At 59.1% G+C, this 50,820-nt stretch carries 40 protein-coding genes; 16 read left to right on the top strand and 24 right to left on the bottom strand.

The genetic code is table 11. The features are described 5' to 3' along the window. On the bottom strand, positions 1-1,212 hold a 1,212-nt coding region (locus AXW11_RS11520; RefSeq protein ID WP_286792297.1), incomplete at its 3' end, for an endo alpha-1,4 polygalactosaminidase. A 273-nt stretch (positions 1,213-1,485) separates the two neighbouring features. Here AXW11_RS11520 and AXW11_RS11515 point away from each other — a divergent pair. Beyond that, positions 1,486-2,166, top strand: a complete 681-nt coding sequence (locus AXW11_RS11515; protein ID WP_036202385.1) for a Frag1/DRAM/Sfk1 family protein — start codon at positions 1,486-1,488, stop codon at positions 2,164-2,166. An 8-nt stretch (positions 2,167-2,174) separates the two neighbouring features. Here AXW11_RS11515 and AXW11_RS11510 read toward each other — a convergent pair whose 3' ends face one another. Beyond that, the gene (locus AXW11_RS11510) at positions 2,175-2,906 is read right to left on the bottom strand and encodes a sulfite exporter TauE/SafE family protein (RefSeq protein ID WP_036202386.1); all 732 of its coding nucleotides are present in this window, start codon (positions 2,904-2,906) and stop codon (positions 2,175-2,177) included. A 140-nt stretch (positions 2,907-3,046) separates the two neighbouring features. Here AXW11_RS11510 and AXW11_RS11505 point away from each other — a divergent pair, with 140 nt between their 5' ends. Both AXW11_RS11505 and rarD read left to right on the top strand, forming a co-directional pair. Next, positions 3,047-3,505, top strand: coding sequence for a YchJ family protein (locus tag AXW11_RS11505; RefSeq protein WP_227662323.1), 459 nt, complete (start codon positions 3,047-3,049; stop codon positions 3,503-3,505). Then, positions 3,502-4,401 (top strand): EamA family transporter RarD, encoded by a 900-nt coding sequence (gene rarD / locus AXW11_RS11500; RefSeq protein ID WP_036202390.1) that lies wholly within the window; start codon positions 3,502-3,504, stop codon positions 4,399-4,401. Before AXW11_RS11505 ends, rarD begins: the two co-directional genes overlap by 4 nt. A 7-nt stretch (positions 4,402-4,408) precedes the next feature. Here the strand turns inward: rarD and AXW11_RS11495 are convergent, their stop codons facing one another. Next, positions 4,409-5,770 (bottom strand): CHAD domain-containing protein, encoded by a 1,362-nt coding sequence (locus AXW11_RS11495; RefSeq protein ID WP_075195440.1) that lies wholly within the window; start codon positions 5,768-5,770, stop codon positions 4,409-4,411. Between the two features lie 267 nt (positions 5,771-6,037). Here AXW11_RS11495 and AXW11_RS11490 point away from each other — a divergent pair, with 267 nt between their 5' ends. The 6 genes from AXW11_RS11490 to AXW11_RS11465 all read left to right on the top strand — a co-directional run bounded on the left by AXW11_RS11490 (position 6,038) and on the right by AXW11_RS11465 (position 12,675). After that, positions 6,038-7,714 (top strand): methyl-accepting chemotaxis protein, encoded by a 1,677-nt coding sequence (locus AXW11_RS11490; protein ID WP_075195439.1) that lies wholly within the window; start codon positions 6,038-6,040, stop codon positions 7,712-7,714. 103 nt (positions 7,715-7,817) lie between these two features. Beyond that, positions 7,818-8,888 carry a TRAP transporter substrate-binding protein gene (locus AXW11_RS11485; RefSeq protein ID WP_075195438.1) on the top strand — a complete coding sequence of 357 codons (1,071 nt, stop codon included), beginning with the start codon at positions 7,818-7,820 and terminating at the stop codon, positions 8,886-8,888. Continuing rightward, positions 8,885-10,015: a spermidine/putrescine ABC transporter ATP-binding protein PotA gene (potA, locus tag AXW11_RS11480; protein ID WP_075195437.1), complete on the top strand. Its 1,131-nt coding sequence runs from the start codon at positions 8,885-8,887 to the stop codon at positions 10,013-10,015. Before AXW11_RS11485 ends, potA begins: the two co-directional genes overlap by 4 nt. Then, the gene (gene potB / locus AXW11_RS11475) at positions 10,008-10,868 is read left to right on the top strand and encodes a spermidine/putrescine ABC transporter permease PotB (protein WP_075195436.1); all 861 of its coding nucleotides are present in this window, start codon (positions 10,008-10,010) and stop codon (positions 10,866-10,868) included. The genes potA and potB overlap by 8 nt, the downstream gene beginning before the upstream one ends. Beyond that, positions 10,865-11,635: a spermidine/putrescine ABC transporter permease PotC gene (gene potC, locus AXW11_RS11470; RefSeq protein ID WP_075195435.1), complete on the top strand. Its 771-nt coding sequence runs from the start codon at positions 10,865-10,867 to the stop codon at positions 11,633-11,635. Before potB ends, potC begins: the two co-directional genes overlap by 4 nt. Then, positions 11,632-12,675, top strand: coding sequence for an ABC transporter substrate-binding protein (locus AXW11_RS11465; protein ID WP_075195434.1), 1,044 nt, complete (start codon positions 11,632-11,634; stop codon positions 12,673-12,675). The genes potC and AXW11_RS11465 overlap by 4 nt, the downstream gene beginning before the upstream one ends. Before the next feature lie 30 nt (positions 12,676-12,705). Here AXW11_RS11465 and AXW11_RS11460 read toward each other — a convergent pair whose 3' ends face one another. Genes AXW11_RS11460 through phnD form a run of 5 tightly spaced genes read right to left on the bottom strand, consistent with a single transcriptional unit; the run spans position 12,706 to position 17,074 of the window. Then, positions 12,706-13,662: an HAD-IIA family hydrolase gene (locus AXW11_RS11460; protein ID WP_083637192.1), complete on the bottom strand. Its 957-nt coding sequence runs from the start codon at positions 13,660-13,662 to the stop codon at positions 12,706-12,708. Positions 13,663-13,666: 4 nt separating this feature from the next. Continuing rightward, positions 13,667-14,473, bottom strand: a complete 807-nt coding sequence (gene phnE, locus AXW11_RS11455; protein WP_201296217.1) for a phosphonate ABC transporter, permease protein PhnE — start codon at positions 14,471-14,473, stop codon at positions 13,667-13,669. Positions 14,474-14,478: 5 nt separating this feature from the next. Then, entirely contained in the window at positions 14,479-15,282 is an 804-nt protein-coding gene (gene phnE / locus AXW11_RS11450) for a phosphonate ABC transporter, permease protein PhnE (protein WP_075195432.1), read from the bottom strand. Positions 15,283-15,284: 2 nt separating this feature from the next. Next, the gene (phnC, locus tag AXW11_RS11445) at positions 15,285-16,103 is read right to left on the bottom strand and encodes a phosphonate ABC transporter ATP-binding protein (RefSeq protein WP_075195431.1); all 819 of its coding nucleotides are present in this window, start codon (positions 16,101-16,103) and stop codon (positions 15,285-15,287) included. Between the two features lie 20 nt (positions 16,104-16,123). Next, positions 16,124-17,074, bottom strand: coding sequence for a phosphate/phosphite/phosphonate ABC transporter substrate-binding protein (gene phnD / locus AXW11_RS11440; protein ID WP_075195430.1), 951 nt, complete (start codon positions 17,072-17,074; stop codon positions 16,124-16,126). A 246-nt stretch (positions 17,075-17,320) separates the two neighbouring features. Between phnD and AXW11_RS11435 the strand changes: the two genes are divergently transcribed. Then, complete coding sequence (locus AXW11_RS11435; RefSeq protein WP_226909965.1) at positions 17,321-19,558, top strand: sensor domain-containing diguanylate cyclase; 2,238 nt, start codon at positions 17,321-17,323, stop codon at positions 19,556-19,558. 15 nt (positions 19,559-19,573) lie between these two features. Here AXW11_RS11435 and AXW11_RS11430 read toward each other — a convergent pair whose 3' ends face one another. The 5 genes from AXW11_RS11430 to AXW11_RS11410 all read right to left on the bottom strand — a co-directional run bounded on the left by AXW11_RS11430 (position 19,574) and on the right by AXW11_RS11410 (position 24,532). Then, complete coding sequence (locus tag AXW11_RS11430) at positions 19,574-20,986, bottom strand: alanine/glycine:cation symporter family protein (RefSeq protein WP_075195428.1); 1,413 nt, start codon at positions 20,984-20,986, stop codon at positions 19,574-19,576. A gap of 23 nt (positions 20,987-21,009) precedes the next feature. Then, positions 21,010-21,450: a universal stress protein gene (locus AXW11_RS11425; RefSeq protein WP_041333611.1), complete on the bottom strand. Its 441-nt coding sequence runs from the start codon at positions 21,448-21,450 to the stop codon at positions 21,010-21,012. Positions 21,451-21,483: 33 nt separating this feature from the next. Continuing rightward, positions 21,484-22,767, bottom strand: a complete 1,284-nt coding sequence (locus AXW11_RS11420; protein ID WP_075195427.1) for a TRAP transporter large permease — start codon at positions 22,765-22,767, stop codon at positions 21,484-21,486. A 33-nt stretch (positions 22,768-22,800) separates the two neighbouring features. Then, a complete protein-coding gene (locus AXW11_RS11415; protein WP_036202413.1) occupies positions 22,801-23,394 on the bottom strand; it encodes a TRAP transporter small permease in 594 nt (197 codons plus the stop codon). Between the two features lie 109 nt (positions 23,395-23,503). Then, the gene (locus AXW11_RS11410) at positions 23,504-24,532 is read right to left on the bottom strand and encodes a TRAP transporter substrate-binding protein (protein ID WP_075195426.1); all 1,029 of its coding nucleotides are present in this window, start codon (positions 24,530-24,532) and stop codon (positions 23,504-23,506) included. 182 nt (positions 24,533-24,714) lie between these two features. Here AXW11_RS11410 and recC point away from each other — a divergent pair, with 182 nt between their 5' ends. From recC to AXW11_RS11390, 4 genes are read left to right on the top strand one after another with little or no spacing between them, the layout of a single operon-like run. Continuing rightward, positions 24,715-28,314 carry an exodeoxyribonuclease V subunit gamma gene (gene recC / locus AXW11_RS11405; protein WP_075195425.1) on the top strand — a complete coding sequence of 1,200 codons (3,600 nt, stop codon included), beginning with the start codon at positions 24,715-24,717 and terminating at the stop codon, positions 28,312-28,314. Next, positions 28,311-32,018, top strand: a complete 3,708-nt coding sequence (gene recB, locus AXW11_RS11400) for an exodeoxyribonuclease V subunit beta (RefSeq protein WP_083637191.1) — start codon at positions 28,311-28,313, stop codon at positions 32,016-32,018. Before recC ends, recB begins: the two co-directional genes overlap by 4 nt. Beyond that, a complete protein-coding gene (gene recD / locus AXW11_RS11395) occupies positions 32,015-34,186 on the top strand; it encodes an exodeoxyribonuclease V subunit alpha (RefSeq protein ID WP_075195424.1) in 2,172 nt (723 codons plus the stop codon). The genes recB and recD overlap by 4 nt, the downstream gene beginning before the upstream one ends. A 35-nt stretch (positions 34,187-34,221) precedes the next feature. Then, positions 34,222-34,680 carry an META domain-containing protein gene (locus AXW11_RS11390; protein ID WP_075195423.1) on the top strand — a complete coding sequence of 153 codons (459 nt, stop codon included), beginning with the start codon at positions 34,222-34,224 and terminating at the stop codon, positions 34,678-34,680. An 11-nt stretch (positions 34,681-34,691) separates the two neighbouring features. Here the strand turns inward: AXW11_RS11390 and AXW11_RS11385 are convergent, their stop codons facing one another. The 4 genes from AXW11_RS11385 to AXW11_RS11370 all read right to left on the bottom strand — a co-directional run bounded on the left by AXW11_RS11385 (position 34,692) and on the right by AXW11_RS11370 (position 40,279). Further along, a complete protein-coding gene (locus AXW11_RS11385) occupies positions 34,692-35,222 on the bottom strand; it encodes a YqiA/YcfP family alpha/beta fold hydrolase (RefSeq protein ID WP_075195422.1) in 531 nt (176 codons plus the stop codon). A gap of 19 nt (positions 35,223-35,241) precedes the next feature. Then, complete coding sequence (locus AXW11_RS11380; RefSeq protein ID WP_075195421.1) at positions 35,242-36,246, bottom strand: LLM class flavin-dependent oxidoreductase; 1,005 nt, start codon at positions 36,244-36,246, stop codon at positions 35,242-35,244. 78 nt (positions 36,247-36,324) lie between these two features. Then, positions 36,325-38,160, bottom strand: a complete 1,836-nt coding sequence (nadN, locus tag AXW11_RS11375) for an NAD nucleotidase (RefSeq protein WP_075195420.1) — start codon at positions 38,158-38,160, stop codon at positions 36,325-36,327. Positions 38,161-38,287: 127 nt separating this feature from the next. Beyond that, the gene (locus tag AXW11_RS11370) at positions 38,288-40,279 is read right to left on the bottom strand and encodes an ExeM/NucH family extracellular endonuclease (RefSeq protein ID WP_083637190.1); all 1,992 of its coding nucleotides are present in this window, start codon (positions 40,277-40,279) and stop codon (positions 38,288-38,290) included. 189 nt (positions 40,280-40,468) lie between these two features. Between AXW11_RS11370 and AXW11_RS11365 the strand changes: the two genes are divergently transcribed. Next, positions 40,469-41,665, top strand: a complete 1,197-nt coding sequence (locus AXW11_RS11365; protein WP_075195419.1) for an MFS transporter — start codon at positions 40,469-40,471, stop codon at positions 41,663-41,665. Here the strand turns inward: AXW11_RS11365 and AXW11_RS11360 are convergent. From AXW11_RS11360 to AXW11_RS11330, 7 genes are all read right to left on the bottom strand, one after another. Continuing rightward, positions 41,662-43,914: an ATP-dependent DNA helicase gene (locus AXW11_RS11360; RefSeq protein WP_075195418.1), complete on the bottom strand. Its 2,253-nt coding sequence runs from the start codon at positions 43,912-43,914 to the stop codon at positions 41,662-41,664. The two genes, AXW11_RS11365 and AXW11_RS11360, sit on opposite strands and share 4 nt — an antisense overlap. Then, a complete protein-coding gene (locus AXW11_RS11355; RefSeq protein ID WP_075195417.1) occupies positions 43,911-45,611 on the bottom strand; it encodes a VRR-NUC domain-containing protein in 1,701 nt (566 codons plus the stop codon). The genes AXW11_RS11360 and AXW11_RS11355 overlap by 4 nt, the downstream gene beginning before the upstream one ends. A 9-nt stretch (positions 45,612-45,620) precedes the next feature. After that, positions 45,621-46,241, bottom strand: a complete 621-nt coding sequence (locus AXW11_RS11350; RefSeq protein ID WP_041333624.1) for a metallophosphatase domain-containing protein — start codon at positions 46,239-46,241, stop codon at positions 45,621-45,623. Beyond that, positions 46,238-47,044 carry a crotonase/enoyl-CoA hydratase family protein gene (locus tag AXW11_RS11345; protein ID WP_075195416.1) on the bottom strand — a complete coding sequence of 269 codons (807 nt, stop codon included), beginning with the start codon at positions 47,042-47,044 and terminating at the stop codon, positions 46,238-46,240. Before AXW11_RS11345 ends, AXW11_RS11350 begins: the two co-directional genes overlap by 4 nt. Before the next feature lie 34 nt (positions 47,045-47,078). Then, entirely contained in the window at positions 47,079-48,272 is a 1,194-nt protein-coding gene (locus AXW11_RS11340) for a GGDEF domain-containing protein (RefSeq protein WP_075195415.1), read from the bottom strand. A gap of 158 nt (positions 48,273-48,430) precedes the next feature. Then, a complete protein-coding gene (locus AXW11_RS11335) occupies positions 48,431-49,486 on the bottom strand; it encodes an NAD(P)-dependent alcohol dehydrogenase (protein ID WP_075195414.1) in 1,056 nt (351 codons plus the stop codon). Positions 49,487-49,597: 111 nt separating this feature from the next. Then, on the bottom strand, positions 49,598-50,473 hold the full coding sequence (locus AXW11_RS11330; RefSeq protein WP_041333627.1) for an AraC family transcriptional regulator: 876 nt from the start codon (positions 50,471-50,473) through the stop codon (positions 49,598-49,600). A 149-nt stretch (positions 50,474-50,622) separates the two neighbouring features. Between AXW11_RS11330 and AXW11_RS11325 the strand changes: the two genes are divergently transcribed. Continuing rightward, a partial coding sequence (locus tag AXW11_RS11325; protein WP_286792293.1) for an aldehyde dehydrogenase family protein occupies positions 50,623-50,820 on the top strand: 198 nt, incomplete at its 3' end.

Below are 50,820 nucleotides of genomic sequence, written 5' to 3'. Positions count from 1 at the left end.
GCCGCCTTTGTCATGGGTGTAGATGGCCGAAAATTGCTGGCCCTGCGCGTCGGTGATGGTCAGCCAGGGCGTGTGTCCTTCTACTTTCGGCATGGCCTGTGTGGTCAGGGAAGGAAGCCGCCTACCTTCGTAGTTGGCCACCGATGGGTGTACGCGCTCATGACTCAGAGGCGCAGCGGGCACAGTGGTGCTGCTGGCGGCCATCACGCCGCTGCACGCCGGGTTGCCGGGAATCAGTCCCATCAGCACCACGGGTACGCCCTTGTCCTGCTGCCGGGCAAGCCATGAACAAAGGCCGCTGTGGCGATCCCCGGTTTCCCACCACACCAGAATACCCGCATACCGGTCTTCGGTGGGCTCCGTCGGTAGGGGCTCTAGCGCGGAATGGTACTGTGGGATGAATCCGGAACGCTCCAGGATAATGCCACCAAAACGATGGGCAGCGCTTCTGTCCATGTTGAATTCCGGCAAGTCATGAATCACCAGAACGTGGCGTTTCACCTGGACGGGTTTGGACGGGCTGAGGCGATCAAGGGCCGGGTTGGCCACCCAGGGCACGAAACCGTCGCGACGTAGCTGGCCTGCTAGTTCCTCGGCCTGGGAGGCGTCCGCGACGTAATCGATGGCAATCATGGGCATGTCAGGTCGTGCCTCACGCCAGCGCTGTAGCTGTTTGTCCAGCCACTGGCGATCTGTTTCAGAGACTTTGTAATAACGCTTGTCCTTGGCGTTGTAGCCATTACGCCAGGACTCCAGGGCAAGCCCGTCGACTTGGCCGATAACGCTGTCCGGCAGGTGGAAGCCGCGGTTGAGGATGATCTTGCCGTTCGGGTGCCTGGCGCGGATGTCTGAAATCAGTTTTGTCTGGGCTTCTGCGAAGGCTTGCATTTGCGCTTCGCCACTGGCGGCAAGCGTGAAGCTGTCCAGAGTATCGAGAAACACCCCCTGAAAGCCGCGTTCGAAGGCCGGGTCAATGAGGTTGTCCAGCAGAAAGGCGCGGACTTCGGGGTTGCGCAGGTCCAGCACTGTGCTCGACCAGGCCGGGTTCTTGCCGATCAGCCAGCTGTTCTGCAGGCTTGCGAACAGGCGGTGGCTGCGGGCCATCTCTCCGACACTGACGTAGGCAATGGGCGTTGTGCTGGCTTCGGTCAGCAGGTCGATACGTGCGTCGCTGGCCTGATCCTGTTGCAGTACCACCCAGTCGTAGGCCATCAAGCTGCCTATTGGGGCTTCGTTACCGTAATAGAACGCGATGTTAGGCGGCTGACCCACAGCATTGGCAAAACCGAAGGGTAAAAGTAGGGCGACTGCAAGCAGTTGAAGCAGAGGGTGTCGTCTTATCATGTGGAACCGAAATCAGGTAGAGAAGCGACTGAATGATGCGCACAAAGTCATCGCGAATGAGTAATACGTTGCTAATCTATTATAGATGACAGTCTGCAAGCACTCGATTTTCCAACTATTTTGTAATGAGAGAATAACGTTATGACCTCCGTGAGGAATGGCATCCCCCTGTGGTGGCTGGCGCTCGCCGCCACGCTGACGCCGCTGGTCACCATTCACGCAACCTTCGCGGTGTCGGTGCTGGAGGGGCATATTTCCTGGTGTATTCCCTATTGGGACAGTTGCACGAGCATTAGCCGCACCGGCCGATACGGTACCAGCTATTTCATTTTCAAGGGCACCATGTTGCCGGCGGCGATTCTCGGCATTCTGTTCTGGGCCCTCAACGGTCGTTGGCTACAGCAATTGGGTGCCACCAGCCGCGGTCGGCCCTGGATTCCCAGGCTGGGCTTCGTCGCGTGTACGTCGCTGGCTGCATACACACTGGCTTTGGGGCACGAAGGAGACGGTTTCAATCTGATTCGCCGGATAGGTGTCGTGCTGTATTTTTCGCTGACGTTCATTGCACAGTTGCTGATCAGCTCGGCCCTGAAGGGACACCCGCGATGGTATGCCAATGGCCGGCGACTGTTGTGGCTGTGTGAGCTGATACTGGCGGTGGGTATTCTATCGGTTATCCTCACGGCCGTTGTGCCAGGGGTGTACAGCCAGATAGACGACGCCTTCGAGTGGATTTTGGCGTTTTTGATCAATCTTCACGCGATATGGGTCGCGGTATTGTGGAAACAGAGCCATTTCCGGGCGAGACTGTGGGCCGAGTAGTCCCGGGGTCAGAGCGACATCAGCCCGCGAACCAGTGCCGCCACACCCGCAACGGCGGCGATGCCAAGAATGACCGGCCTCAGTCCGTCAAAAGGCATGCGGTTGACCAGCTTGCCGGAAAGCCAGAAGCCGATGAGAACCCCTGGAAAGGTGACCGCAAACAACTGTAGCTCTCGCTGCCCCAGGTAGCCGGAAACCACCAGGGCGGCAATACTGAAAAAACTCGCCACCAGGAAGAAGGCCGACATATTGGCCCGCACCAGCGGCCCCTTTTGATTCTGGTAGATCAGTGCAATCGGTGGGCCGCCAACGGCGGTAATGGTTCCCATGTAGGTCGAGGCAGCGCCGGCCAGGATACTGTTGCGAGCGTTCAGGGCAGGTCGCAAACCCCCTGCGCTCAGTAATACGCCAATCAGGATCAGAACGCCGAACGCCAGCTCGAACCCCGTGGGTGAAATCAGCATCAGCGTGATCCCGGCCAGGATCATGCCGCCAACGCCCCCGCCAATGGCAAAACGCACCTCGCGGACCTGTAACGCGCCCCGGTTCCTCAGTAGCATGAGAATCGTCAGCACCACGGCGTTCAGAACCAGCGGCGCCGGTATCAGTATGGGGCTGATCAGGAACAGCAATGGTGCCGCCAGCGTACCGATGCCATAACCTGCCACGCCCTGCAAACAGGCGCCGGCCAGCAAAGCCAGGTTAGCAAGGAGTATCTGCAGCAGGGAGAGGTCAGTCACAATCGGGCTACTCGATCAGGTCAGTTGATGATTGTTGATAGCACAGCCGCAGGGCAACTAAAACTGTTAAAATGAATCATTTACGTGTCCTGGGTCTGCCGGGTCCGTGAACAGCACTAACCGGCGATAAGGACGACCCGATGGCGCCAGAGATTACCCCGGACGACTGCCCCTGTGGCAGCCGTCAACCGTACAGTACTTGTTGCGAGCCATGCCATCAGGGCAAACCGGCATCCTCACCGGAAGCCCTTATGCGATCTCGCTACAGCGCGTTTGTACTGAATCTGACGGACTATCTGAAAGCCACATGGCACACCAGCACCCGGCCTCAAGACCTTGATCTGACCGAGGCGCCGAAGTGGGTGTCGCTGCAGGTACTGTCGTCAGAGGAAGGTGAACATGAAGGCACGGTGCACTTTCGCGCCCTTTACCGGGCAGGCGGCGGCTGGGGGTATCTGGAAGAGAACTCCCGCTTCGTCCGCGACGATGAGCGCTGGTACTACGTGTCCGGCGATACCCGCGAAGGGACCCTCAAGCCTGGCCGGAACGAATCCTGCCCCTGCGGAAGTGGCAGAAAATACAAGGCCTGTTGTCTGTGAAACATGCTACGCCTGATGCAGCAAAAGGCGTGGGTTTCGGCCTGGCCGCCTATACCTTGTGGGGCTGTTTCCCCATTTACTTCGCGCTTTTCGAGGGTGTGCCCTCTTACGAGGTGCTGGTTCACCGGATCGTCTGGTCCTGTGTTTTTCTCGCCATCGTGGTGAGTTTCCTGGGGCGCTGGAAACCCATCACTGCTGCGTTGGCACGCCCTAAAAAGCTTGGTTTCGTATTCGGCTGTGCGGTATTCATTGCGCTGAACTGGGGGGTCTATATCTATGCCGTGGAAACCCGTCATGTGCTCCAGGCGAGCCTGGGGTATTTCCTCACGCCCCTGGTGAACGTCGGTCTGGGCATGCTGGTGCTGCGGGAGAGCATTACCCGACTGCAAATTGTGGCGGTTGCATTGGCGACCATCGCCATCCTTTATCAGCTTTTTCTGTTGGGCGTGGTGCCCTGGATCACCCTGGTACTTGCGTTCAGTTTCGGAACCTATGGCCTGCTTCGAAAGCAGGTGGAGCTGGATGGTCTTTCGGGCCTGTTTGTTGAGACGCTGCTTCTGTTACCGGTCGGTCTGCTGGCTCTCGGGTTTCTGGGCTCGGCCGGAGAATCCCATTTCAATGACAACATCACCATTGCCTTGCTTTTGATGTCCAGCGGTATCGTCACCGCCATCCCCCTGTTGTTCTTCGCCGGTGCGGCCCGCCGGCTACGCCTGGCAACCGTGGGCTTTTTGATGTACATCAACCCCACGCTGCAGTTCTTCATCGCGCTGTTTGTGTTTGATGAACCCATGAGTGGGGAGAAGCTGGCGAGCTTCGTGATGATCTGGGTGGCGCTGGGGCTTTATTCCTGGTCGGCCTGGATAGGGCGTGGGATGAATCCCACCCCCAAATAGTGGGTTGTCAGGCAATACCGCCGAGGGTCAGTATGTCAGCCCGTACGCGATGTTTCTCCACGGCAAGGTCTGAAATCAGCGTGTTCAGGCCCGCCACGGGCGCCAGCATGTCCGGCTCCGTGGCAATGCTGTTGCGAAAGGCCAGCAGCATGTCAATCTGCACGTGCAGGTCCTGAAAGTCTCCGAACCGTTGTTGTCGATGTTTTAATGGCCTGAGCCTGTCGTGAAACGCCGGTTTGTTCAACTCGGCCAGGTAGCGTATGCGTTTCAGCCGTTTGCGCAGGTCGTGAAAGTGATCGTCCGGGGACTGTTCGTTCAGTTGCCGCGCCACGGCGTCGTGCTTGTGTATGTGCTTTTTCAGGGCTTTGTGGATGTCTTCGATAGCCAGTTTCCGGGTTATCTTCTTCAAGTGGCGGGAGGTGATAAGCTGGTACCACTCATCCATGTCTTTGCGGTATTGGCCGCTGCTCAGGCGTTTGGTCAGCTCCTGGTGTTCAATGTCTGCCAGGTTGGCAAAATAGCTGCGGGCGCCGGAGCTCACCAGGGCCAACCGGGTATCTTCCTCCAGTGGCCATTGCGCCAGGTCACCCAGTAACACGTGAAGGTCTCTGAGCCGGCTGGTGGCTTGGCCATGCCGTTTCAGACTCTTGACGGCCTTGCGTAAATCGCTGTCACCACTGATGTCGACAACTGCTTCGGCGATGGCCCGGCTGCGGCGAATGGCAATACGGTACTGATGCAGAAACTCGTCGTCGTACCCCTGCAATACGCCCGGTTCCAGATCCCTGATGCGTTGATACTGGTGTAACAGCGATTCCGGGATGTGCCATGCCAGCGGAGAGTGCTCGTCGATACGGATTTTCGTCCGTTTGCGATGAAACTGCTCATAGCTGACGTCTTTGGGCGTCAGGAACCGTTCAAGCCGGCCCCTGTTCTTGCCGATCTCGCGCCAGTGCTCTATGGGCAGGGTGATGTGCATGTAGCTGCACGTGGGGAAGGTGTCGGGTGCGTGCTTCAGCAGTAAGCCTGCCAGATCCTCCAGCGCAGGGTTGTGGCCAATCAGGGTAATGCTGTCTTCGTTCCGGTCGCGCAGCCAGTCGAGCACGACCTCATGGTTAAACGTGTATAGAACAGGCGCCAGTTTGACGGCGTGTTGATGGTTGCTCGGGATCAGGCCTTCCAGGGTTTGTTGCGCGCGGGTGGCATTGCTGCAGTAGACCGTTCCATCGAACGCCCCGTCCGCACGGATTGCCCTGCCCATGGGGGCAAGCTGTTTCAGGCCCCGGTTGTTGAGGGGGCGCTGGTGATCACGAAGGCCATCATCGGCCCAGCTGGATTTGGCGTGGCGAATCAAATAGAGGTGTTTCATCCGTGCCCCTGAAACTGGTTTTATTGGGCCAGGTTTGATGAATCGGACGTTTGGGGCTAGACCTTTAGTCTAACGCTGGTTCAAGTCCATCCGCTACCGGCCGTTAAGACTTTTAACAATAAAAGCAAATGCATGAATGAGTTGTGGCAGTGTCGCAGCTTTACACCCCGAAGTCGCACACACCGGTATTACAAACTGGAACACACCCTGGGTGCCCGGTTGTGGATAATTACGCTGAACATTTGATCTCATACGGAGAACTTCTTGATGACATTGCTGAGCCGGTTACGCATTCGTTCCCGTCTTCTGCTGGGCGTTCTGATCCCGGTAGTAATAACGGCGGCAACCCTTGCCTGGATTACGGTCGCCCAGATCAAAAGCGGTGGTGAGGCTGAGCTTGAGCGCCTTGAAGCAAGTTTGCTTGAGGCACGAAAGGAAGGTGTAAAGAACCTTGTGGATACTGCGCGCTCTCTGGTTTTGAACGCCAAGAACAATCCGGATCTTTCGGATCGCGAAGCGAAGGAGGAAGCACGGAAGCGTCTGCGTTCAATCAGGTACGAGGGCGGAAACTATGTTTTCGCATATGCTCGCGACCTGGAAAATCTGGCCTACGCCCCCGACCCTTCTCGCGAAGGCCCCACAACCAATCCAGACGTGCAGAAACTGGTTCGGTCACTGTTCAATGCGGCCGAGGATGGTGGTTTTTTCGGTTACGACTGGCCCAATCCAGAGTCAGGCGAGGTAGAACCAAAGGTGTCTTATTCAACGATTATTCCAGATTGGGACTGGATGATTGGCACTGGCGTTTATGTCACTGACATTGACCGGGTTGTTTCTGCCGCTCGCGCGGATATTGAAGCGGAGATAGCCGAAACCCTCGGTTTTATCGTTCTGGTTACGGTGGTTGTGGTGATTATCGCACTGCTCATCGGCATGTTTGTCGGCCGTACGGTAACGAAGCCGCTGAACACCGTTATTGCCATGATGAAGGACATCGCCGAGGGTGAGGGCGACCTCCGCCACCGTCTGCCGGACGAAGGAAACGACGAACTCGCCGAGCTTGGGCGTCGCTTCAACGCCTTCGTGGTGAAAATCCAGGACACCATCCGCGATGTCGGCGCGACCACTGACCAGGTTGCCTCGGCCGCGGAAGAGCTCAGCCGTGTTGCCAATGAAACCCGTGCGTCGGTACAGGAGCAGGGTTCGGAAACCGATCAGATTGCCTCCGCCATTAATGAGATGGCGGCCACGATCCAGCAGATTTCCGGCAATGCCAACTCGGTGGAAAGCGCCGCCTCTGACGCCGACAGGCTTGCACGGGATGGCGGCGAGACCATTGCCAACGCACAGGCGTCCGTCAATCAGTTGTCGGAGGAGATTGAGTCCAGCTCTGGCCGTATCAGTAATCTGGCTGAGAAAACCGACGAGATTACCCAGGTGCTGGACGTCATCCACGCCGTCACTGACCAGACCAACCTGCTGGCCCTCAACGCAGCCATTGAGGCCGCCCGGGCCGGTGAGCATGGCCGTGGTTTCTCGGTGGTTGCCGATGAAGTCCGCCAGCTGGCCAAACGCAGTGCGGAATCCGCTGATCAGATTCGCGGTATGATTGACGGCTTCGTGACCGAGTCCCGCGCAGCGGTGGAGCGGATGGATGCGTCCCGCCAACGCTCCAGCGAAACGGTTGAGCGCATTAACCACGCCACTGACGCCCTGCGCACCATTGAGAAGTCTGTGGGCCATATTCATGATCAGGTGACCCAGATTGCCACCGCGGCGGAACAGCAAAGCCAGGTGGCCGAGGAAATCAACCAGAACGTGGTGCGCATCGTGGACGCGGCGCAGCGTAGCGATACTGGTGTGAACCAGACCAACGAGGCGAGCCACGAGTTGGCGCGGCTTGGTGAGAGTCTGCGTGAGCTGGTAGGCCAGTTCAAGGTATAGAACCGTTGCTTCTGGTCGGTCGACGATTGGCGTCAGCCGGCCAGCAAGCTATGATGTGGGCGATCTGATCCGACCACTACAAAAAACGGAACCTGACCTCGCTATGACTATTCGCAAATCTTTCATGACCGTCCTGGCATTGGTGTTCGCGCTGGCAAGCGCGTCGCTGTCGGCCCAGGAAACCTATACGCTTCGCCTCGCAGAAACCTGGGGGCCCAACTCTCCGATTCTGGGTGAAACAACGCGCCACATGGCCTCGATGGCTGAGAAGATGTCGGGCGGCCGCCTGCAGTTCCGCATTGACTCATCCAACAAGCACAAGGCGCCATTCGGTATTTTCGATATGGTGAAGGCGGGCCAGTACGATATGGGGCATACCGCCTCGTATTACTACAAAGGCTCGATTCCCAATGCCATGTATTTCACCACCGTTCCCTTCGGGATGATTGCACCTGAACAATACGCCTGGTTTTACTACGGTGGCGGCATGGAATTGATGGAAAAGGTATATCGTCCCCATGGCTTGCTGTCGTTCCCCGGTGGCAATACCGGCAACCAGATGGGTGGCTGGTTCCGCGAGGAAATCAACAGTGTTGAGGACCTCCAGGGTTTGAAAATGCGCACACCCGGGTTCGCCGGCGAAGTGATGTCCGAAGTGGGCGTTGCGGTGACCAACATCCCTCCCGGGGAGCTCTACAGCGCGCTGGAGCGAGGCACGATTGACGCTCTGGAGTGGGTCGGCCCGGCACTGGATTTTCAGATGGGCTTCCATCAGATCGCAAAGTACTACTACTCCGGCTGGCAGGAGCCTGGCGCTGAAGTTCAGTTCCTGATTAACGAGAAAACCTGGAACAAGCTTCCCGAAGAGCTCCAGGAAGTACTGCGGGTGGCTATGCGGACCGCCGCCTACGACATGTACATCCAGAGCATGCATGAAAGTGGCGTGGCCTGGGATCGTATGAAGGAAGACTATCCGGATGTCACCCATAAAACCTTCCCGCCAGAGGTCATTGAAGCGCTTCGTGATGCCACAGAGAAGCTGTTGGCCGAAGAGGCGGAGAAGGATGAACTGGCACGGGAAATCATCACTTCCCAGCAGGATTATCTGAAGCAGGTTCGTCAGTGGACCAACATTTCCGATAAGGCCTATCTGAACAGCGTTTCGGGTGAATGAAAGAGACGCTTCTCTCGTTGAAAAACGTCTCCAAGGCGTTTGACGACAAAACCGTGTTGAACTCGCTGGACCTGGACATCCTGGACGGCGAGTTCATCACCCTTCTGGGGCCGTCGGGTTGCGGCAAAACCACCCTGCTGCGCCTGATGGCGGGTTTTGAGCAGCCAGACACCGGGGCAGTCAGCCTGTCTGGCCATGACATTACCCATGCCGCCCCCGAACACCGCCCCCTGAATACCGTGTTCCAGAACTACGCGTTGTTTCCCCATATGTCGGTGTACGACAACGTCGCCTATGGCCTGAAGATGGAGAAACGGCCCAGGGACGAAATTCGCCAGCGCGTGGATGAAGTGCTTGCCATGGTGCAACTGCAGGATTTCGCCCGCCGCAAACCGCATCAACTCTCTGGTGGACAGCAGCAACGGGTGGCCATTGCCCGTGCCGTGGTCAAGCGTCCGCAACTTCTGTTGCTGGATGAGCCTCTGTCTGCGCTTGACTACAAGTTGCGCCGGACCATGCAGGTGGAGTTGAAGCGACTGCAACGGGAACTGGGCATCACGTTTGTATTCGTGACCCACGATCAGGAAGAAGCCCTGTCGATGTCGGATCGGGTGGTGGTCCTGAAAGACGGCGCGATTCAACAGCTGGGTACGCCCCGGGAAATCTATGAGCGGCCCGCCAATCTCTTTACGGCGCGCTTCGTTGGGGAGACCAACCTCTTTCCGGGATATCTGACCTCGGTTGAAGATACTGGCATTACCCTGGATATCCTGGGCCTGAGCCGTACCCTTCAGAAGCCCGGGTTTACGCTGCGCAAAGGTGAGCAGGTGAATGTCCTGCTGCGTCCGGAGGATATTCGTGTGCTGGCTCCTGAAGACGAAAAGGGTCTGGCCGGCAGGATTGTGGAGCGAAACTACAAGGGCAGCACGCTGGACTCAGTGATTCATCTTGAGGACGGTACTGAAGTGCTGGCCAGTGAGTTTTTTGATGAGGACGATCCTGCCTTTGACTATAAACTGGGCGAGCCCGTGCGGGTCAGTTGGGTCGACGGCTGGGAATGGTTGTTGCCGGTTGAACTGGAGCCCGTCAACAACGACACAGAAGAAGGGCTGAGTACGAATGCATAGGGTGTTACAGCAGCCCTTCAAAACCGCAGTGCTGATTCTGGTCTGGGGCTGGTTGTTGCTTCTTGTGCTCACCCCGAACCTACTGGTGGTGGGTGCCAGTGTGATGACACGAGACCCCGGCACCTTCCTCTCGTTGCCGCTGAACCTGGACAGTTACCGGCAGTTGTTCGACCCGCTGTACCTGGACGTGTTCCTGAACTCCCTCTACATGGCCGGCATGACGACCGTCTTCTGCCTGCTGATAGGATATCCCTTTGCCTGGGCATTATCGGGCCTGGGCAAACAGCGCCAGATGCTGCTGATTTTCCTGTTGATTGTGCCTTTCTGGACCAATTCCCTGGTGCGCACCTACGCCCTGAAACTGCTGCTGGCCACCAACGGCCTGATCAACAATGCACTCATGGGGTTGGGGCTGATCGACGAGCCGCTGAGAATGCTCTACACCGAAGGTGCTGTGATCATCGGGTTGGTATACCTGCTGCTGCCGTTCATGATCCTGCCTCTGTACTCCGTGTTCGATGACCTGAGGAAAGAGCTGCTGATGGCCTCGCACGACCTGGGAGCGGGCAAGCTTTCGACGTTCCTGCACGTGACGATACCCCTGACCTTGCCGGGCGTGCTGGCGGGCGTGATGCTGGTGCTGTTGCCCGCCATGGGCCTGTTCTTCGTGGCGGACATACTGGGTGGTTCCCGCAATCTGCTGGTCGGCAATGTCATCAAGAACCAGTTTCTGGACGCCCGTGACTGGCCCTTCGGTGCCGCCGCCAGCATTCTGTTGACGGTTGCCATGGCTGTCCTGCTGTTTGCGCACCGGCTCAGCCAGCGGCGGCTCGGTGAGGAGGCCAGGGCATGAATCGCTGGCTGCCGAAAACCTATCTCACCCTGGTGTATGTGTTGCTCTACCTGCCGATCCTGGTGCTGGTGGTGTTTTCGTTTAACAGTTCCCGCACCGGTTACCGCTGGGGCGGGCTCAGTCTGCAATGGTACGAGTCGCTGTTCAATAACCACGCCATGGTCCAGGCCATGTGGAATTCCCTCTGGCTGGCACTGGCGGCGGCCACGGTATCGACCATTATTGGCGCGCTGACAGCGTTGGCTCTTCACCGGTATCGCTTTCGTGGCAAGCGTGTGCTGCGCGGGATGCTGTTTGTGGTGATGATGTCGCCCGAGATTGTATTGGCCATCTCTTTGCTGGCGTTGTTCCTGTTGGTGGGCCTGCAACTGGGGTTTGTCTCTCTTCTGCTGGCCCACGTTACCTTCTGCCTGCCATTTGTGGTGATCACCGTAATGGCACGATTGAGCGGGTTCGATGAAAGCCTGCCCGAAGCGGCGCGGGATTTGGGCGCCAATGATTTCACCATGACCCTCACGGTACTGATTCCGGTAATCATGCCAGCATTGCTGGCTGGATGGCTGTTGGGCTTCACCCTGTCACTGGACGATGTGGTGGTGAGCACCTTTGTGAGTGGTCCCAGCTATGAAATTCTGCCACTTCGCATCTACTCTATGGTGCGTGTGGGCCTTAAGCCGGAAGTGAATGCCCTGGGCACCCTGCTGCTGGTGTTTTCCCTGGCAATGTTGATGCTGTCCCAATGGATACTGACAAGGAGCAAACGATGAAGAAACTGGCGTTGGCGGGCCTGATGGCTGCAACCCTGACCGGATGCAGCTCGCAGGAAGAGCCGCAGGTACTGAACCTCTACAACTGGTCTGAGTACATGCCCCAGGAGGTATTGGACCGCTTTGAGGAGGAAACCGGTATCCAGGTGGTCTACACCACCTATGACAGCAATGAGGCTATGTATGCGCGGCTGAAACTTCTGGATGACAGCGGCCAGTACGATCTTGCGCTGCCCTCCACCTATTACGTCAACAAAATGCGTGAGGAAGGGCTGCTGGAAAAGATCAACCACGAGAAACTGGAAGGCTTCGAAAAGCTCGACCCCGAGCTGACGAACCTGGATATCGACCCTGAAAACCAATACAGCGTTCCCTACCTCTGGGGCACCACAGGGCTGGCCTACGATGCCAATGATGTTGAGGGCGAAGAGGTAACGGCCTGGTCGGATCTGTGGGACGAGAAATACGAAGGCCGCGTGATGCTCACCAACGACATGCGCGAGGTGTTCCACATCGGGCTGAGAGTGCTCGGATACTCTGGCAACAGCACCGATCCCGAAGAGATCGAGGCGGCTTATGACAAGCTGACCGAACTGATGCCTGCGGTGCGTACCTTCAACTCGGATGCACCGCGAATGCCCTATCTTGAAGGCGAGACCGACATCGGCATGATCTGGAATGGTGAAGCCGTGATGGGTGAGGAGGACATGCCGTCCCTTGAATACGTCTATCCGGAAGAGGGCATCATTGTCTGGCTCGACAGCTTTGTGATTCCCAAGAACGCCGAGAATGCAGACGCTGCCCATCAATTCATCAGTTTTGTCATGCGGCCGGAAATCTCCGCGCTGATCAGTGAAGACATCGGCTATGCCACGCCCAACCTTGCGGCCCGCGAATTGTTGAGCGATGAAGTGGCCAACGACCGCACCAGCTACCCGACACCGGAAGACCTGACCAACGCCGAGTTCCAGAAGGACGTGGGTGACGATGCCATGCAGGTCTATACCAAATACTGGGAAATGCTGAAGTCCGGGCAGTAAACCCGCAAACGGCTTGATCCGCCCCGGAAATCAGATCTCCGGGGCGATAAAGTCAGGCGCGATACCAGACTGCGCGATGCAGCGCGGTATATCCATACCCTGCAGGGAGCCCTCGGCCGTAACCAGCAGGGTTTTCATGCCGGCGTTCTGCCCGCCCAGGATGTCCGTATGAAGGGTGTCGCCCACCATGAGTATCTGCCCCGGCGGCACGTCCGCGAAGCGCTCAAGCACAGCCTGGAAAGCAGGTGCATAGGGCTTGCCGTAGAACTGCGGTTGGACACCGCTGGCCTGCCGCGCCCGGTGGGCGAAGAATCCGGGTTCCAGCGTCAGGCAGTCGCCGCGGGGGGCCACCAGATCTGGATTGGCGATTTCCAGTGGCCTCGGCCGTTCTGTCAGTGTGGCCTCCAGTGCCGCCTGCATCTCCTCGTTCCAATCCTCGCTGCTGAGCATGATCAGGCCGTCATAGCTATCCAGTTTTCGTTTCAGTTGCTCCGTGACGGGGGGCCGCACCGGTTGCCAGTCTAGCGGCAGCGTGTCCGGTTCGGAATTCTCCGGGGCAATGACACCCCATAGCCCTTCGCGTCCCCGGTCGGACAGAGACTGCTCCAACAACCAGCGGCTGGAGATCAACTGTTCCGGCGTGATGTCGAACCCCATGCGCCGATACTTCTCCACCAGTTTGGCGTGGCTGGCGGTAGCCGCGTTGGAGAGAATCTGGACGTGTTTGCCCATTCGTTGCAGCTCGCGAAACCGTTGAATGGCTGCGGGGAAGGCCCTGGGTCCGGCATTCAGTACCCCAAAGGCATCGAACACGTATACCTGGAACCGGTCCGCCAGCGGCGCCATATCCTCCAGCGTGACTGGTCCAGGCTGTTCTGAGGTCGGCAGGCCCGCAGGCAGCCAGCGACGGATCTGCTCATACTGGTGGAAAGCCCAGGCTGGAGTGGGTGTTATGCCATTAAACGAGATGGGGTGGGTATCGATCATTGGCCTAGAGTACCGCTTGGCGCACCCTCGCGGAAACCCATTCCGAGGCCACCACCGTGACCAGTATCACCACGAAAATCATGGTGACCTGATTCCACGCCAGGGTGCTCAGGGATGCTTGCAGCTGCAGGCCGAGCCCGCCCGCGCCCACCAGCCCAAGGATGGTGGATTCGCGGATGTTGATGTCCCAGCGAAAAACACTGATGCCCCAGAAGGCGGGCAGGATCTGCGGCACAATCGCATAGTCAATGACCTGCGCTCCGGAGGCTCCGGTGGCGCGCACCGCCTCAACCTGTTTGACGTCGATTTCCTCAATGGCTTCGTACAGAAGCTTTGCGACGAACCCGATGGAGCGCAGTCCGATAGCGACAATACCCGACAATAGACCAGGACCGATTATGGCTACCAGCAACAGCGCCCATATCAGCGAGTTGATGGAGCGGGAGGAGACGATGATGAGCAGTGCCACTGGCCGCACGAAACGACGGCTGGGCGTGGTGTTGCTGGCGGCCAGAAAGGCTACTGGGATGGCGATAATCACACCGATAATCGTGCCCAGGGTTGCGATATTGAGAGTGTCCCACAGTGGCGTCCAGAGTTGGTTCACGTAGCTCCATGCGGGTGGAAACATCCGTTCACCAATATCGGCGGCCTGGTCCGGTGCGTCCGATACGAAAGCCCAAATGGTATTCCGGTTCATCAACTCCCAGCAGAATACCGTCAGGGCCACCAGCCAAAACCATCCGATCCATCGCGCCAGTTGCTGTTTACCGGAATGGAACTGCCAGTCTGCGTGGTGTCGTGCGCTCACGTCTATCACTGGACCCACCTGCGGATATGTGAAGAGGAATACTCAACCGCCAGTACAATGGCGATGATGATAATCAGGATGGCGCCAGCGGAGTCGTATTCGTAACGATCAATGGCGGTGTTGAGGGTGGCGCCTATGCCTCCGGCCCCGACAATGCCGATCACCGCTGACTCTCGGAAGTTGATATCCAGACGGTACAGGGACAAACCCACAAGGCGGGGCATCACCTGGGGCTGCACCGCGTAGTTAACCACTTGCCACCAGCCTGCGCCGGTAGCGCGGATCGCCTCAATCTGGTTGCGATCGCAGGCCTCGATATCTTCGGCCAACAGCTTTGATAGAAAGCCGATGGTGGCAAACGCCAGGGTGAGGAAGCCGGCAAAGGGGCCAAATCCGAACATTGCCACCAGCAGGATGGCGATGATCACCTCCTGGAAGGAACGGGATAGGGTAATAATGGCCCGGCAGGCGAGGTAAACGGGTGCAGGCGCCAGGTTGCGGGCAGCGCCTATGCCGATGGGCACCGAGATCAGGATGCCTGCGACTGTAGAAGTAACCGTCATGGTCAGGCTTTCGATCAGCCCTGCCCGGATATCGGTCCAACGAGACGTGAAATCGGGTACAAGGAAGCCTTCCACAAATCGCCAGCCGCGCTCAAGGCCATCGTACACCCGCATCCAGTTGACCTCGACGCTTTGCAGGGCCAGTGCCAGATAGACAATCGCGCCAAGGTAGAATGCCCGTCGCCAGAGCGGGTTTTTCAGCAGAACGGGCGGGCGTCTCCAGGTAGAGGGCGTGGCGTTGGACAAAACTAGACACCCTCCGCCAGATCAACGGCTGGGGATGCCCTGTCGTTGTCTTCATCTGTTTGGTCCTTGCGTACCTGGGCCCAGTCTTCCTCACCATAGATGCGTGTTAGCACGTCGTCCGTCAGCTCTTCCGGTTTGCCGTCAAACACCACCTCGCCTGCGCGCAGGCCGATGATACGGTCGGAGAACTGCTGGGCCAGCATGACATCGTGGATATTGATGATCGCGGGCAGGTTGCGTTCCCGGCAAACCGTCTGGATCAAGCGCATGATCTGACGGGAGGTTTTGGGGTCCAGGGAGGCGGTGGGTTCATCCACCAGAAGCAGCTCCGGGTTCTGCTCCAGCGCCCGTGCGATTCCCACACGCTGTCGCTGGCCGCCCGACAGGGCATCCGCGCGCTTATTGTAGTGCTCTGCCAGGCCGACTTTTTCCAGCAACGAAAAGGCCAGGGCAATGTCCTCGCGATTGAAACGGCGCAAAAACGACCGCCATCCGGCCACGTAGCCCAGTCTCCCCGACAGGACGTTCTCCATCACGGTCAGTCGTTCCACCAGGGCGTACTCCTGGAAAATCATACCGATACGCCTTCTGGCTTTGCGCAACGCCCGGTCGCGGAGGGTTGTCAGTTCGGTATCGCCCAGGACGACTGAGCCCCGGGACGGTTCAACCAGCCGGTTGATGCAGCGGATCAGTGTGGATTTTCCCGCACCGGACGGGCCGATCAGGCCAACGACCTGCCCTGCCGGCACGGTAAAGCCGATGTCGGTCAAGGCCTGGTCGCCGGTGCGGTAGGTTTTCGAAAGGTGTTTGAGTTCGAGCACAGTAACCTGCCGTGGCCGGATTAACGGCAGTTGTATTCAACGCCGTTGGCATCGTCGATCTTGCGGATCACTTCCCAGTGTTCCTTGAAGGTGATGGGAATGAACTGTGCCTCGCCGGATTTGGAGAACTCTTCTTCCAGTTCGGAGCCTTTCCAGTCGAAGGTAAAGAAGGCTTCCTGGATCTGTTCCTGGAGCTCCGGTTTCAGGTTATGGGCAATGCCGTAGCCGGTGGTCGGGAAGGTTTGTGATTTGTAGACGCTGACGATCTGTTCGTCACTCACGACATCCCGTTGCAACATTCGGTTGAGTACCGAATTGGCAATCGCCGCGGCCTGGTAGTCTTTATTGGCGACGCCAAGAATGGAGTTATCGTGTTTGCCTGAGAACACTGGCTCAAAGTCCTGGTCAGGAACCATGTTGTAGTCGGCCTTGAGAATGGCTGACGGCGCTTTGAAGCCGGAGTTGGAGGTCTGGGAGGTGAACGCCAGCTCTCCCCCGCGAATGTCTTCCACCTTTTCAACACCAGAGCCCGGGTAGGTGATGATTTCCATCTCGTATCCGAAGGAGCCATCGGCGGCAGCCATCATGGTGAATGGACGGAATCCAGCGCAGGCAACGGCCAGGGGGTTGGAACCGGTGTTGAAGCCGGCAATGTGAAGGCGACCCGCACGCATCGCTTCAATCTGGGCGGCGTTGGACTGAACCGGGAAGAACTGCACCTGCTTGCCGGTGATGTCCGACAGGTGGTCCAGGAAACCGGACCACACCTCACGATAGACCGCTGGATCTTCAACCGGTGTATAGGCAAATACGAGGGTGGACGGGTCGGTCTGCTTTTCGGTCTGTTCCGGGATGTCGGCAACAAGGTCGCCATCACGATCCTGGTATCGTGAATCCAGTTTGAAGGCGCTGTGGGCAGCGACGGGCAGGAGTATTGAGGCAATGGTGATAGCAGCAATGGTACGGTTCATGAGGCAGTTCCTTGTGTCCTGTTGATGACGTGAATATGACACTACGGAAACTGTGTGATGGTTTTGTGACAGGTAGAACGGGCAAAAACGCGAAAGCGTTGCTATGGCTTCAGTTAGCACTTGTTTTTATGGCGCGCCTGAGCGAGTTTAACTCCATAGATGTTGTATAATTGCACTACTGTACTATTTGGCGACAGGCAAGCCCACTGTATGCAGATGTTGTACTCCCTAAACGCCGTAAGGCTGATGCTCCTGATCGCTTTGAGCTTTTTGGTGCCTTCGGCGGCGTATGCGGCAGTGGACCTGGACGAGGGATGGGAATATCGGTGGGGCGATTCTCCATTGACCGAGGAGGGGGTGCCGGAGTGGACTCTGGGTCAGGCCCCCTGGCAATGGAACGCTATCAGCTTTCCATCCAACCCGCCTGGTCGCAACGGACAAGAACATGTGTGGTATCGCATCACCCTTCCGGAGGGCGAGTGGCAGGAGCCGGTTCTGTATATCTACAGTGTCGATCTGATTGTCCAGGTCTGGCTCGACGGCGAGAACATCTACCAGTACGGCACGTTTGATGATCAGGGCCGGGGGCGTTTTGAAGGTTGGCCCTGGCACGCGATTCCGCTGCCTGAAGAGTTTGCGGGTACGCCGATCTACTTTCGCATTTTCTCTGATTACACCGACATTGGTCTGTGGGGTGAAGTCTCCATTATGGAGCAGCCGGCCCTGACCCTGTTTATCGTGAAAAACTCCCTCGAAGCCCTGGTCATTTCCGGCTTTTCAGCCCTGATTGCCCTGCTAGCGATGATCTTTGCCCTGTTGCAAACGGAAAAGAAGAGTTTCGGCAGCATTGCCCTGTTCTCTTTGTCGTCCGCTGTTCTGCTTCTGTCCGACAGCCAGGCCAGTCAGTTGATCTGGAACCTGCCGATGATGTGGGACTATCTGGCCGCTGGTTCCTACTACATGCTGCCGGTGGCCATGGCATTGTTGCTGGAGCAGTGGTTCAGTGATCGCCGGCCCTGGTTGATTAATCTGGTCTGGAAGATTCACCTTGTCTACGCGGTGGTGGCGATAGGGCTGGCATTAATGGGTGTGGTTGACCTGTCATCAACGTACCCGCCGTTTGATGCGCTGCTGTTAGCGTCCCTTGCAACCGTCACGGTCGTTGTCGTAAAGCGGTTCAGACAACTGAAGATTGAACAGCAGATCATCCTCGCCGCTTATGGCGTGTTCTGCAGCTTGTTGGTGGTGGATATGGCCGTTGCCCACGGCGTCCTGCCCTGGGGGCGGGTACCGGTCAGTTGGGGAACGCTGGTCTTCTCGCTGGCCGTAGTGATGATTTCCCTCTGGCATTATGCACGAACCCAACAGGCGCTCCATCGGTTGAACCTGTCGCTGGAGCAGCAGGTAACAGAGCGAACCCAGAAGGCGGAATCGTTGGCTCGCCGTGAGCAGGCCAGGGTGAGGCTGCTCACGTTCGAGAATGAAAAAACCCGTGTTCTGAACGACATCAACGGGGAACTGCAGGATTGCATCAGCCTCAACCAGACGTTCCATATCCTGGCGCGACGACTTCCTGACCTGTGCAGTCCTCTGCGGGGAAGGCTATATCAGCGTGTGGAAAACGGCAGCGCCTATGAACTGTTGACTCGCTGGGGGTATGCAGGGGAACCGGAATCACCATTACGCATCGAAACTCCTGAGGGCCCGCCGCCCCATAGCCAGATACCGGCCCGCCATGTTCAGGACCTGGATCAGTCCTGGTCCGGGTGGCAGAAGGACGAGGATGAGTCATTGTGTTTGTGGATCAATCTGCAGTCGGCAACCGAGGGGGCGGTGACAATGGCGCTGTTGTTTGTGGAAGTGCCGGACGAGTTTGCGGCTGACGGCACGGATTACGGCGTGGCCCGCTTGTTCCAGACGTTAAGTCAGGGGGTGCAGAAAATCGGTATCGCGCTCTCAAGCATCAGCTTGCGGGAGGAACTGCAGAAATACTCGTATGAGGATGCGCTCACCGGCCTGAAGAATCGCCGTTATTTTGATCAGCTTCTGGAGCACGAGTCGGCGGTGGCCTTGCGTGGTGACCAGCCGCTGTCACTGCTGATGGTGGATATCGATCATTTCAAACGCTTTAACGACACTCATGGCCACGAAGCCGGCGATTCCGCTCTGAAAGCCGTGGCCGGTGTGTTGGCGCGGCATTTCCGCGACAGCGATGTGGTCTGTCGTTTTGGAGGCGAGGAGTTTGTCATCATCATGGCTGGCTCCACCGCAAAAGCCGCTTACGATAAGGCGCGAGAACTGGCCCATGCCGTCCGTGCCATGCCGGTGGAACATGGTGGCTTTGAGTTGGGCCATGTAACCATATCGGTGGGGGTGTCCAGCTGGCCCGAGTGCAGCGATTCCCCAGACAGCTTGCTGGGACTTGCCGACCGGGCCCTTTACCGCGCCAAGGAGGCGGGCAGGGACCGGGTAGAAATTTCATAGGCGCCGGAACGGGTACTAATGCCAGATGTTGCCGTCGATCTTTTCGTGCAGCTCAGGGTAGTCTTTTGATTTGAAGTGGGGTACCTCGCCCTGTTTGCGCTGGGCAAGATAGTCTTTTGTCAGCTTCACCACCGTACCTGAAAGCATGACAATGGCAATCAGGTTGATGGTTGCCATCAGACCCATGGATGCGTCAGCGGCGTTGAAAACAGTCACCACCGCCTCGTAACTGCCCCATACAACCATCCCCAGGACGGCAGAGCGAAGCAGTGTAATGGCGATGGTACTGTCACCGCCAAGGTGAATCAGGGCATTCTCTGCGTAGGTGTAGTTGGCGACAATGGACGTGAATGCAAAGAACAGGATGGCAATGGCGATGAAATAGGCGCCAGACTCGCCAATGTGGCTTTGCATGGCATCCTGGGTAAGCTGGGTTCCGGTAATGCCGGAGCCCGGTTCCATGACGCCGGAGAGCAAAATCATCACTGCTGTTGCGGTGCAGATAATGATGGTGTCGACAAACACGCCAAACGCCTGCACCAATCCCTGGGATGACGGGTGGTGGGGCGCTGGTGTGGCCGTTGCCGCAATGTTGGGCGCCGAGCCCATGCCGGCCTCGTTGGAGAACAGCCCGCGCTTGATACCATTGAGCATGGCGGCGGTAATGGAACCCGCTGCGCCGCCGGCGGCTTCTTCCAGCCCGAAGGCGCTCTTTACGATGGTCATCAGCACGCCCGGCACTTCAGTGATGTTAATGGCCATAATCACCAGAGCAATAAGCACATAGAGACCCGCCATCAGCGGCACTACCAGTTCTGCGAACCGGACGATGGAGCGCAGGCCACCAAAGATGACAATGCCCGCGAGAACAGCGATCACAATGCCAACCCAAATCTTGGGCACTCCAAAGGCACCCTGCATGGCATCGGCAATGGAATTTGCCTGAACAGCGTTGAAGACCAGTCCGAAGGACAGGATCAGGCAGACGGCAAAAATACTGCCCGCCCACGGCGCCTTCAGGCCCTTGGTTATGTAGACCGCAGGCCCACCCCGATACTGGCCTTTGCCATCACGTACCTTGTAGAGCTGTGCCAGCGTGCTCTCCGCGTAGCCGGTTGCCATGCCGACCAGGGCGACCATCCACATCCAGAAGATGGCGCCAGCACCGCCAAGATACAGGGCCACCGCGACACCGGCGAGGTTGCCGGTGCCCACGCGAGAGGCAAGGCTGGTGCATAGGGCCTGGAACGGCGATATACCGTGGACATCGCTGTCACGGGAGCCACGAATGGCGCGGATCATTTCCCCAAAATTGAGGAATTGCAGAAAACCCAGACGGATGGTGAAAAAGACACCAACGCCCAGCAGGCCGTAGACCAGAACGTAGCCCCACAGAATGGAGTTCAGCGAATCTACGATAGTGGTCATAGTTCTTCCTTAAACAGTTGTCGTTAAACTACCAGCACTGGACATTTCGCCTTGGAAGCGACGCGGTGGGACACGCTGCCAAGCAGCATACCCTCTTTATCGCTGTGAGTGCCCCGGGTACCGACCACAATCAGGTCTACTTCCTTGTCCTTGGCAAACTTGACGATCACGCTGGAAGGACGGCCGGCTTTAACAAAGCCCCGAACCTTTACCGCCCCCTTTTCCTTGGCCTTTTCCTTGGCATGGTTGACGATCTCCTTGGCGTATTCCGATAGCACCTTGTCAGGGATATCCATGCTATCCGGCCGGCCAATCGACAGAGATGCCTCAAACAGGCTGTGATGCTTGTAAACACAGATCAGATAGATCTCGGTGTCCATGAGTTTTTGTAGCTCAATGGCCTTGTCCATGGCCTTGAAGGATGACTTGGAACCGTCAACGGCCACCAGAATTTTCTTGAACATTTCACTCTCCCTGAAGTCCGGTCTCTATATCCCTCAGCGGAACGCAACGTCACGAAGGAACAGCGCAATTTGCGGGAAGGCGATGATCAGCCCGGCCGCTGCCACCAGCATAAAGACGAACGGTGGCGTACCACGGATTACTTCCCAGTATGGGCGCTTGAATATGGCGATGGCGGTGAATATGTCACAACCAAAGGGTGGCGTTGCAGAGCCTATGGCGACCTGCAGTGTAATCAGAACCCCGACGAGCACTGGGTCCAGACCGGTGGCTTCGATCGCCGGTGCAAAGATCGGCGTCAGCACCAGTATCACCACGATCGGGTCAACAAACATGCAGGCAACAAAGAAGGCGATACAGATCGCAATCAGGACACCTACCGGGCCGGCTTCATTGACGCCAACTGCTTCCAGTATTGTTTGTGGAATCTGTGCAAACGAGATAATCCAGGAAAAGCCGTTGCCCACGGCAACCAGTATGAAAACCACAGCGGTAATCAGGCCGGTGGACTTGGCAATCCGATAGATATCCGGCAATTTCAGCGAGCGGAACACCACGAATTCGAGTAAGAAGGCGTACAGCACGCACACAGCGGCGGCCTCCGTAGGGCTGAAAATACCGCCGTAGATACCACCAACAATGATGACCGGGAAGAAAAGAGGCCATAGTGCTTCGCGGACGGCGACCCCCCGTTCTCTCCAGCCGGCCCTTTCCTCGGTGGGGACCTTGTTAATGTATGCATAGATCAGGCAGTAGATTGAAAACATCATCAGAATCATGACGCCCGGGCCGATGCCTGCAATGAACAGTTCGGCAATGGAGGTTCCGGAAATAACCCCGTAGATAATGAAGCCGATACTGGGGGGGATCAAAAAGGCAATGTCACTGGAATTGATGATCAGCGCCAGGGAGAACGAGTCGGAATAGCCCGCTTTAAGCAGTTTGGGACGCAAGGGAGAACCAACAGCCACAACCGTCGCCTGGGTGGAGCCGGATACCGCACCAAAGAGGGTACACGAGGTGGCTGTACTGATCGCCAGCCCGCCTTTGATGTGCCCGATAAAGGCCATCACCATATGGATAAGGCGGTCGGCGGACTGCCCGCGAGTCATGATATCAGCCGCCAGAATGAACATGGGCACAGCAATCAAAGAGGCTGGACGGATACCTCCCATCATTTGCTGGACGAACGTGCCCATCTGGCCGAAGCCATCAAACATCATTACAAAACCGACCACCGCACCGGTAATCAGCGGAACCATCATCGGGAAGCCCAGGAGCAGCAGCCCGATCATGATTACCATCATTATAGTCGCCATGAGTTTCTATCCTTTGTTAAAGCAGCTGCAGGTTCAGACTTCCGACTCACTATCAGAGTAGCCGTCGATCACACCAGTGGAGAGATAAACATCCTTGCTGGTGAGATTCTTGATCGCTGTGAGGAAATACTGAATGCCGGTAATCGCAAAGCCCACTGGCGCCCAAACGTAAATCCACCAGATCTCAAAGCCCAACGCAGGGAGAATTCGCCCACGGCTGTAAAGGGTCTCGACGTATCCATAGGAGTGGTAGCAGAGGAAGAACATTACCAAAGAGGTAAACAGGGCGATGAAAATCATCAGTACTTTGCGCCCTTTTGGCGGGATCGCATCATAAACCGCAGACATGCGGATATGGCGGCCATGGCGGGCCGCGTAGCCGATGCCGGCAAACGTAATCAGGATAATAAGAATCCGGTTAATCTCGCCGGAGAAAAACAGGCCTTCTCCAAAGACAAAGCGTGCAATAACGTTGATGCATGTGTTGACGGCCATAAGGATGACGCCAACCGCGAGCATCACGGCCTCAGTTTTAGCAATAACTTCATCAATGGTTCCCAGAAACCCGGGCAGGCCGGACTCGTAGGTGCCGGTATCGTCTTCTAGATCCGGGGAGTTCTCGGACATGGGGGGTTGCTCCAGAACATATCGCTCCCAGCCGGCAGGAGGTCCCCGGCGGGGCGGGGTTAAAACAGATTCCCGCCGGGCAGGGCCGGCGGGAATGGTTCCTTCAGGATCAGTTGCTCTGAACTTCCTTGAGGTCTTCCTTGAACTGGTTCAGCAGTTCTTTACCGCTTTCGCCAGTCATCTCGATGAACTTCTCTTCAACCTGCGGCGCGCGGGCCTTGAAGGCTTCGATCTGTTCGTCGTTCAGGCGAGTGACGGTGACTTCGTCGCTGGCTTTCTGGATCTTCTCAAGGGCTTCTTCAGCGAGACCATCGATGTGAACGATGATTTTCTCGAACGCGTAATCCGCAGCGTCCTCAACAAGCTTCTTGTCTTCGTCGGACAGGCCGTCGTAGAAGTTCTTGTTGGCCATCATGGCAGTGGTGAACCAGCCGTGACTGGTGAAGACCAGGTTCGGGGAAACTTCATAAAGACCGCCGGATTCGATCCAGAAAATCGGGTTCTCCTGACCCTGGATCATGTTGGTCTGCAGGGCACCGTAAACTTCACCCCAGGGCAGCGGCGTGGGGGTTGCACCAAACGCTGAATAGGTTTCCGACAGCAGCGGGTTGGTCATGACACGGATCTTCTTGTTGTTGAAGTCTTCCGGTTTGCTGACGGGCTCGTCCACCGTTACAACCATTTCGCCTTCCGGGTACATCTGCAGAAGCTCCAGACCATTCTGGGCATACAGCTCCGGGAAGTCCTCGTTGATCGCCTCACTTTCACGGAAGAACTTGATCACCGTGTCCATGTCGGTCGGCATCAGGTAAGGAATGAAGAAAATTTGCGCTTCCGGAATCAGCGAGCCGGTGAAGCCGGGAGACTGGTTGACGAAGTTAAGGATGCCAGCCTGGGTCTGCTCCATGATGTCGTCGGATTCGCCGAGCTCACCAAAACGATAAATCTGCAAGGTGTGGTCGGAGTTGTCTTCGATGTATTCCTTGAAGTCGTAAGCGAATACGTCCTGGACATCACCTTCATATTCTTCGTGCGCATAGCGCCAGTTGGCAGCATTCACCGAATTCGCCGCTGTCATTGCGGCAAAGGCAAACGCAGAAAATCCGGCCAGTTTCTTGAACTTGCTCATGGTGCTCATCGCGTTGTCTCCGCTTATTTTTTTGCTGAAATGATCTGTTACATTTATTTAGACTGGCAAAACAATCCCGATTTCGCAAGAAATTGGCGAATTTACCTGGGGCCGAAAGCGACGCGTTCCGGTCGCCCATGCAAGTTGTGGTAGGCTTTTGTTTCTTACCGGAAACAACACACAGGGCAGGTATGCCAGTAACGCCATCCATCGAGCCCGGCTTTCACGCCATCCACGCGAATCATCTGGAAGACCTGCGCCGGGCTGTGGTCTGGATCAGCCGGCAAAGCCCCCTGCCACCGCTGGAAAGTGAAACCTTTCTTGTGCAGAGCAATGGTATTGCCCAATGGCTCAAGCTGGCACTGGCTGAAGACCCGTCCGAGGAGGGTGCTGATGTCGGGGTCGGCGGCCTGGGGATTGCGGCCGGCATGGATTTTCTGTTTCCCGCCCGCTTTATCTGGCAGGCCTACCGTGCGGTACTGACCTCGGAGGGCGTACCGGAACAGTCCCCGTTTGATAAGTCCCGACTGGTCTGGCGCCTGTTCCGACTACTGCCGGAGTTGATCGCGGACGACGACGTGTTTGCGCCGTTGCGACGATTCATGGCCGGAACGGATACTGAAACCCGACGCTACCAGCTCGCCGGCAAGATTGCGGACCTGTTCGACCAGTATCAGGTTTTCCGCGCCGATTGGCTGGCGGATTGGGAAGCCGGCCATGACCGGCTGCGGATGGCGCGCGGCGAATACCGTGAGCTGGGCGATGAGCTGCGCTGGCAGGCGGTACTGTGGCGCAGGCTGGTGGCCGATGTGGGCGAACTCGCGGGTACCAGCCGTTCACGCATTCACACCCGGTTCATGGCGCAAGGGCAGGCACTGACAGCCGCAGACCGGCCTCCAAACCTGCCCCGTCGTATTGTGGTCTTCGGTGTGTCATCCCTGCCGAAGCAGGCGCTGGAAGCCCTGTCCGTTCTCAGCCGGGTCAGCCAGGTGGTGCTCTGTGTCCATAATCCCAGCGAATTTTACTGGGCCGACATCATCAGCGACCGTGACCTGCTGACGGCGGACCGCAAGCGCGGCAAGACCCACCCGGAACTGGCGGCACTGACCGACCCTGATGCCCTCCACCAGCACGCTAACCCCCTGCTGGCGGCCTGGGGCAAACAGGGGCGGGACTACATTCGCCTGCTGGACGAATTCGACAACCCCGAGGCGTACCAGGGCCGCGTGGCAACTCCGGAGGGCCGGATCGATATTTTCACGCCCCACGGAGATCCGGATAAGCCTGCGCTGTTGCACCAGATCCAGAACGACATTCGTTCGCTCACTTCCCAGGCAGAGATGCTGGGGCAGGCACGGACCCTCGATCCGTTCCAGGACAATTCCGTGGTGTTTCACAATGCCCACAGCCCGCAACGGGAAGTGGAGATTCTTCACGACCAGTTGCTGGCGGCATTCAACAGCAACCCGCAGCTTCGGCCCCGCGACGTGATTGTCATGGTGCCAGACGTTGATACCTACGCACCTCACATCCAGGCGGTGTTTGGCCGTTACCCGTCGTCGTCCCGGCGCTACATCCCGTTCACCATTTCCGACCAGGGCCAGCGGCATCGTCAGCCGGTGCTGATTGCACTGGACACGTTGATGGCGCTGCCCGAAAGCCGTTTTGGCGTCAGCGAGATCATCAGCCTGCTGGAAGTGCCGGCCGTACGCAGCCGGTTCGGTATCGCCGAGGGCGATCTTCCATTGGTACGCCAATGGGTGGACGGCGCCAACATTCGCTGGGGTCTGCACAGCGAACATCGCAGCAGTCTCGACTTGCCTGAGGGGCTGGAACGCAACACCTGGCAGGCGGGGCTGCGGCGGATGCTGTTGGGCTATGGCGCTGGCCGTGATGATCCCTGGCAGGGCATCGAACCGTTCGAGGAAATCGGCGGCCTGCAGGCAGGTGTGGCGGGCAATCTCTACCGCTTTGTGGATCGGCTGGAAGAGCTCTGGCACGAGCTCAGGTGCACTGCGACGCCTGCCGGCTGGCTCGATCGGCTGCAGTCCATCCTCGAACGCTTCTTCGCTGAACTGTCTGACGACGATCTACTGCTGGTGAACCGGCTACGCCGACAGGCAGAGCAGTGGCTCCAGGATTGCAACAGTGCGGGCATGGAAGACGTGGAACTGCCCCTGAGCATCGTGCGGGAAATTCTGCTGGAAGGGTTGGAAGAAGGCGGCCTCAATCAGCGCTTCCTGGCCGGCAAGGTCAATTTTGCAACCCTGATGCCCATGCGCGCCATCCCCTTTCGGCGGGTGTGCCTGTTGGGCATGAACGACGGTGACTACCCGCGCTCGCGACCGCCGGTGGATTTTGACCTGATGGCCGTGGATTACCGGCCGGGCGACCGTTCCCGCCGGGAGGACGACCGCTACCTGTTTCTGGAGGCATTGCTCTCCGCGCGGGAGCAGCTTTACATCAGCTGGGTAGGGCGCAGCATCCGTGATGATTCGGAACGGCCGCCCTCGGTACTGGTCAGCCAGCTCTGTGACCATCTTGATGCGGTGTGGCAGGTGGAGAAGTCGGACCGAAAAGCCTCTCCGGCCCTGACGATCAAACACCCGCTGCAGCCGTTCAGCCGTGAGTATTTTCCCGCCGGAAATCGCGGAGCCGGGCACAATGGCTCGCCGGACGTGAACGCGGTGCTGGCAACGCGGCGCCTGTTCACCTATGACAGTGAATGGCTCAGTGCGCACCAGCAACGGGAAACCGATGTGGTGGGAGCCGAACTGCCTTTCCTGCCAGCGGCGGAGCCACTGACGATTGCCGATATTGGCGCTTTCCTCAAACGACCAGTGGACACCTTTTACCAGCGCCGGCTGCAGGTCCGGTTTACCGATGTGGAGAGCCTGGACACCGACAACGAGGCGTTCGCCATGGACGGCTTGCACCACTGGCGTCTGGAGGACGAACTGATCCGTCATGCGGTAATGAAATCGGGCACCGAGGACGAACTGCATCAGCGGCTGGAGGCTGCCCTGGCGAGCATGGCCCGGCGAGGCGAGTTGGGCATGGGAGTGACCGAAACCGCCCTGACCCGGCAGTTGGAAAGCCGCATGCCAGACCTGTACCGGCGTTATCAGGAGGCCGTGGCGCTCTGGCCTGAGCCGGTGGAGGATATCTCAGGCTTTGAGTGCCGCCATGAGCATGGCGACGCGACGGTCACCGTTAACGACAGGCTGGGCAACCTGCGTACCCGCCCGGGCGGTGACTTCTGCCGGGTGGTGATTGCCAGTAGCAACCTGCTGGAAGGGTCCGGAAGCGCTCGCCAGCTAAAGTTCCCGGCCCTCTTGGAACACTGGGTGGCACACCTGGCAGGTAATATTCGCTACAACGCTTTCCACACCCTGGTGATCGCCAAAGAGGAAAAGCGTGTCGTCAACCTGTTGCCTCTGGACACCGACCAGGCCAGGGAATACCTGGCCGGCATCCTGGGCTACTGGATTCAGGGCCAGACGCGGCCGCTGCCGATAGAGTCGGGTGCGGCCTTCGGCTATTTGCGGGGCCTTTTTCCCGCCAGGGGCGAGGGCAGTGAAGACAAAGCACTGCTGAAGGCGACGGACGCCTACGGCAAGGCTCTGGAGCGCGACAGTGGTTACCTGCGCCGGGCCTATCCGGAGGTAGAACAACTGCTGGCGGATGACGAATTTCCGCTGTTGGTGTCGGCACTGTATGAGCCACTCTGGCACGCCGAACAGGCCGGTCGGGCCAAGCCTGGCGGTGCGGGACGGGGGTCGACAAAATGATGGAAGAGATCCGCAAGCTCGACCCCCTCACACTGTCGTTGCGTGGCAGCCAGCTGATAGAGGCCAGTGCCGGCACCGGCAAGACCTTTACCCTGGCGTTGCTGTACGTGCGCCTGGTACTGGGCCATCGCACCGTGGAGGAGCCACTCGGTGAGGGCATCATGCCGCCCAACCTGTTGGTGGTGACCTTTACCGAGGCCGCCACCAAGGAACTCCGGGACCGGATTCGCGCCCGCCTGACCGAAGCAGCGGCGTTATTCGCGGCTGAACCGGACACCGTCGACACCGCGGCGATGTCAAAAGACCCACTGGTGAATCTGCGCAATGCCTGCCCAGCGGCCGACTGGCCAGCCTGCCGCCGCAAACTGCTGTTGGCCGCGGAATGGATGGACGAGGCTGCCGTGTCCACCATCCACGGCTGGTGCAATCGCATGCTCAGCGAGCATGCCTTCGACAGCGGCAGCCTGTTCCGTCAGACCCTGGAGACCAGTCAGACGGACCTGCTGGATGACGTTGTGAGGGATTACTGGCGTACCTTTATCTACCCCATGCCACCGGAGTTGATGGGGGAGGTGCTGGACACCTGGAAAACCCCGGAAAGCCTGCGCCAGTCAGTGCGCAACCTGTTGCCACACGTTGATGCCCTGCCAGTGCCGGAACGTGACCCACTGGCCGCTGCGGAGGAAGCGAAACGCCTGCGGGAGGTGGAACTGCAGGCTCTGAAAGCCCCCTGGCCGGCCTGGTGCGACGAACTGGAAGAGCTGTTGGCGGAAACCACGAAGCGAAAGCCGAAACCGCTGCATGGCACCACCAAAAACTCCCTTCAAAAAGCCGTGGAACACCTTCGAGAATGGGCCACAACCGATGCGGCTGAACCGCATGAGTTCTTGTCGAGCAAGCGCACCAAGGGTTTCGATACCCTGGAGGCGGACGCGTTTGCCGAAAAATGGACCGGCGAGGATGAGCCTCCGCATCATCCTGCCATGGACGCCATCACCGAACTCAAACCGGCATTGAAAACCATGCCGGTGGCGAAAGCGAACATTCTCAATCATGCCGCCTGCTGGATCGCCCGTCGCCTGGACAGCGAAAAACAGCGCCTGGCCAGTATGGGCTTTGACGACCTGCTCACACGACTGGATGCCGCGTTGGGCGGCCCCCAGGGCGAACGCCTGGCAGGCACTATTCGTCGGCAGTTTCCGGTGGCGATGATCGATGAATTCCAGGATACCGACCCGGTGCAGTACCGGATTTTTGACCGTATATACCGGGTGGCCAGCAACGACCAAGACACCAGCCTGTTGATGATTGGCGACCCCAAACAAGCGATTTACGGTTTCCGTGGCGCTGATATCTACACCTATCTGGATGCCCGTCGGGCGGTCAGCAGCCGAACCTACACGCTGGGGACCAACTACCGCTCAGCTGTCGCCATGGTAAACGGCGTCAACCGGGTATTCGCCCAGGCCGACCAGTCCCTGCCCGAAGGGGCCTTCCTGTTTCGAGCCGGGGACGACAACCCGTTGCCCTTCAGCCCCGTGGAGGCCAAAGGTACCAGCCAGCAATGGCTTGTTAACGGGCAGCCGCGACCACCACTGACGTTCTGGACCCTGACCGATGAGCGCCCTATCGCCAAGGAAACCGGCAGGGAGGCCATGGCCGAGGCCTGTGCGGCGGAGATTGCCCGCCTGTTGAATCTGGGGCAGAGCGGCGAGGCGGGCTTTGGGGCCGAGGGCACGCCGTTTGAGCCCGTGCGACCGGAGCACGTTGCTGTGCTGGTCAACAAACGTGACGAGGCGAATGCCGTCCGGCGATCATTGGGCGCCCGGGGCGTTCGCAGTGTGTACCTCTCAGACCGTAATTCCGTGCTGCAGTCGGTCCAGTCAGTGGAGATGTTGCAGTGGCTGCAGGCCTGCGCCGAACCGGGCCAGCTTCCGCTGATTCGCGCGGCACTCGCCACGCCCACCATGGGCCTGGCTTATCAGGAGCTGGACCGTCTGTACAGTGACGAGAATGCGCTGGACCGCGAGATCAACCGCTTTCAGGGCTACCGTGAACTCTGGCAGCAACAGGGCGTACTGCCGATGCTGCGGCGCCTGCTGATGGACTATGACGTGCCGGCGAAGCTGCTGTCCGGGCCTGACGGCGAACGCGGCCTGACCGACATTCTGCATATTGCCGAACTGCTTCAGCAGGACAGCCAGCAGCTGGACGGCGAACATGCGCTCATTCACCACTACACCGAGATGTTGCAGGATTCCGACGATGAGGACGAACACCGCACCATGCGCCTGGAAAGTGATGCCGGGCTGGTCAAGGTGGTTACTGTCCACAAGTCCAAAGGCCTGGAGTACCCGTTGGTGTTCCTGCCGTTTGCCACCGAATTCCGCGAGGAAAAGCCGAACCAGGCGTTTATCAAGTACCACGATGACGAAGGCCGACTGCAGATTTCCCTTGAGCCGGATGAAGACACCCTGGCCAGGGCCGACCGCGAACGACTGGGTGAGGATATTCGCAAACTCTACGTTGCCCTGACCCGATCCCGTCACGCCACCTGGGTTGGCGCCAGCGGCATCAAAGGCTGGCGGCAGAGTGGTCTGGGGCACCTGATTGGCCGCAATGCCAGCGATGAAGACACGGACCTGATGCCCTTCCTGCAGTCCGTGGCCACCGGCGAGCCCGCAATCGATGTGGCGCCCATGCCTGAACCAGGAGACGACGTTTACGCGGGCGACGAGGAGCCGGAGCTTGGCAACGCCCTGGAGCCAGTGCGGGAAGCCCGGGAAAACTGGTGGATCGCAAGCTATTCCGCGATCACCTATGGCGCTCGCGGTGGCTACGGGAACGACTTCGCACCGGCCAGTGAGGATGCGGAGCAGGAGAACCTGCGTGACGAGGACGAGCCCGTTGTGGCCGATACCCTGGCCGCAATGATTCCCGACTGGCAAGGGCCGCAACCGGTCAACCAGCATGCTTTCCCGAAAGGCTCCGGCCCCGGCACCTTCCTGCATGATATTCTGGAGTGGTGCGCTGGAGAGGGGTTCCATAAGGTGGCTGATGCGCCGGAGGATCTCCACGAGCTGCTGGAGCGACGCTGCCAGTTACGCAACTGGAGTGATTGGACTGACACCCTGAAAACCTGGATCTACACCCTGATCACCATGGACATCCCGCTTCCGGGCAGCAGCAGGACATGCTCCCTGGCGGGCCTTGAAACCTTTCGGCCGGAACTAGAGTTCTGGTTTGAAAGCCATGAGGTGAACACCCTCGCCATGGACAGACTGGTCCGCCGGCATACGCTGGGTGGTGATCCGCGTCCCGAGGCTCAGCAAGCCACCTTCAATGGCATGCTGAAAGGGTTTATCGACCTGGTGTTTGAACACGAAGGCCGCTACTACGTGCTGGACTACAAGTCGAACTTCCTGGGGGAGGACGATCAGGCCTATATCCCTGACGTGATGAAAGACAAAATCCTTGAGAAACGGTATGACTTGCAGTACGTCATCTACCTGCTGGCGTTGCACCGCCTGTTGAAAGCGCGCCTGCCGGACTACGATTACGACAGCCACATGGGAGGTGCCGTCTACCTGTTCCTGCGTGGCTGCGATGCACCGGGCGCCGGCGCTTTTACCGAACGACCGGACAGGGCCCTGATTGAGGAACTGGACCGGCTGTTCAGCGGCCAGGGGGAGAAAGCAGCATGACCGGAGAAAGCGGAACCATTGCGGACCTGTTCGACGCCGTTGAGCCCGAACCGGCACCACGGTTGCCCCAAACCGCTGCCGACGCTCTGGCCCTGCTGGATGAGTGGGTGGAGCGCGACTGGATTCGTGCCCTCGATCATGCCTTCGCGACGTTTGTTTGCACGATGGTCCGTGAACAGGGAGAGCAGCCGGTGGCCATGCTTGCGCTGCTGTCAGCGATGGTGTCACACCAGGTGGGGCGGGGGCACGTTTGCCTGGATGTGCGTCATCTCTGTCGTGCCACGGAACCAACGCTGGTGCTGCCGCCGGAAGGCGTCGGTTCTCTACCTGAAAACAGCCCTAGGCCGTCGGATCTGTTTGCCAGTGTCGACGCTGACCAACTGATTGGGATGCTGGGGCAAAGCTGCGCTGTCAGCAACGGCGAGCAGGCAGCACCGCTGGTATTGGATGGCTCGCGGCTGTACCTGCGTCGATTCTGGCGCTATGAGCAGGCTATTGCCGCCGGTATTCGGACACGTCTCGACAACCGTGTGGCGTTGACGGATACCGCGCCGTTGAAAACGGCACTGGATACCCTGTTCGGCACGGAAAACGATTCCGATGGCCCGCCGGATTATCAAAAAGTGGCCTGTGCCCTGGCAGCACGGAACCGCTTCAGTGTCATTACCGGCGGTCCCGGCACCGGTAAAACCACCACGGTAGTCAACCTGCTGGCGGCTTTGCAGTCGATGGCTTGTGAATCGGCTGAGACCGCCGGTGCCAACCCTTACCTGCGCATCCGCCTCTCGGCGCCAACCGGAAAAGCGGCCGCAAGGCTCAGTGAGTCCATCGGGGGTGCCGTTGACCGTCTGCCGCTGGAAAGCCTGCCGGGTGCACCGGATAAATCCGCCATTCCAACCCAGGTCACTACATTACACCGGATGTTGGGCAGTCGCCCGGGTTCACGGAGTTTTCGTCACAACGAGGACAATCCGTTGCCATTGGATATCCTGGTGATTGATGAAGCGTCCATGGTGGATGTGGACCTGATGGCGTCGGTCTTTGCCGCCCTGCCCGACAAGGCCAGGCTGATTATGCTGGGGGACAAGGATCAACTGGCGTCGGTGGACGCTGGTGCGGTATTGGGGGAGCTCTGCCAGCGCGCCGAAGGCGCACACTACCTGCCGCAAACGGCGCAATGGCTGCAAGCGGTGACCGGATGTCAATTGCCATCAGAGCTGCTGGACTCCGAAGGCCTGGCCCTGGACCAGGCGGTTGCCATGCTGCGAAAGAGCTATCGGTTTGACGAGCATAGCGGTATCGGCGTGCTGGCGTCGGCCACCAATGCGGGCCAGCTCAGCAGGGAATTGATCGGCCAATGCCGCAACCAGGGCTTTGAGGATGTGGCCTGGCTGACTGGTGAGAACGACATGGGGTGGTTGGCAAATCACGCCCTGACCGGCAGCCCGGAACGCTTTCACAGCCAGGGCATGCAGCGCGTGGTTGGCACTGCGCCGGTTGATCCTCCGGTTGGCTACGGCCACTATCTAAAGCTGATTCGTGACCGCAAACCTGTCATCGACGTCGAGGCGGATGGGCGTGAATCATGGGACGCCTGGGCAACCGAGGTGCTTGCGGCGTTCAATCGCTTCAAGGTGCTTTGCGCGTTGCGTCAGGGGCCGTTTGGAGTGGAAGGACTGAACCATGACATTGCCGGGCGTTTACATAGTGCCGGGTTGATCGAGCGCACCGACGGTTGGTACGCCGGTCGTCCGGTACTGATCACCGGAAACGACTATAATCTGGGGCTGATGAATGGCGATATCGGTATCACCCTGAGCGTGCCCTGGGATCGTAACGACGCGGGTGAGCCGGTTGAGACCCTGAGGGTCGCCTTTCCGTCCAGTGACGGTAGCGGAGGTGTCCGATGGATATCGCCCAGCCGTTTGCAATCGATGGAAACGGTCTACGCCATGACCGTGCACAAGTCCCAGGGCTCGGAATTCACCCACGCCTGCCTGGTGATTCCGGACCGCCTGACCCCGGTGTTGACCCGGGAGCTGGTATACACCGGCATCACCCGGGCACGCCACTGGCTCAGCCTGGCGGTATGCCAGGACGGTGTGCTGAAAGAGGCAGTGGGGCGTAGCGTGATCAGGGCGTCAGGGCTGGCTGGGTTGTTGGCTTGAAGCGTCTATTGTTAACCCTTATAGGGAGAAAGCACATGAGAGGAGTCGTGTCGGTACCTGGGCATGTGGCAATTCTGTTTGCTCTGCTTTTCCTGGCCGGTTGCGTCGGGTCACCTGCTACCAGCCGTTCAGCCGATGACATCGTGGCGATGCCGTTGACCAACACCTATTGGCAGCTGTTGAGCATCGGGGGTGAACCGGTGTCAGAAACCAACGCCGACCAGAAACCCCACATTCTGTTTCTGGACGACGGCCGGGTAAGTGGCTTCAGTGGCTGCAATCAATACATGGGTAACTATCAGGTCACGGGTGAGAACCTGCTGTTTGATTCCATGAGCAGCACTCGCAGGGCCTGCCCGGATAATCAGACGGAACAGTTGCTGTTCGCGGCCCTGGCGAAGACCGTTGGTGTCAATCTCGAAGGCATCGAGCTTCGGTTGTTGGGTGAAGCCGGCGAAGAGTTGGCAGTGTTCGAAGCCTCACGGATGAAATAAGGCGCCGGTCGTCAGGCGTCAGACAGACAGTCGGTCATGAAGCCCCTGAATTCGATCACCAGCCGCGCCAGGCTGTTTTCCAGGCGGTGTCCGTCCGGAAGTACCAGCAACGGCAGCTTCTGCTCCCGTGCCAGCTCAATCACCGGCATCGGCAGTACCACATCGTCGTCCCAGCCGTGAATGATCTGGGTGTGCCGGGCTTGAATCCGGGGGCTGGATTGCGGATACGCCGACATCGCCAAAGCCGGCGCCAGAAGGAAGCACCCCAGTACCGGTGTTTCTGCACTGGTGCGAGCACACACCCAGCCTCCCATGCTGGACCCGGCCAGGATGGTTCTTTCCGGGTCGGCACCCGCCTCGGAGATGGCTTCTCTCATCTGTGTGAGGCGTTCGGCGGGATCTTTCGTGCGGCGATGATCCACGGCAATCGCGGTTACACCGGGAAAGGTTTCCGCTTCGGCTTTCAGCGCCTGTACTTTGGTGCCTCCAGGGCCACTTTCCAGGCCGTGGGACAGGAAAACATGAAATTCGGGCGTGGCCATGGTTGTCTCCGGTAAGAGGTCAGTGTCGGGTGGCGGCCAGGATATCCAGCGCGTGCCGCCGTTTCTCGGGGTCGTACAGATCCACGGTAAACATCAGTTCGTCCACGTCCACAGTCTGCAATAGTCGCTCCAGCTGCTCCCGGAGAGTGTCCTCACTGCCCAGCAACTGCAGCGACAGGAAGTCCTTCACGCCTGCCTGCTCACCGCTGTTCCATAAACCTTCCATGGACTTGACCGGGGGGCGCATCCACAGTGGTTGTCCTCGGAACAGGGAAAGAATGCGCTGGTAACTGGTGGTAGCCAGGAACTGGGCCTCCTCGTCGGTGTCCGCTGGCACGGCCGGAACGGCCAGAATCACATAGGGTTTGTCCAGTTGATCCGAAGGCTGGAAGTTGTCCCGGTAAGTCTGGATCGCCTCGCGGTAAAGCCGGGGCGCGAAGTGGCCGGCAAAGGCGTAGGGTAGCCCCCGCATCGCGGCAAGCTGAGCGCTGTAAAGGCTGGAACCCAGCAGCCAGATGGGCACATTGGTGCCGGCGCCGGGAATGGCCTTGACCGGCTGCCCCGGCTGGAGTGGCCCCAGCAAAGACTGCAGACGCGCGACATCCTCGGGGAACTGTTCTGCCCCGAGGCCGTCCCGGCGCAGCGCCCGGCTGGTTATGGGGTCGGTGCCCGGAGCTCGGCCCAGGCCAAGGTCAATTCGGCCGGGATAGAGGCTTTCCAGGGTGCCGAACTGCTCGGCGATTACCAGCGGCGGATGGTTGGGCAGCATGATACCCCCGGACCCTACCCGGAGAGTGCCGGTAGCACCGGCAATGTGCCCGACCAGTACGGCCGTTGCGGAACTGCTGATGCCTTCCATGTTGTGATGCTCGGCCAGCCAGAAGCGGTTAAAGCCCAGGCTTTCCGCATGGCGGGCGTAGGCCACGCTGTTGGCCAGGGTCTGCCCCACGGAATCGCCTTCGCGAACGGAGGCCAGCTCAAGAAGGGAATAGACAGGGAATTGGGCGCTGGAATTCTGCGACATTGAATGCTCCGGGTTTGAACTATCCGGCAGCATAACAAAAACCGGCCCGCTATGAAGCGGGCCAGGGGATGGTTGCCGTTACGGTGCTGGTGGCGTGTAGGACTGGGTCGAGTAGTCATCCATCGCGGGTTTGCTGATGGTGCCCTGCTCGCTGACGTAGTCCACGAAGGACTGGGCGTAGTCGAGGAAGGTGTCCTCCGAGCGGCCGTCGTCGGTGACGGTGCCGAAGGTCACATAACCGTCCCGTCCGCCACCGGTGAAACTGTTGGTGACCACGTTCAGGGTTTCACCATCGGTGAGGGCGCGCCATTGGGTCTCGTCGCGGCCTTTCACTTCGATGTTGTACAGTTGGTCACCCTCGGCGCGGTTCATGTCCACGTTCCAGCGTAAGCCGGCGGCGTAAGGGTAGGCACCGGTGGAGCCATCGGGCGCATGGGCAAAGGCGACAGCTTCGTTCAGCACCTGGCGGATTTCGGCGCCTGTCATGGTCAGATCGACCAGGGTATTGGCAAACGGCAACAGGGTATAGCCGTCGCCGATGGTGATGTCGCCGGCCTCAATGTCCGTGCGTACGCCGCCAGCGTTCTGGATCGACACATCGGCATTCTTGCTCTGGAACAGGAAGGCCTGGGCTACCACATTGGGGATGTCACCCCCATGCGCTCCTGTCGTGCCTGCACAGCTGGGCAGACTGCTGGTGCCCTGGCCGGGAATGCGCTCCAGGCAGAGGTCTTCGGTTGCGGTACCCACCACCTCATTGCGGAAGGTGTCCAGTTGCTGGGTGTAATTGGCCAGGGCGTTTGCCACGGTGGCGTCTTCGGTGACGATGCTCAACTGCGGAGCAGATTCGACGGCGTCCATGATCGCCTGCAATTCCGCACCTTCGGGTGTGTATTCGTTACCACCGCCGTCTTCACGGACAATGTCGTCGCCCAATAGCAGGTGAGGCACACCGACACAGGATTCCACCACGCCGTCTGCGTTCCATTGAACATTGAGTTCACCCACCACCTGGGAATACTGCCAGGCCTGCGCGACACAAACCTTGTCACCGTCGGCGTTGGTCAACTCGGTGGGATAGGCTCCGGAGGACGTCAGGCCGAAGTCGTCGAAGTCACCCAGCAGGGAGTGGGAATCGCCGCCAATGATCACGTCCACACCGGACAGGGCTCCGGCCAGTACCAGATCATTTTCGTACTGGTAGTGAGTTAGCAGGATGATCTTGTTGACGCCATCGGCCTCCAATTCGTTAATGGCTTCCTGGGCGCTCTCGGTTTCGTCCAGGAATTGTGTGGTGTCCAGCGGGCTGGAGCTGTTCCGGGTCTTGTTGGCGATGTCGATGCCGACAATACCCACTTTCTGGCCGGCGACCTCCTTCACCACATAGGGTTTGATGTAATCGTCAACAGCGGTCGGGGCCAGGGGAGTGCCAACCTGGGGCACTACGTTGGCTGCCAGAACCGGCGTCTGGCAACTGCCGCTGGCGAGGAAATCCAGGAACTTCTTCAGGCCTTCATCGCCACGGTCGAACTCGTGGTTGCCCAGCGCAAAGGCGTCGAAACACACCAGGTTCATCAGCTCGGCATCGGCTTCACCTTCGTAGGAGGTGAAGTACAAAGTGCCGGTGATGGCATCGCCGGCGTGCAGTTTCAGCACATTATCCAGGGCCATCTCACGCTCGGCGATCTTGGCGGCAACTCGGGGGAAGCCCCCGGCGGAGAACTCGGTTTCCTGCCCGGCGATGGTCAGGGACTGCGAGCCGCTTTCAAGGTGTGAGTGGTGATCGTTGATGTGGAGAACGTTCAGGCTCAGCGGGCTGGCGGTGTTATCGTTGCTGCTGTTGTCGTCATCGTCGCTGTCACAACCGACCAGTGCGACGAGAGGGAGTACTACCCAGGCTGACTTACGGATCATTTCCTTGCTCCTGTGTTTGATTTATCCCCCGCATGTTCCGCTTCCCGGATGTCAGTGATGTGATGCTTTTGTTGCCGAAATAAGAAACGCCCGCTCGGAGGCGGGCGTTAACGGGTACAGCTCGTTGTCAGCGCGTGCGAGCTGCTTCCAGAATGGCCTTCAAATCCTGAAAGTTAACCTGCCCATCCATGTTGACGTCATAGTGCTCAACGGAGGCCTTGCCGAACAAGCGTGCCAGGATGAACCGGGCAACGTCGCGGCCGTTGATGCGGCCATCGCCGTTAAGGTCGGCTCGGTCGAACAACGAAGCGGAGTCCATGTTCAGGGCGATAATCACCGGGTCATGATCGGAGGCGCGATAACTGTCTGGGGCGTAGAAGCTGGCCTGCTGTTCCGGCGACTTGAAGTCGGTGTTGTAGTCGAGGGCTCGGGGCTCATCCGCGTTAATGTGCCACACCGCGGTGTCGGCCACTTTCGGCGCCAGTGAGGTGTTGGCAAGGCTGTGGTCGAGGTAACCGGCCTGGCCGAAGAACACGTAGGAATATGCGCTTTCCCCATCCGCCTGAGCGACCAGATCGGTATAGCCGTTGTTGGCGAGTGCGCGGATCGGGTCTTCTTTGGCGTAGGCATTCAGGTCACCGATGATCAGTACGTCTTCCTCGCCAGTACCGGTGGGGTCTGAGGCCAGCCAGCTTACCAGTGCGTTTGAGGCCTGGGTGCGAGCCGGGTTCCAGCACCCCTGTCCGTCACCCTGATCAGCGTTGGCACCGTCGGCGCTGCCACAGCCCTTGGACTTGAAGTGGTTAACGGCAATGACCACCGCATCGTTGCTGTCGGTAGCGCGGAAAGTCTGGGCCAGCGGCTGGCGGTTCAGATCGTCAAACGGCGCGGTGGCGAGTGTTGCTGCGTCACCAACGGTTTCCACCCGGTCGGCGTTGTAGAGGAAGCCCACCGCGATGGCGTCTCCGCCCAGCTTTGGCAGGCCCGGGTCAACGTAGGACCAGTTGCCGCCGAGGCTGTCTGCCAGTTGCGCAATCGCGCTGTTGTCGCCGTAGCCGTCGTTTTCAATTTCCATCACGCCCACGATGTCGGCGTTCAGCGCGTTGATGGCACTAACCAGCTTGGCTGTCTGACGGCTCAGCTCTTCAGCATCATCGGCGCCGCGTGCGGTGGGGAAGCCACCGCCCATGCCATCACCGTTGAAATAGTTCAGTACGTTGAAGGAGGCAACGATCAGGTTGCCGCTGTCTTCCAGTTCGGGGCTGGGGTTGCGCGGGTTGCTCTGAGTGAAGCTGGGAGCTGACAGCGGCTGCAGGCGCCACTCGGAAAACCGATAGTCGAGCACCCCGATCAGGTCGTTCACGGTGTCACCGGCGCGAACGGTGGCGGTTGCACTCAGTTCTGGTGATGGATAGGGCACCATTGCCGGGTTCTGGCGATTGCTGCCGTCATCCAGGATCAGCCGGTCCAGGGCATTGAGCTCTTCGACAGTCGCGGCGTCTTCCCCAGGCTCTGCGACGCTGGTTGGAATGAAGTGCCGGCCACTTCCCAGGGTCAGGCTGCCAAAACGGCCCAGGTCGTAGTTGTCGTTGACGGTTAGCGGCTCGTTGAAGCGGACGCGCATGGACTCAAAGGCTTCCGGGGCATTGGCGGAGGCCCAGGGCAGTGTGATGTTGATGGGGGCTGGAAGTGGCGCCGTGCCACAGTCGGCAAGGTTCGTCACATTGGTGAGTTCGGTCAGGTTGCCGAATTCGGTGACCTCGCCGGCGATCCTCAGACGCTGGCCGACCGTGACGCTCTCGCCCGGCGCATAGACAAACAGACCTTCTGACGTGCTGGGGTTGCTATCGCGCTGGTCCGCCGCGGCTTCAATGTAAAAACCACCCAGACCGTCATCGCCGTTGAACGCGGCGGTTACGATGGCCTCCACAACCAGATTTTCATCGTCAAGCGGGCTGACGTCACCGGCGCCCTGAATGTCGGAGATCAGGCTTGCGGGATTACCACAGGCCATATCCGGCAAGCCGGGGTTGCCTGGTTCCGCACTGGCCACCGGCCCGGCATAGGTGGCGATGGCACTGGCAATGGCGGTAGCAAATGCACACTGTTTTATCGTCATGGTTCTTTCCCTGATTGGTCATTGAAGTTGTCGGGGGCGATCGGCGCCGCCTGTTCCAGTCTGGGAAAGGACTGTGACGAGGGGATGTTGGTTTTATGAATCAGTCATTAATGATATCGATATCCATTTGCATTTGAGGCACAATTATCCGCTTTCGAAAAGGCTTCTTCGCATCATCAAGGAACATATGTGACGACATCCACGCTTGCCAAACGCCAGCTACCCACGGGCATCTGGATCCTCGGCTTTGTCAGCCTGCTGATGGATATTTCATCGGAGATTATTCACAGTCTGTTGCCGATCTATCTGGTTTCCGTTCTCGGCGCCAGTGCTCTGATGGTGGGGCTGATCGAAGGCGCGGCGGAAGCGACAGCGCCTATCATCAAGGTGTTCTCGGGCGCGCTGAGTGACTACCTCGGTAAGCGCAAGGGGTTGGCTGTTATAGGGTATGGTCTGGGCGCATTGACCAAGCCCGTGTTTGCCCTCGCCCCGGGGCTGGGGTGGATTCTGGCAGCCCGGCTTACTGATCGTGTGGGAAAGGGGATCAGGGGGGCACCACGCGACGCATTGGTGGCCGATCTCGCAGCCCCTGAAATACGAGGGGCGGCCTATGGCCTGCGCCAATCCCTGGATACCGTAGGGGCTTTTATAGGTCCGCTGATGGCGATCGGACTAATGCTGCTTTGGCAGAATGATTACCAGGCGGTGTTCTGGGTGGCGGTGGTACCCGCGGCGTTGGCAGTGTTGTTGTTGGTGGTTGGTATTCGCGAACCGGAAAAGCCCATTACCGAAAGGCGTACCAATCCCATAAGCCGTGCGAGTTTGAGGCGGCTGAGCCGTGCCTACTGGGCTGTGGTGGCAATTGGTGCCGTGTTTACCCTGGCGCGGTTCAGCGAAGCTTTCCTGTTGTTGCGTGCCGAAGACGGTGGACTAGGCGTCGCCTGGCTGCCCGTCATTCTGGTGGTCATGAACATTGCCTATTCTTTGTCGGCCTACCCGTTTGGCAAGCTGTCTGATCGTATGGACCATCGGCAGTTATTGATAATGGGGCTGGTGGTATTGCTCATAGCGGACTTGGTGCTGGCGCTGGGTAACCACTGGCTTTGGACGCTTGTCGGCTCTGTTATCTGGGGTCTGCACATGGGGATGACACAGGGGCTGCTCGCGACGATGGTTGCTCACACTGCACCGAAAGCGCTGCGAGGCACAGCGTTTGGCTTTTTCAATCTGGTTGGCGGTGTTGCCCTGTTTCTGGCCAGTGCGGTTGCGGGACTGCTATGGACCTGGGCTGGCCCCGCGCTTACGTTTTACGCTGGCGCCGCCTTTTGCCTGCTGACCATTGGCTTGATGATGTGCCAGGGGAAGCCTGCCGTGGAACCGACCTAGGCCCACCAGGCTGGCAGCAGGTTGCGGATCTGCGGTTGCAGGAAGCGGTCATCGATCAGCCAGATCACGCCGGTGTCCTCCGGCGTTCGGATAACCCGGCCGGCGGCCTGGGCGACTTTCTGCAGGCCGGGAATCAGGTAGGTATAGGCGTGGCCGGCACCGAAGCGTTGCTCGAGCCGCTGGCGCAGAATTTCATGCCAATTGTCGAAGGGCGGCAGGCCGAGCGTTGCCACGAAAGCGCCGATGAGGCGGTCGCCGGGCAGGTCGATGCCCTCACTGAACACGCCCCCGAGTACGGCCAGGGCGACGCCGGTATTGTCCTCATGGAAGGCCTTGAGAAACGCCGTGCGCTCCTCTGCGGACATGCCGGGGCGCTGGGCTCGAAGCGGCAGGTCGGGCGCCTGTTGCAGAAGAGTCTCTTGTACCCGGTTGAGATAGGAAAAGCTGCTGAAAAACGCCAGGTAGTTGCCGGGCCGCTGCTGGTATTGCCGGTGGATCAGTTCCGCGATGGGCGTCAGCGAGCGTTCCCGGTCCGGCCGCCGGGTGCTGATGTCCGGGGTGAAATTCACCTCAAGCTGGTCGCGGGTAAAGGGGCCCGGCAGGGAGCGGAAGCAGGTGTCCTCCGGCATGCCCAGCAGGTCCCGGTAATAGACACCAGGCGACAGGGTCGCGGAAAACATCAGCGTGCTGTCGGCGGCTTCGAAGCGCGGGGCCAGGAAGTCCGCCGGGATCAGGTTCTGGATGGTGAGTCTGGCCTTTCCCCTCGCCGGCCTGATCAGCTCGCACAGGGAATGATCGCCAAACACCTCCGCCAGTTTGGTGAAGGCCAGGCTTTCGAACAACAGTTCCTGCAGGACAAGGTCCGGCGGATGGTCCGCCAGGTAGTCGGTAATGGCGGAGACCAGTCGATTCAGAGCGCCGGTCAGTGAACCCGGAAGATTGTCCAGTATCACCGGCTCACGGCTGATGTCGGGGCAATGGTCGCGGATCACCGATTGCCACGCCCGAGACACGCCATCGAGTTTTGATTTCAAAGCCTTGGGCGACTGTTTCCGAACCCGCAGCAGATGTGCCTGGCTCAGCTCCACGGAGTACATGCCGCGGGCGCGGTCCACCAGGTTGTGAGCCTCGTCGACCAGCAGGCTGGCTTTCCAGTCGTTCTGCCGAACCAGGGCATGGAGCAGGGCGGACTGGTCGAACATCCGGTTTACATCGGCCACCACCACATCGCACCAGCGGGCCATTTCCTGCGCCAGAAAATAGGGGCAGATACCGTGCTGGCGGGCAATGTCCGCCAGTACCATCTGGGTCAGGGCGCCGCTGTGATTGGCGGCGTCCTTACGGGCCGCCGGCAACCGGTCGAAGAAGCCCTTCGCCAGCGGGCAGGCGTCCCCATGGCACGCCTTGTCCGGGTGCTCGCAGGCATGATCCTTGGCCACCAGTTCCAGGGTTCGCAGGGGCAACGGGCCGGGTTGCTTTTCCCGCAACAGGTGAACGGCATCGACGGCCAGTTGCCGGGCGGTATTGCGGCTGGTCAGGTAGAACAGGCGGTCCTGTCTGGCCGTGGGCATCGCCATCAGGGCCGGGAAAAGGGTGCCAAGTGTCTTGCCAAGGCCGGTGGGTGCTTCCAGCAACAATGTCTGTTGACGGACGCTGTTCCTGTAGACGGTTTCCGCCAGGGCGCGCTGCTGAGGTCGGAAGTCCGGGAAGGGAAAGGCCAGGTTTTTTAGCGCCAGATCCCTTTCATGCCGGTGATTGGCTTCCTGTTCAGCCCAATCGCTGTAGTGTTCACAGAGATGTTCCAGCTCCTGCCACAATTCCTCCGCGAAGGCCGTTTCGGTGATGGGGGTTTCCTTGTCCTTGCCGACATCGTAGTAGATCAGGGCGAGATCGATCTGGCTCAACTTTTCCTGTCGACACAGTAACGCTCCGTAGGCCCGCAATTGTGCACGGTGTAGATTGCGCTGGGCTTCCCGTACCCGGGACAGGTCACCGCGGTGGGTCTTGATTTCCTCCAGTCGGCCGGCGATCGGGTCGTAACCGTCGGCCCGCCCACTGACCATCAGTTTGCCGCATTGGCCGGCCAGGGCCACTTCGCTTTGATACCTCGGGCCGCGACGGGCCTGCACCGCACCGTGGCCGGCAATGCCTTCTTCCGACGTGGGCGCCGGGGTGTAGCGCAGGTCCAGATCGCCCTTGCGGGCGGCGAATTCACACAGCGTTCGTACCGCGACGTTGAGGTCGGTCATCGGTCGGTCCAGCGCACATAGCAGACGGAGACGGGAATGCCGTGGTCAACGCAGAACTCAAGCCATCGGGTCTGATGATCCTGCAGGCGGTCGCCAGGGCCTTTGACCTCGATCATTTCATAGCGCCGGTTTGGATCGTTGTGGTCGGGCCGAAAGCGGATCAGGTCAGGAAAGCCGCTGCGGTGTTCGCGCAGGTTGCCCAGCAGGCGCCGGAACATCCGCTCCAGGTGTTGGGCCGGGATGCACGTCAGCGCCATTTCAAGCAATTCCTCCGAGAGTATTGGCCAGATCACAAACGGCGACGCGATGCCCTGTTTTCCCTGCCAGGTATCGCGGATTCGGGTTTTGTAATTGTCAGAGGCCAGCGTGCCGAGGCAGTCGTCAAACAGTGCCTGACGACGTTCTACAAAATCCTCCCGGTACAGGTCCACCGGCCCGGTGTGAAAGGGATGGAAGAATGCGCCGGGCAAAGGTTCGAACAGGGCGGGCCAGCAGAGCAGGCCAAACAGGCCATTGATGAGGGTGTTTTCCACATAGGCAACGGGGGTGTCGGGTTCGCTCAGGTGTTGCATGGCCGCCCACTCCACCGAGTGGCCGTCCGGATTGTCCAGTTCCAGGGTGAACGCCGTCAGTTGCGGGCGTTCGCTTTGCTGGGGTAGCGCCTCTCCCAGTTTCTTCGCCAACCGCGTCAGGATGCGTTCGAGTCCGCGTTCCTCGGCGCCAAACCTGGGTTCGTCGGTGGCGGCCTGGGCAATCTTCCAGGCCTCGTGGTGTTGCTTCAGCCGTTCCAGAAGGCGTAGCTGGCGCAGCCGTGATTCGCGGTGCCCACTGAGGCGATAGGCCTTCAACGCCAGCTCGGTGTTACCGCCGCGCTCCGCCAGCTTGCCCAGTTCGAACAGCAAGCGGCCGCGCCGGCTTTCCAACCAGGCATTCTCATTGGCCGTGGGGATGTCCTGCCATACCGTTTCTGGTGCCTCGCCCTGATCCAGGCGTTCCCGGCAGTGGTGCATCACCAGATAACGATCCACGTCGTCACGTTTGTCAAAAGCCCGGGACTCGGCAGAAAGCGGTACCTGTTCATACTGCTGGTGGCCCAGCTCCACCAGTACGAAATCGGACCAACTCTGGCGCAGGTTGCCGAAAAACATCAGCCGCAGTCGGTCAAACAGGGCCATGTGGTTCAGGCGGATTACCTGTGTGGAGACGTCTGGTAGCCAGAGGTCCACAGGAGCGATGTCGGGATGCAGTGGAATCAGGGTGTCTTTCAGAAGACCCTTGGCGGCCGTCGCTGGCAGGCCGGCCGCTGAGATCTGGTTAGCGAGGGCAGTGCGAAGCTCGCCGAGCGTGAACAGGCGAAACAGCTCGGCAAGGGGAACGCTCGGATTGTCCTCAATCCAGCCTTTGGTGGCGAGCGCGCTCACGGCGTCATTCACCGGTACACCGATCTCCGGGTAGTTGAACTTCTCCACCCGGAACAGGTCGCCGGTGCGCATGACCATACGAGCCAGCAGTGCCCTTGCCGGCTGATCCAAGCTCAGCAGGCCATCTACCTTTCCGATTTCATCGGCGGTCAGCAGATCGCTGTGAAAACGCCGGACCCAGCGCACCACTGTCTCGAAGTTCTCAAGATAGTACAGCGGATTGTCCAGGTCCGCGGTGCCGGGAATGTGAGTCTGCTGGTCTGATGCGAGGGGCATGGCTGGGCGTCAGATATCCACGACAATCGGTGGGTTCAGCGGCTTGAACTGGCCGGTGCAGGTGCTGGCGTTGACATGCAGGCAGTCATTCAGCATTTGCTGGCCATAGCTTTCGTGGATATGCCCGAAGATGTGGAGTTTGAGCGTAAGCCGTTCCAGCTCCCTGGCCAGATCGCTACAGCCTACCGCCAGTGACTCGTTCACCTTATCGAGGATGCCTGCTGGCGGACCATGGGTGATAAGAACGTCAGTGTCTGACGGTATCTGTGCCCAGCGCTCCGCAATGGGCGCTCCACGCTCGAGGTTGAATGCCCAGTCGAAAAAGATCGGTGTCCAGGGGCTGCCCCAGAATTTCAGTCCTTCGATGTCGATGCTTCTGTCCCGAAGGTAAACGGCGTTCCTGATCAGTGCTTCGGCGTCTGCAGGCTCATCCTGCAGGCACCAGTCGTGGTTGCCGGCAATCAGGATCTTGTGGCGGTGGGGCTGTTCGGAAAACCAGTTGTCCAGGTCCTCGAGTTCCTCAAGGGTGCCCACTCCCAGGCAGTCGCCGGCGTGGATCAGCACGTCGCCATCGGGCACCACCACCTGGCGGTGCATGCTGTGGGTATCGGATATGCAGACCAGTCTCATGATGGCTCGCCGGGTTCGTCGGGACTATAAAAAACACCATGGCGTCCGGCACCAGCGGAAAACCGGCCGGCGCCCTCGATGGCTTCCTTGAACACCACAGGATAGCCGCCAGCGCCTTCCGCCGCCAAGGCTTCGGACAGTTCCAGGTCCCACTGGTGAATGGCGGAGTGTCGGTCGGCGCGCAGGCACTTCTGCGGGAACGCTGCAATGTCGGCGGCAAGAGCTTCTGCTGCGTATCGCGCCTGTCCATCAGGCACCACCCGATTTGCAAGCCCCATCGCCTTGGCTTCTTCCGCATTGACCGGTCGACCGGTCAGAATCATATCCATGGCGTTGCCGTGGCCAACAATGCGTGGCAGGCGCACGGTGCCTCCATCGATCAGCGGTACCCCCCAGCGGCGGCAGAACACGCCGAAGGTGGCGGATTCCTCTACGACTCGCAGGTCACACATCAGTGCCAGCTCCAGTCCCCCGGCCACGGCGTAGCCGGATACGGCAGCGATCACCGGCTTCGACAATGACATGCGGGAAGGGCCCATTGGACCGTGGGCTGTTCCGGTTGGCTCGATCTCGTTGCGGCGCTCCGGATCGCCGACGGCTTCCAGATCGGCGCCGGCGCAAAAATTGCCACCCTCGCCCCAGAGCACAGCCACCTTGAGGGTGTCATCAGCCTCAAAGTCGGTGAACGCCTGGCGCAGGGCGTTGGCAGTTTCGCGGTCGACGGCGTTTCGTTTCTCCGGGCGGGCGAGAACAATGGTCAGCACATGACCGCTGGCTTGAGAGTATACGGATGGGGGTGTCACATGGCCTCCAACGAATTATTGTTGTCGGGCCGTTTCAGCTAACGCTTGTCTCCGGCGTCAGTCTTCCGAATTCTGCCCGGTTCCGGCCCTTGTCCTTGGCATTGTATAGCGCCGCGTCGGCTTCGATCATCATATCTGCGAAGGTTTTGTGATGGCCGGCTTTTTCAACACCTCCTATGCTGGCGGAGATGTACAGTGGCAACCCGTCTATTTCCTGGCCGTTGGTGGCGATGGTGTCCAGCAGACGGCGGGTGATGATGCGCACGTCGTCATCACCGGTGATGCGAAGCACCATCGCAAACTCTTCTCCCCCGACACGGCCAATGATGTCGTCATCCCTGAGTTCGTTTTTCAGCGTGCGTGCGACCAGGCGGAGGGCGTCATCTCCGGCTGCATGTCCCCAGCGGTCGTTGACTTGTTTGAAGTGATCCAGGTCCAACATCAGTACGGCCAACTGCGTCTGGGACTGTGTCGCCTGGTCAAAGGCCCGGATGCCTTCCCGGAACAGGGAGCGGCGGTTGTATAGCCCGGTCAGGCCGTCGCGCTCCGCCATCACTCTCAGGCGCTGTTCGGAATGGGTAAAGGCCAGCAATGGCAGTGCCAGGGTCGTCGCGGTAGCCAGCAGAATATGGTTGACGAGGATTAACTGCAGCACGAAACCGGTATTGGCCTGGTTCAGGCCAAGCCAGTCCATGCCGATCACCAGTGCCTGGGACATCATCAGTACCCCATGCATGGTAAACAGCACTTTCAGAATCCTGACGGGCAGTGACGGTGTGGTATCCAGTTTCGACAGGGTGTAGACCGCAAAAATGAAAATGGCGGCCGAGAACAGGGCTGTTAGCAGGCGGGCATTCAGCGGATCGCCTTGGAAGGTGAGCAGCAGGATCAGCAGATAACAGGCCGCGGATAAGCGCAGAGCATGGCGGGAGCGGCGGGTTTTACGCGATGCACTGCCGGAGAAGCGCTGCAGGCCCGCCAATACCAGCAACGGGGAAAGGCCGAGAAACAGGTGAGCCAGGAACACGGTGATCCAGGGCGTATCGATAAAGGCGCGTGTACCTGCGAACAGGGTACCCACCGCGAAGGTCATACACGCCAGTGCCCACAACCGGAAACAATGCTGGCGGGAACGCAGCCGGAAAATGGCCCACAATAACCCACCGATCAATAGATTGATCGCGACAGAAAGCAGCAGCAAAGTCGGCAGGTGAACGGTAAATCCCATAGTCATCCCTGGTGACGGATTTTCGCAGTTTCACAGAGTACGCCCCCAGGGACGTTACGATCAGTAAGCTTTGTGTGTCGTTTCTTAGTGCATAAGCTAACAGGGAGCAGCCGCAGCCGCCAGCGCCGGCAGAGCGTGGCTGGCGGCTGGCCGTTTGGTTATGCGGCTTTCAGTGTCTTCATGTCGATCACGAAACGGTACTTCACATCGCCTTTCTTCATGCGCTCGTAGGCTTCGTTGATGTTTTTGATGTCGAGCATTTCCACGTCACAGGTGATGCCGTGATCGGCGCAGAAATCCAGCACTTCCTGGGTTTCGGGCATACCGCCGATGAGAGAGCCTGCCAGCACGCGGCGCTTGAATACCAGGCCGCCGGCTTCCAGGGGCGGATCGACCGGTTCCAGTAAGCCCACGAGGATGTGGGTGCCGTCGAACGTCAGGCAGTTCAGGTACGGATTCAGGTCATGCTGTACCGGCACGGTATCCAGCATGAAATCGAAGGATTCGGCGGCCGCTTCCATCTGGCTGTCGTCGGTGGAGACGACAACATGGTCGGCGCCCTGTTTCTTCGCCTCGGCCACCTTGCTTTCGGAGCGAGTGAAGATGGTGACCTCCGCGCCCAGGGCCTTGGCGAATTTCACGCCCATATGGCCGAGGCCGCCCATGCCGATAACGCCCACTTTGTCGCCAGGTCGAACGCCGTAGTGGCGTAGTGGGGAGTAGGTGGTAATGCCTGCGCAGAGAATGGGGGCGGCGGAGGCTGGGTCCAGCTTTTCCGGGACTTTCACCACAAAGCGCTCGCTGACCACAACCCGGTCGGAATAACCGCCGTAGGTGATGGAGCCGTCATAACGGTCCTCGCCATTGTAGGTGGCGGTCATGCCTTCCAGGCAATACTGTTCGAGGCCGGATTCGCAGGCGGAACAGCTACGGCAGGAATCCACCATGCAGCCTACGCCGACCGTATCGCCCACCTTATAGTCTGTCACGTCGGAGCCAACAGCAGTGACACGGCCAATGATCTCGTGGCCGGGAATTACCGGAAACTGCGTGACGCCCCAATCGTTCTGGGCGAAGTGGATATCGGTGTGGCAGACCCCGCAGTAGTCAATCTCAATGGAGACATCGTCCGGGCGCGGTTCGCGCCGTTCGAAGCTGATGGGGGCCAGCTTTGAGTCGGCTGATTCAGCTGCGTAGCCTTTTGCAGTCGCCATGGTCCGTGTTCCTTCTTAGTCGGTAAATGTTCAAACCTGTACGCAGTAACTCCGGGTGTGAGTCAGTTTTTCAACCGCAAGTTCCTTTTATGAAAGGAATATCATCAAGGGTTAATGACGATGGGTGTGGCGGTAGTCGGTGGGGGACTGGCCCATGACCTTCTTGAACAGTCGCGAAAAATAATAGTTGTCGTCATAGCCCAGAAGGCTACTGATCTGGGTAAAGGAGTGGTCCGTGGTGTCCAGTAACTGGCAGGCCTGTTCCACTTTCAGGTGCAGGAAATGCTGGATCGGGGAGACGCCGGTCAGGGCCCGGTAGCGGGTGGCAAAGTGTGCGGGTGAGAGCCCCGTCAGGTCCGCCAGTTGATTGAGCGTGATGCGCTCATCCAGATGCTCGCGCATGAAGTTATGAATGATGTCCAGGTCTGGCTGCTGCGCCTGGCCGGCCTCGCCGACGCTCAGCGGAACGGCCGCCAGCAACTGGCGTAGCCGGTTGGCCACATGGACCAGGCCGGGGGTGCGGAAACCGGTCTGCCGTACCGAAAGCAGGCCGTTGAAGTCCACCAGCAATCGGGGTTGCCGACCGATGTGCTGAACGCGGATGCCGTCGGTAAATCCCATGTGTTCCCGAAAGTGTTCCGCCAATGGGCCTGCATAGTGCACCCAATGAATTGTCCATGGGTTCTCCGGTGCGGCGGTGTATCGGTGGGCGGCGCCGGCCGGTATCAGCACCAGGTCGCCCGCCCGTATCAGGCAGGGTTCGTCTTCGACATTCAGGTAGGCTTCCCCCTCCGTGCAATGGATCAAAAGATCGTCATTGTGGTGCTCCCGGTGCATGTGGTGGCCTGCGGCGCGGCGATAGTGACCGAAGGCGAGCGGGTACAGGTCGCGGGTCAGCGGATGTCGTGACAGGCCGCGTATGACCGGGTCAGGGATGACATAACGAATGCTGTCCGGCGGTACGGGCCACTGTGATGTTTTGGTCATCGTAGGCGCCTGTTTCATGATGGATTCGAAAGATAGTCCATCATGGTCGAAACTTAGTCAATCATTAAGCGGCAGAAGGCTGTGCTAGGATCGATGACAACCATAGGGCACAGGCCCAAAGACCTACAACAATGACAGGGAATATTGCTATGAAAAACGTACCCCTTTATATCGGTGGTGAGTTCGTCCAAAGCCAGACTGAGCAGTGGATTGACGTTACTGACCCAGCTACCAATGAAGTGATTGCCCGTGCACCCTGCACCACCGACGCCGAGATGCGTCGCGCTATCGACAACGCAGGCGAAGTGTTCAAGACCTGGAAAGAGGTCCCGGTCTCCGAGCGCGCC

Origin of the sequence: Marinobacter sp. Hex_13 (assembly GCF_001566815.1) — a bacterium.
Lineage (GTDB): Bacteria > Pseudomonadota > Gammaproteobacteria > Pseudomonadales > Oleiphilaceae > Marinobacter > Marinobacter salarius.
Note: the sequence above shows the minus strand (reverse complement) of the source record. Positions and strands in the feature narration are given on the sequence as shown.

Excerpts from the sequence above, each read along its gene's own strand:
- AXW11_RS11515 (WP_036202385.1), top strand. The coding sequence starts at position 1,486 with ATGACCTCCGTGAGGAATGGCATCCCCCTGTGGTGGCTGGCGCTCGCC.
- AXW11_RS11505 (WP_227662323.1), top strand. The coding sequence starts at position 3,047 with ATGGCGCCAGAGATTACCCCGGACGACTGCCCCTGTGGCAGCCGTCAA.
- AXW11_RS11495 (WP_075195440.1), bottom strand. The coding sequence starts at position 5,770 with ATGAAACACCTCTATTTGATTCGCCACGCCAAATCCAGCTGGGCCGAT.
- AXW11_RS11490 (WP_075195439.1), top strand. The coding sequence starts at position 6,038 with ATGACATTGCTGAGCCGGTTACGCATTCGTTCCCGTCTTCTGCTGGGC.
- AXW11_RS11485 (WP_075195438.1), top strand. The coding sequence starts at position 7,818 with ATGACTATTCGCAAATCTTTCATGACCGTCCTGGCATTGGTGTTCGCG.
- potA (WP_075195437.1), top strand. The coding sequence starts at position 8,885 with ATGAAAGAGACGCTTCTCTCGTTGAAAAACGTCTCCAAGGCGTTTGAC.
- potB (WP_075195436.1), top strand. The coding sequence starts at position 10,008 with ATGCATAGGGTGTTACAGCAGCCCTTCAAAACCGCAGTGCTGATTCTG.
- potC (WP_075195435.1), top strand. The coding sequence starts at position 10,865 with ATGAATCGCTGGCTGCCGAAAACCTATCTCACCCTGGTGTATGTGTTG.
- AXW11_RS11465 (WP_075195434.1), top strand. The coding sequence starts at position 11,632 with ATGAAGAAACTGGCGTTGGCGGGCCTGATGGCTGCAACCCTGACCGGA.
- AXW11_RS11460 (WP_083637192.1), bottom strand. The coding sequence starts at position 13,662 with ATGATCGATACCCACCCCATCTCGTTTAATGGCATAACACCCACTCCA.
- phnD (WP_075195430.1), bottom strand. The coding sequence starts at position 17,074 with ATGAACCGTACCATTGCTGCTATCACCATTGCCTCAATACTCCTGCCC.
- AXW11_RS11435 (WP_226909965.1), top strand. The coding sequence starts at position 17,321 with ATGCTCCTGATCGCTTTGAGCTTTTTGGTGCCTTCGGCGGCGTATGCG.
- AXW11_RS11430 (WP_075195428.1), bottom strand. The coding sequence starts at position 20,986 with ATGACCACTATCGTAGATTCGCTGAACTCCATTCTGTGGGGCTACGTT.
- AXW11_RS11425 (WP_041333611.1), bottom strand. The coding sequence starts at position 21,450 with ATGTTCAAGAAAATTCTGGTGGCCGTTGACGGTTCCAAGTCATCCTTC.
- AXW11_RS11420 (WP_075195427.1), bottom strand. The coding sequence starts at position 22,767 with ATGGCGACTATAATGATGGTAATCATGATCGGGCTGCTGCTCCTGGGC.
- AXW11_RS11415 (WP_036202413.1), bottom strand. The coding sequence starts at position 23,394 with ATGTCCGAGAACTCCCCGGATCTAGAAGACGATACCGGCACCTACGAG.
- AXW11_RS11410 (WP_075195426.1), bottom strand. The coding sequence starts at position 24,532 with ATGAGCACCATGAGCAAGTTCAAGAAACTGGCCGGATTTTCTGCGTTT.
- recC (WP_075195425.1), top strand. The coding sequence starts at position 24,715 with ATGCCAGTAACGCCATCCATCGAGCCCGGCTTTCACGCCATCCACGCG.
- recB (WP_083637191.1), top strand. The coding sequence starts at position 28,311 with ATGATGGAAGAGATCCGCAAGCTCGACCCCCTCACACTGTCGTTGCGT.
- recD (WP_075195424.1), top strand. The coding sequence starts at position 32,015 with ATGACCGGAGAAAGCGGAACCATTGCGGACCTGTTCGACGCCGTTGAG.
- AXW11_RS11390 (WP_075195423.1), top strand. The coding sequence starts at position 34,222 with ATGAGAGGAGTCGTGTCGGTACCTGGGCATGTGGCAATTCTGTTTGCT.
- AXW11_RS11385 (WP_075195422.1), bottom strand. The coding sequence starts at position 35,222 with ATGGCCACGCCCGAATTTCATGTTTTCCTGTCCCACGGCCTGGAAAGT.
- AXW11_RS11380 (WP_075195421.1), bottom strand. The coding sequence starts at position 36,246 with ATGTCGCAGAATTCCAGCGCCCAATTCCCTGTCTATTCCCTTCTTGAG.
- nadN (WP_075195420.1), bottom strand. The coding sequence starts at position 38,160 with ATGATCCGTAAGTCAGCCTGGGTAGTACTCCCTCTCGTCGCACTGGTC.
- AXW11_RS11370 (WP_083637190.1), bottom strand. The coding sequence starts at position 40,279 with ATGACGATAAAACAGTGTGCATTTGCTACCGCCATTGCCAGTGCCATC.
- AXW11_RS11360 (WP_075195418.1), bottom strand. The coding sequence starts at position 43,914 with ATGACCGACCTCAACGTCGCGGTACGAACGCTGTGTGAATTCGCCGCC.
- AXW11_RS11355 (WP_075195417.1), bottom strand. The coding sequence starts at position 45,611 with ATGCCCCTCGCATCAGACCAGCAGACTCACATTCCCGGCACCGCGGAC.
- AXW11_RS11350 (WP_041333624.1), bottom strand. The coding sequence starts at position 46,241 with ATGAGACTGGTCTGCATATCCGATACCCACAGCATGCACCGCCAGGTG.
- AXW11_RS11340 (WP_075195415.1), bottom strand. The coding sequence starts at position 48,272 with ATGGGATTTACCGTTCACCTGCCGACTTTGCTGCTGCTTTCTGTCGCG.
- AXW11_RS11335 (WP_075195414.1), bottom strand. The coding sequence starts at position 49,486 with ATGGCGACTGCAAAAGGCTACGCAGCTGAATCAGCCGACTCAAAGCTG.
- AXW11_RS11330 (WP_041333627.1), bottom strand. The coding sequence starts at position 50,473 with ATGACCAAAACATCACAGTGGCCCGTACCGCCGGACAGCATTCGTTAT.